Annotated in this window: 37 protein-coding genes and 2 pseudogenes; 23 read left to right on the top strand and 16 right to left on the bottom strand. The window is 70.1% G+C overall.

Annotation, left to right across the window (positions count from 1 at the left end; translation table 11 throughout):
- Positions 1–421: 421 nt before the first annotated feature.
- On the bottom strand, positions 422–817 hold the full coding sequence (locus ACFWP3_RS11595; protein WP_384218973.1) for a cell division protein SepF: 396 nt from the start codon (positions 815–817) through the stop codon (positions 422–424).
- Positions 818–984: 167 nt separating this feature from the next.
- Here ACFWP3_RS11595 and ACFWP3_RS11600 point away from each other — a divergent pair, with 167 nt between their 5' ends.
- Both ACFWP3_RS11600 and ACFWP3_RS11605 read left to right on the top strand, forming a co-directional pair.
- Positions 985–1,704: a DUF2470 domain-containing protein gene (locus ACFWP3_RS11600; protein WP_384218975.1), complete on the top strand. Its 720-nt coding sequence runs from the start codon at positions 985–987 to the stop codon at positions 1,702–1,704.
- An 83-nt stretch (positions 1,705–1,787) separates the two neighbouring features.
- Positions 1,788–2,708, top strand: a complete 921-nt coding sequence (locus tag ACFWP3_RS11605) for an NADP-dependent oxidoreductase (protein ID WP_384218978.1) — start codon at positions 1,788–1,790, stop codon at positions 2,706–2,708.
- A 91-nt stretch (positions 2,709–2,799) separates the two neighbouring features.
- On the opposite strand, the pseudogene ACFWP3_RS11610 reads toward ACFWP3_RS11605, so the two are convergent.
- Together ACFWP3_RS11610 and ACFWP3_RS11615 are read right to left on the bottom strand one after the other, a co-directional pair.
- Positions 2,800–4,016: pseudogene (locus tag ACFWP3_RS11610) on the bottom strand (LLM class flavin-dependent oxidoreductase).
- A gap of 158 nt (positions 4,017–4,174) precedes the next feature.
- Positions 4,175–5,197, bottom strand: coding sequence for an ABC transporter permease (locus tag ACFWP3_RS11615; protein ID WP_384218980.1), 1,023 nt, complete (start codon positions 5,195–5,197; stop codon positions 4,175–4,177).
- Between ACFWP3_RS11615 and ACFWP3_RS11620 the strand changes: the two are divergent.
- From ACFWP3_RS11620 to meaB, 4 genes and pseudogenes are all read left to right on the top strand, one after another.
- A pseudogene (locus ACFWP3_RS11620) lies at positions 5,145–5,827 on the top strand (ROK family protein); the annotation flags it as partial. The gene ACFWP3_RS11615 and the pseudogene ACFWP3_RS11620 sit on opposite strands and share 53 nt — an antisense overlap.
- 34 nt (positions 5,828–5,861) lie before the next feature.
- The gene (locus ACFWP3_RS11625) at positions 5,862–7,727 is read left to right on the top strand and encodes a methylmalonyl-CoA mutase family protein (RefSeq protein WP_384218983.1); all 1,866 of its coding nucleotides are present in this window, start codon (positions 5,862–5,864) and stop codon (positions 7,725–7,727) included.
- Positions 7,724–9,928 carry a methylmalonyl-CoA mutase gene (gene scpA / locus ACFWP3_RS11630; RefSeq protein WP_384218985.1) on the top strand — a complete coding sequence of 735 codons (2,205 nt, stop codon included), beginning with the start codon at positions 7,724–7,726 and terminating at the stop codon, positions 9,926–9,928. The genes ACFWP3_RS11625 and scpA overlap by 4 nt, the downstream gene beginning before the upstream one ends.
- Before the next feature lie 10 nt (positions 9,929–9,938).
- Positions 9,939–10,919 (top strand): methylmalonyl Co-A mutase-associated GTPase MeaB, encoded by a 981-nt coding sequence (gene meaB, locus ACFWP3_RS11635; RefSeq protein ID WP_384218988.1) that lies wholly within the window; start codon positions 9,939–9,941, stop codon positions 10,917–10,919.
- Between the two features lie 219 nt (positions 10,920–11,138).
- On the opposite strand, the gene ACFWP3_RS11640 is transcribed toward meaB, so the two are convergent.
- A complete protein-coding gene (locus ACFWP3_RS11640) occupies positions 11,139–12,140 on the bottom strand; it encodes an asparaginase (RefSeq protein ID WP_384218990.1) in 1,002 nt (333 codons plus the stop codon).
- A gap of 119 nt (positions 12,141–12,259) precedes the next feature.
- Here ACFWP3_RS11640 and ACFWP3_RS11645 point away from each other — a divergent pair, with 119 nt between their 5' ends.
- The gene (locus ACFWP3_RS11645; protein ID WP_384218992.1) at positions 12,260–12,715 is read left to right on the top strand and encodes an Lrp/AsnC family transcriptional regulator; all 456 of its coding nucleotides are present in this window, start codon (positions 12,260–12,262) and stop codon (positions 12,713–12,715) included.
- A 340-nt stretch (positions 12,716–13,055) separates the two neighbouring features.
- Here the strand turns inward: ACFWP3_RS11645 and ACFWP3_RS11650 are convergent, their stop codons facing one another.
- Positions 13,056–13,418, bottom strand: a complete 363-nt coding sequence (locus ACFWP3_RS11650) for a hypothetical protein (RefSeq protein ID WP_384218994.1) — start codon at positions 13,416–13,418, stop codon at positions 13,056–13,058.
- A 132-nt stretch (positions 13,419–13,550) separates the two neighbouring features.
- Here ACFWP3_RS11650 and ACFWP3_RS11655 point away from each other — a divergent pair, with 132 nt between their 5' ends.
- From ACFWP3_RS11655 to ACFWP3_RS11665, 3 genes are read left to right on the top strand one after another with little or no spacing between them, the layout of a single operon-like run.
- A complete protein-coding gene (locus ACFWP3_RS11655) occupies positions 13,551–13,985 on the top strand; it encodes a hypothetical protein (RefSeq protein WP_384218997.1) in 435 nt (144 codons plus the stop codon).
- A 48-nt stretch (positions 13,986–14,033) separates the two neighbouring features.
- On the top strand, positions 14,034–16,103 hold the full coding sequence (locus tag ACFWP3_RS11660) for a hypothetical protein (protein ID WP_384218999.1): 2,070 nt from the start codon (positions 14,034–14,036) through the stop codon (positions 16,101–16,103).
- Positions 16,100–16,630, top strand: coding sequence for a hypothetical protein (locus tag ACFWP3_RS11665; RefSeq protein WP_384219002.1), 531 nt, complete (start codon positions 16,100–16,102; stop codon positions 16,628–16,630). The genes ACFWP3_RS11660 and ACFWP3_RS11665 overlap by 4 nt, the downstream gene beginning before the upstream one ends.
- Before the next feature lie 271 nt (positions 16,631–16,901).
- Here ACFWP3_RS11665 and ACFWP3_RS11670 read toward each other — a convergent pair whose 3' ends face one another.
- From ACFWP3_RS11670 to ACFWP3_RS11685, 4 genes are all read right to left on the bottom strand, one after another.
- Complete coding sequence (locus ACFWP3_RS11670) at positions 16,902–16,982, bottom strand: hypothetical protein (RefSeq protein WP_384219061.1); 81 nt, start codon at positions 16,980–16,982, stop codon at positions 16,902–16,904.
- Positions 16,966–17,379, bottom strand: coding sequence for a DUF2397 family protein (locus ACFWP3_RS11675; RefSeq protein ID WP_384219004.1), 414 nt, complete (start codon positions 17,377–17,379; stop codon positions 16,966–16,968). Before ACFWP3_RS11675 ends, ACFWP3_RS11670 begins: the two co-directional genes overlap by 17 nt.
- An 80-nt stretch (positions 17,380–17,459) precedes the next feature.
- Positions 17,460–17,588, bottom strand: a complete 129-nt coding sequence (locus ACFWP3_RS11680; protein WP_384219006.1) for a hypothetical protein — start codon at positions 17,586–17,588, stop codon at positions 17,460–17,462.
- A 263-nt stretch (positions 17,589–17,851) separates the two neighbouring features.
- Complete coding sequence (locus tag ACFWP3_RS11685) at positions 17,852–19,447, bottom strand: NnrS multi-domain protein (RefSeq protein ID WP_384219009.1); 1,596 nt, start codon at positions 19,445–19,447, stop codon at positions 17,852–17,854.
- A 374-nt stretch (positions 19,448–19,821) separates the two neighbouring features.
- Between ACFWP3_RS11685 and ACFWP3_RS11690 the strand changes: the two genes are divergently transcribed.
- The 3 genes from ACFWP3_RS11690 to pglX all read left to right on the top strand — a co-directional run bounded on the left by ACFWP3_RS11690 (position 19,822) and on the right by pglX (position 31,599).
- Positions 19,822–23,112 carry an AAA domain-containing protein gene (locus tag ACFWP3_RS11690; protein ID WP_384219012.1) on the top strand — a complete coding sequence of 1,097 codons (3,291 nt, stop codon included), beginning with the start codon at positions 19,822–19,824 and terminating at the stop codon, positions 23,110–23,112.
- Between the two features lie 178 nt (positions 23,113–23,290).
- Positions 23,291–27,979, top strand: coding sequence for a BREX system serine/threonine kinase PglW (pglW, locus tag ACFWP3_RS11695; protein WP_384219014.1), 4,689 nt, complete (start codon positions 23,291–23,293; stop codon positions 27,977–27,979).
- A complete protein-coding gene (gene pglX / locus ACFWP3_RS11700; protein WP_384219016.1) occupies positions 27,976–31,599 on the top strand; it encodes a BREX-2 system adenine-specific DNA-methyltransferase PglX in 3,624 nt (1,207 codons plus the stop codon). The genes pglW and pglX overlap by 4 nt, the downstream gene beginning before the upstream one ends.
- A 60-nt stretch (positions 31,600–31,659) precedes the next feature.
- Here pglX and ACFWP3_RS11705 read toward each other — a convergent pair whose 3' ends face one another.
- Together ACFWP3_RS11705 and ACFWP3_RS11710 are read right to left on the bottom strand one after the other, a co-directional pair.
- Complete coding sequence (locus ACFWP3_RS11705) at positions 31,660–31,869, bottom strand: DUF397 domain-containing protein (protein ID WP_384219019.1); 210 nt, start codon at positions 31,867–31,869, stop codon at positions 31,660–31,662.
- Complete coding sequence (locus tag ACFWP3_RS11710; RefSeq protein WP_384219021.1) at positions 31,866–32,693, bottom strand: helix-turn-helix domain-containing protein; 828 nt, start codon at positions 32,691–32,693, stop codon at positions 31,866–31,868. Before ACFWP3_RS11710 ends, ACFWP3_RS11705 begins: the two co-directional genes overlap by 4 nt.
- A gap of 208 nt (positions 32,694–32,901) precedes the next feature.
- Here ACFWP3_RS11710 and ACFWP3_RS11715 point away from each other — a divergent pair, with 208 nt between their 5' ends.
- From ACFWP3_RS11715 to ACFWP3_RS11750, 8 genes are all read left to right on the top strand, one after another.
- Entirely contained in the window at positions 32,902–33,171 is a 270-nt protein-coding gene (locus ACFWP3_RS11715; protein WP_384219023.1) for a hypothetical protein, read from the top strand.
- Positions 33,172–33,185: 14 nt separating this feature from the next.
- A complete protein-coding gene (locus ACFWP3_RS11720) occupies positions 33,186–33,404 on the top strand; it encodes a hypothetical protein (RefSeq protein WP_384219026.1) in 219 nt (72 codons plus the stop codon).
- A 181-nt stretch (positions 33,405–33,585) separates the two neighbouring features.
- Entirely contained in the window at positions 33,586–35,472 is a 1,887-nt protein-coding gene (locus ACFWP3_RS11725) for a DNA/RNA helicase domain-containing protein (RefSeq protein ID WP_384219028.1), read from the top strand.
- Between the two features lie 95 nt (positions 35,473–35,567).
- Entirely contained in the window at positions 35,568–39,473 is a 3,906-nt protein-coding gene (locus ACFWP3_RS11730; RefSeq protein ID WP_384219031.1) for a phage resistance protein, read from the top strand.
- Positions 39,470–42,367 carry a BREX-2 system phosphatase PglZ gene (gene pglZ / locus ACFWP3_RS11735; protein ID WP_384219033.1) on the top strand — a complete coding sequence of 966 codons (2,898 nt, stop codon included), beginning with the start codon at positions 39,470–39,472 and terminating at the stop codon, positions 42,365–42,367. Before ACFWP3_RS11730 ends, pglZ begins: the two co-directional genes overlap by 4 nt.
- 38 nt (positions 42,368–42,405) lie before the next feature.
- Positions 42,406–44,151, top strand: a complete 1,746-nt coding sequence (locus ACFWP3_RS11740) for an AIPR family protein (protein WP_384219036.1) — start codon at positions 42,406–42,408, stop codon at positions 44,149–44,151.
- 49 nt (positions 44,152–44,200) lie between these two features.
- Positions 44,201–45,529: a BREX system ATP-binding protein BrxD gene (gene brxD / locus ACFWP3_RS11745; protein ID WP_384219038.1), complete on the top strand. Its 1,329-nt coding sequence runs from the start codon at positions 44,201–44,203 to the stop codon at positions 45,527–45,529.
- Positions 45,530–45,576: 47 nt separating this feature from the next.
- Complete coding sequence (locus tag ACFWP3_RS11750; protein ID WP_384219041.1) at positions 45,577–47,691, top strand: DEAD/DEAH box helicase; 2,115 nt, start codon at positions 45,577–45,579, stop codon at positions 47,689–47,691.
- A gap of 52 nt (positions 47,692–47,743) precedes the next feature.
- Here ACFWP3_RS11750 and ACFWP3_RS11755 read toward each other — a convergent pair whose 3' ends face one another.
- From ACFWP3_RS11755 to ACFWP3_RS11775, 5 genes are all read right to left on the bottom strand, one after another.
- The gene (locus ACFWP3_RS11755; RefSeq protein WP_384219043.1) at positions 47,744–49,921 is read right to left on the bottom strand and encodes a hypothetical protein; all 2,178 of its coding nucleotides are present in this window, start codon (positions 49,919–49,921) and stop codon (positions 47,744–47,746) included.
- Between the two features lie 2 nt (positions 49,922–49,923).
- Entirely contained in the window at positions 49,924–50,772 is an 849-nt protein-coding gene (locus ACFWP3_RS11760; RefSeq protein ID WP_384219044.1) for a hypothetical protein, read from the bottom strand.
- Positions 50,769–51,605: a vWA domain-containing protein gene (locus ACFWP3_RS11765; protein ID WP_384219047.1), complete on the bottom strand. Its 837-nt coding sequence runs from the start codon at positions 51,603–51,605 to the stop codon at positions 50,769–50,771. The genes ACFWP3_RS11760 and ACFWP3_RS11765 overlap by 4 nt, the downstream gene beginning before the upstream one ends.
- A 621-nt stretch (positions 51,606–52,226) precedes the next feature.
- Positions 52,227–53,564 (bottom strand): class I SAM-dependent RNA methyltransferase, encoded by a 1,338-nt coding sequence (locus ACFWP3_RS11770; RefSeq protein ID WP_384219049.1) that lies wholly within the window; start codon positions 53,562–53,564, stop codon positions 52,227–52,229.
- A 118-nt stretch (positions 53,565–53,682) separates the two neighbouring features.
- Complete coding sequence (locus tag ACFWP3_RS11775; RefSeq protein ID WP_384219051.1) at positions 53,683–55,737, bottom strand: APC family permease; 2,055 nt, start codon at positions 55,735–55,737, stop codon at positions 53,683–53,685.
- Positions 55,738–55,979: 242 nt separating this feature from the next.
- Between ACFWP3_RS11775 and ACFWP3_RS11780 the strand changes: the two genes are divergently transcribed.
- Both ACFWP3_RS11780 and ACFWP3_RS11785 read left to right on the top strand, forming a co-directional pair.
- Positions 55,980–56,648, top strand: a complete 669-nt coding sequence (locus ACFWP3_RS11780; protein ID WP_384219063.1) for a potassium channel family protein — start codon at positions 55,980–55,982, stop codon at positions 56,646–56,648.
- Entirely contained in the window at positions 56,645–57,307 is a 663-nt protein-coding gene (locus ACFWP3_RS11785) for a potassium channel family protein (protein WP_384219053.1), read from the top strand. The genes ACFWP3_RS11780 and ACFWP3_RS11785 overlap by 4 nt, the downstream gene beginning before the upstream one ends.
- Positions 57,308–57,456 lie beyond the last annotated feature (149 nt).

Consider the following 57,456-nt stretch of genomic DNA (forward strand, 5'->3'; position numbering starts at 1 on the left):
CAGCGCGACAGGCTGCCCCGCGTCAAGCGGGCCCGGAACCTCGGCGTCGAACGTGCCGGAAGGCCCTGCGGGCAACTGAGCAGGGACGACCGCGGGACGCGCGGCGGGAGCGCCACCGAACAGGCCCGGAGCCCCACCGGCAACGGCGCCCGGAGACCCGGCGTCAAGCGCGGCCGAAGGGCCGGCGTCGAGCGGGGCGGGGAGCTCTGCTCGAAGTGCGGCGGACTGCCCTGCGGCAAGCGCGGCAGGCCGGGCCGCGGGGGGTGGGCTGGGCTGCGGGCCGGCGGGTGCGCCAGGCGGCTGGGGGGCCAGGGGTGTGGGGGTTGGGCGGGGTGTGGGGAGGGTGGTGTCCATGCGGCGGACGGTACGGGCCGCCGGACCCCGCACGGGCCCGGCGAACCGTTACCTCGCGACGACCTTCCTACGATCGGGGGACGGCCGCGGCCGCGATCCCCTCGACCTCGGTCCCGACCGGCGCCAGCAGGAAGACGTTCCGGTCCACCCGGTGCATCCCGCTGCCCAGCCCGAAGACCACACCGCTGCTGAAGTCCAGGATCCGCTTGGCCACTTCGCTGTCGGCCCCGGACAGGTCCAGCAGCACCGGGATCTGCGCGATCAGGTACTCCGCCACCTCCCGCGCGTCCGCGAAGATCTGAACCCGGATCACCACGAAGCGCCGCTGCTCCGCCGCCGACGCCCCGGGCGCCTTGGGGATCGTGCGGTGGTCCACCCGCGAGGGCCATTCGTTGCGGCTGCGCAGGGGGACCACCTGCGCGAGCCCCTCCCACTGTTCGTCGGTGACGTCGTACCTGCTCACCGGGCCGCCTCGGCCACGCGCTTCATGTGCATCCCGCCATCCTCTCGCGTTTCACCCGTTCAGCCCAACACCGACACGAACCAGACCGGCGCGGGCCGACTACCCCCGACGAACGAAATAGGTTAGGTTAGGCATACCTAAGTTCTCGGGATGATGGAGAGATCCAGATGCGCATGTCCGGTGCCCCTGCCGCCGCACCCGCCCGGCCCACCGACGCCGAGCGGGTGCGGTCGATCCTGGCCGCCGCCCACTCCATGACCGCGGTCACCGACGGGCTGCGCTCCGAGGTCCGCCACCTCGACGGTGGCGACCCGATGGGCCGCCTGCACCTGCATCCGGCCGAACCGGGCGGCGAATCCGAGCACCGGGCCGCGATCCGGCTGGAGTTCACCGACGTCGCCCCGACCCCGGTGCGCGACCGGGTGCGGGCCCGGGTGACCATCGTCGGCCGCCTGCTCACCCCGTACGTCGGCGACAGCACCGACCTCGGCAACGAGAGCACCTGCATGGAGTTCGGACAGGCCGTCCTGGAGACGGCGGACGGCCTCTCCTACATCGGGCTCGAAGAGCTGGACGCGGCCGGCCCCGACCCGCTGGCCCCCTACGAGGCCGGCATGCTCACGCACCTCCTCGACGACCACCCGGATCTGGTCACCCTGCTGCTGCGCCTGGTCCAGCCGCTGCCCACCGCCTCGGTGCTGCGCGCACTGCCCGTCGCCATGGACCGGTACGGGATCACCCTGCGGCTCGAGGAGCGCAGCGGCCACCGCGATGTACGGCTGCCCTTCCCCTCGCCGCTGGACGACGTGGAGCAGTCGGGGGCGCAGATCCAGGCCCTGTTCAGCGCTGCGCGGCGGCGTTCGCACCGCAACACGCTGCCCGCCTGAGACCTGGCCGGAAACAGCCGGGGCCGCCGAGCCTCCGGGAACAGCCGGGAATAGCGGCCGGCCGCGCCCCGTTGGCGGTGATCATGAAGGCCATCAGCTACAGCGCATACGGAACCGCCGCCGATCTCACCCTCGTTGACGCACCGGATCCCAAGGTCGGACCGGGCGAGGTGCTCGTCCGCGTCAAGGCCGCCGGGGTCAACCCGGTGGACTGGAAGCTCGCCGCCGGATACCTCGACCCGATCCTCGAAGTCCGCTTCCCCGTCATACCCGGCTGGGACGTCGCCGGCATCGTCGAGGCGGTCGGCCCGGACACCTTCGACTACGCCGTCGGCGACGAGGTCTACGGATACGTCCGCAAGGAGTGGACCGAGCTCGGCACCTACGCCGAACTGGTCACCGCCCCCGTCCGGACCCTCGCCCCCAAACCCCGCGAGCTGACGTTCGAACAGGCCGCGGGCATCCCGCTGGCCGGGCTCACCGCCTACCAGTCGCTGCGCCGCGTGAACGTCGAGGCCGGCGAGACCGTCGTGATCCACTCCGCGGCCGGGGGCACCGGCTCCCTCGGCGTGCAGATCGCGGTCGCCCTCGGCCTGCGCGTCATCGGCACGGCCGGCGCGCACAACCACGACTACCTGCGCTCCCTCGGCGCCGAGCCGGTCCTGTACGGGGACGGGCTGGCCGACCGCATCCGCGAGCTGGCGCCCGAAGGCATCGACGCGGGCCTCGACTTCTACGGTGACGGCGCCGTCGAGCTGCTGCAGTCGCTGGTCAAGGAGCGCGACCGGGTGGTGTCCATCGCCGACTACGAGGCGGCGGCCAAGGGCGCGCACCAGCTGTGGGTACGTCCCGACACCTCCGACCTGACCTTCCTCGCCGTCCTCGCGGACAGCGGCCGGCTGACGGTCAACGTCGAGCATGCGCTGCCGCTCGCGGAGGCCGCCAAGGCGTGGGAGCTGAGTGCCTCGGGCCGGACCCGCGGCAAGATCGTGCTGACGGTGTGACCGTCCGACGACGCGCGGGGGCGGCCCCCTCGGACCGCCCCCGCACCACAACCGCCCCGTCTCCGCCTCCGCGCCCGGACGGGGCGGCCGGTCAGCCGCCGACCGGGCCGCGCGGGTCGGCGCCCGCGCCCGCGCTTGTGCTCGCGCTCGCGCTCGCGCCTGAGCTCGCGCCGGCGTAGCGGTTGGCGGGACGCGGCAGGCCGTAGTTCTCGCGCAGGGTCCGGCCGGAGTACTCCGTACGGAAGAGCCCGCGCCGCTGGAGGATCGGCACGACCTGGTCGACGAAGTCGGTCAGGCCGGTGGGCAGGACGGGCGCCATGATGTTGAAGCCGTCGGCGGCGCCCTGCGTGAACCACTCCTGGAGCTGGTCGGCGATCTGCTCGGGGGTGCCCGCGAAGGTGCGGTGGCCGCGGCCGGCGCCGAGGCGGGCGATCAGCTCGCGCAGGGTGAGGCCGTCACGGCGGGCGAGCTCGGCGACGAGGGTGAAGCGGCTCTTGTTGCCGTTGATGTGCCGCTCTTCGGGCAGGTCGGGCAGCGGGCCGTCGAGGGGCAGCCCGGTCAGGTCGACCTTCAACATGCCGGAGAGCTGGGCGAGGCCGTACTCGGGCACCTGGAGGTCGGTGAGCTGCTGAACTCCTTGCCGTCCTCGGAGGATCCGGCCTGCACCAGGAGCGGGTGGCCCTGGGGCGAGCGCGGGACGTTGAGCGGTCCGGCGACGCCGAAGTACTCGCCGCGGTGGGCGGCGGGGTGCAGCTTGTCGGTGTCGGCGTAGATGCCGCGCTCCTTGTCGAGGACGATCGCGTCGTCCTCCCAGCTGTCCCAGAGCTTGGTGGCCACCTCGAGGAACTCGCGGGCCCGGTCGTAGCGGAGGTTGTGCGCCAAGTGCTCGTCGCGGCTGAAGTTGCGGGCCTCGTCGACGGTGCCGGAGGTGACGATGTTCCAGCCGGCGCGGCCGCCGCTGATGTGGTCGAGGGAGGCGAACTTCCGGGCCAGGTTGTAGGGCTCGTTGAAGGTGGTGGAGACGGTGGCGATGAGTCCGATGTGCTCGGTGACGGCCGCGATCGCGGAGAGCAGCGTCAGGGGTTCGAAACCGCCGACGGCGTTGTAGCGGGCCTTGCCCCACAGGGCGACCCCGTCGGCGAAGAAGATCGAGTCGAGCAGGCCGCGCTCGGGGGTGCGGGCCAGGTCCTGGAAGTAGCGCAGGTTGGTGACGCGTTCGGGGGTGCTGTCCGGGTGGCGCCAGGCGGCGTCGTGGTGTCCGGCGTTCATGAGGAAGGCGTTGAGGTGGAGGGTGCGGGGTGCGGTCATGACTGTTCCCGGGTTCTGTGGCGAGACCTGCGGCCTCGCGGGGGGTGGTGTGTGATCGGCGGGGGCTGGGCTGAGGACGCGGACGCGGAGCGGGCGGGCCACGCTCGGGTGCGCCGCCCGCGCGGCCCGCGCGGCCCGCGCCGCCCGCGCCGGGGGCGTCAGGCGGGGACGCGCCAGAGGCTGAGCCGGCGTTCGACCGTCACCAGCAGCTGGTTGAAGGCGACGCCGATCGCGGAGATCGTGATGATGCCCGCGTACATCTGCGGGATCGCGAAGTTGAACTGCGAGGCGTTGATCAGGTAGCCCAGGCCCGCCTTCGCGCCGATCATCTCGGCGGCGACGAGGACGAGGATGGAGACGGCTCCGGCGAGCCGGATCCCGGTGAAGATCGCCGGTACGGAGGCCGGAAGGATCACCTTCTGGAACAGGCGGGGCGTGGAGAGGTCCATCGACCGGGCGAGCCGGATCAGGGTGGGGTCGGCGTTGCGGACGGCGCTGATGGTGTTGAGCAGGACGGGCCAGAGGCAGGCGTAGACGACGATCGACACCTTCGAGGTCTCGCCGATGCCGAGGAGCAGGACGAAGACCGGGAGCAGCGCGAGGGCGGCGGTGTTGCGGAAGACCTCCAGCAGCGGCCCGAGGAAGTCGGCGAGGGGCCGGTACCAGCCGATCAGCAGGCCCAGCGGGACGGCGAGGGCCACGGCGATGCCGAAGCCGCCGAAGGAGCGGATCAGACTGGCCTGGGTGTGGTCGGCGAGCTGTCCGTCCCCGGCCAGCTCCCACCAGGCGACGGCGACTTCGCTGATGGGCGGCAGGAAGGTGGCGTCGACCAGGCCGGCGCGCGGGGCGATCTCCCAGAGGGCGATCAGGGCGAGGATCGCGGCGGTCCGCACGGCGACGGACTTCAGGACCCGTACGACGGCCAGCGCGGCGGCCTTAGTACGGGCGACTGCTGGGGCCTTGCCGACGGGGTCGGGGCCGGCCTCGGTCGGGGCTTCGCCGGCCGGGGCACGGGCCGGGCCGGCCCCGACGGGGTCCTCGCCCGTGCCGGCCGGGGCCTGGCCCGGGGCGGCCGGGGCCTGGCCCGGGGCGGCCGGGGCCTGGCCCGGGGCGGCCGGGGTACGGTCCCCGCTCGGCGCCGAGCTGTCGGCCGCGCTCGGGCTGCCGGTGCGCGTCGACAACCACGCCCGGGCCGTCGCCCGGGCCGAGATCCTGTTCGGCCGGCCGGAGGCCCGCGGCAGTCTGGTGCACCTGTTCATCGGCAACGTCGTCGACGCCGCCTTCGGCATAGGGGGACCGTGCACCAGGGCCCGGGCTCGGCCGCCGGGGACGTGGCCCACCTGCCGGTGCCCGGGTCGGCGGCCCCCTGCGCGTGCGGACGTACGGGCTGCCTCCAGGCGACCGCGTCCGACACCGCGCTGGTCGCCGAGGCCGTGCGCCGGGGGATCGTGCCGGATCCGTCCGTCACCCTGCTGGTGGACGCGGCCGCCACCGGCGACCCGCGCGCCGACCGGCTGCTGCGCGAGCGCGCCCGCGCCGTGGGCCGCGCGGCGGCCCTTCTGTTGGATGTCTTCAATCCGGCGATCATGGTCGTGACCGAGCTGTCGAGCGTCCTCGACGAGGGTTGCCTCGAGGAGATCCGCACCGCCGCGACGGCCCTCTCGCACGTCTGCGACGACCCCGAGCGGATCGTGGTCCCGCACGCCGGACCGGCCGTCCTCCCGGAGGCGGCCGCAACAGTGCTGCTCAGCCGGGTGTTCGATGATCCCGGCCGCTCAAATGAGAGGGCGAGATCACACCCGTCGGTATAGTGCCGCTTGAGCGTCCTCCCCTACATTCGAGGCCATGACGGTCCTGCCTGACGACGGGCTCTCCCTGGCCGCCGAGTTCCCTGTCGCGACACATGAGCAGTGGCAGCGCCTTGTAGAGGGCGTACTGCGCAAGTCGGGCAAGGAAGCCTCCGGCGAGGCCGCTGAAGAAGCGTTGTCCACCCAGCTCGAGGACGGGCTCACCACCCGCCCGCTGTACACCGCACCGCCCGACAGGTCGGCTGCCGACACCGGCTTCCCCGGATTCGCCCCCTTCGTACGGGGCGGCAGGCCGGAGGGCACCACCGCGAACGGCTGGGACGTGCGCCAGCGCCTGGTGGGCACCGACCCGGCCCGTCTGAACGAAGCGGCCCTCGCCGACCTGGAGAACGGGGTCACCTCCCTCTGGGTGACCACGGGCCGCGCCGGAATCCCGGCCGGCGGCCTCGACCGCGCGCTGGACGGGGTCTACCTCGACCTGGCCCCGGTCGTCCTGGACGCCGGAGCCGACTACGCCGAGGCCGCCCGTACGCTGCTGGCCCTGTACGCCGAGCGCGGCGTCTCCCCCGAGGCCGCACGCGCCTCCTTCGGCGCCGACCCGCTGGGCCACGAGGCCCGTACGGGTGAGGCCCTGGACCCGGCCGGCGCCGTGGAGCTGGCCCTGGAGGCCGCCGCCGGCTGGCCCGGCGTCCGCGCCCTGACCGTCGACGCCCTGCCCTACCACGAGGCCGGCGGCAGCGCCGCCGAGGAGCTGGCGCTGTCGCTGGCCACCGGTGTCTCGTACCTGCGGGCCCTCACCGAGGCCGGCCTGAGCACCGAAGCGGCCCTCGGCCAGCTGGAGTTCCGCTACGCGGCCACCGCCGACCAGTTCCTCACCATCGCCAAGCTGCGCGCCGCGCGCCGGCTGTGGTCCCGCGTCGCCGAGGCCTCGGGGGCCCCGGCGGCCGGCGCCCAGTTCCAGCACGCGGTGACCTCGCCGGTGATGATGACCCGCCGCGACCCGTGGGTGAACATGCTGCGCACCACCGTGGCCTGCATGGCCGCGGGCGTGGGCGGAGCGGACGCCGTCACCGTGCTCCCCTTCGACCACGAACTGGGCCTGCCGGACGCCTTCGCGCGCCGGATCGCCCGCAACACCTCCACGATCCTGCTGGAGGAGTCCCACCTGGCCCGCGTGATCGACCCGGCCGGCGGCTCGTACTACGTCGAGCGGCTCACGGACGAACTCGCGCACGCGGCCTGGGAGTTCTTCCAGACCCTGGAGAAGGCCGGCGGCCAGGCCGCCGCCCTGCGCTCCGGGCTGGTCGCCGAGCGGCTCGCCGCCACCTGGGCCGCCCGCTCGAAGAAGCTGGCCAAGCGCCGCGAACCGATCACCGGTGTCAGCGAGTTCCCGCTGCTGTCCGAGAAGCCCGTCGTCCGCGAGAGCGCTCCGCCCGCGCCCGCCGGCGGCCTGCCGCGCGTCCGGCGCGACGAGGCGTACGAGGCCCTGCGCGCCCGCAGCGACGCGCACCTGGCCGCGACCGGCGCCCGGCCGCGGATCTTCCTCGCCGCCCTGGGCCCGGCGGCCGCGCACACCGCACGGGCCACCTTCGCCTCGAACCTCTTCCAGGCGGGCGGCGTCGAACCGGTCCACGACCCCGTGTCGGTCGACGCGGCGACGGCCGCCGAGGCCTACGCCGCGAGCGGGGCGGACGGCATGGCCGTGCTCTGCTCCAGTGACACGCTGTACGAGGAGCACGCCGAGGCGGTGGCCGCGGCGCTGCGCTCGGCGGGCGCCACGACCGTGTTCCTCGCCGGCAAGCCCGGCACCGCAGGGGCTTCCGTGGACGAGTACGTCTTCGCCGGCTGTGACGCCGTCGCCGTGCTGTCCTCCGTACTCGACCGGATGGGAGTGCCGTCTTGAGCATCCCCGATTTCTCCGAGCTGGCGCTCGGCCCCACCGCCGCCGCCGGGATCTCCGAGGACCAGTGGCGCGCCTCGGTGAAGGAGTCCACCGGCACCGCGGCCGCGGACCTGCTGTGGGAGACCCCCGAGGGCATCGGCGTCAAGCCGCTGTACACCGGCCGCGACGTGGAGGGCCTGGACTTCCTCGAGACGTACCCGGGCGTGGCCCCGTACCTGCGCGGCCCGTACCCGACGATGTACGTCAACCAGCCCTGGACGATCCGGCAGTACGCCGGCTTCTCCACGGCCGAGGAGTCCAACGCCTTCTACCGGCGCAACCTCGCCTCCGGCCAGAAGGGCCTGTCGGTCGCCTTCGACCTGCCGACGCACCGCGGCTACGACAGCGACCACCCTCGGGTGACCGGCGACGTCGGCATGGCGGGCGTGGCGATCGATTCGATCTACGACATGCGGCAGCTGTTCGACGGGATCCCGCTGGACAAGATGTCGGTGTCGATGACGATGAACGGCGCGGTGCTGCCGGTCCTCGCCCTCTACATCGTGGCGGCGGAGGAGCAGGGCGTCTCCCCCGACAAGCTCGCCGGGACCATCCAGAACGACATCCTCAAGGAGTTCATGGTCCGCAACACCTACATCTACCCGCCCAAGCCCTCGATGCGGATCATCTCCGACATCTTCTCCTTCACCTCGCAGAAGATGCCCCGGTACAACTCGATCTCCATCTCCGGCTACCACATCCAGGAGGCCGGAGCCACGGCCGACCTGGAGCTCGCGTACACCCTCGCCGACGGCGTGGAGTACCTGCGGGCCGGCCAGGCCGTCGGGCTGAACGTGGACGCGTTCGCGCCGCGCCTGTCCTTCTTCTGGGCGATCGGCATGAACTTCTTCATGGAGGTCGCGAAGCTGCGCGCGGCCCGTCTGCTGTGGGCGCGCCTGGTCAAGCAGTTCGACCCGCAGAACGCCAAGTCGCTTTCGCTGCGCACCCATTCGCAGACCTCGGGCTGGTCCCTCACGGCCCAGGACGTCTTCAACAACGTCACCCGCACCTGCATCGAGGCGATGGCCGCGACCCAGGGCCACACCCAGTCGCTGCACACCAACGCCCTCGACGAGGCGCTCGCGCTGCCGACGGACTTCTCGGCGCGCATCGCCCGCAACACCCAGCTGCTGCTCCAGCAGGAGTCGGGGACCTGCCGGTCGATCGACCCGTGGGGCGGCAGCGCGTACGTGGAGAAGCTGACGTACGACCTGGCGCGCCGGGCCTGGCAGCACATCGAGGAGGTCGAGGCGGCCGGCGGCATGGCGCAGGCCATCGACGCGGGCATCCCGAAGCTGCGCGTCGAGGAGGCCGCGGCGCGTACGCAGGCGCGGATCGACTCGGGCCGGCAGCCGGTGATCGGCGTGAACAAGTACCGCGTGGAGAACGACGAGGCGATCGACGTCCTGAAGGTCGACAACTCCTCGGTGCGCACCCAGCAGATCGCCAAGCTGCGGCGGCTGCGCGAGGAGCGCGACGAGGCGGTCACCCAGGACGCGCTGCGGGCGCTGACGCACGCGGCGGAGCAGGGCTCGGCGGGCCAGGGGCTGGAGGGCAACCTGCTCGCCCTGGCGGTGAACGCGGCGCGCGCCAAGGCCACGGTGGGTGAGATCTCGGACGCACTGGAGAAGGTGTACGGGCGGCACGCGAGCCAGATCCGTACGATCTCGGGTGTGTACCGCACCGAAGCAGGCGAGTCCCCGTCCGTGGAGCGCACCCGTGCCCTCGTCGACCGGTTCGAGGAGGCGGAAGGCCGCCGTCCGCGCATCCTGGTCGCCAAGATGGGCCAGGACGGGCACGACCGCGGCCAGAAGGTGATCGCGACGGCCTTCGCCGACCTGGGCTTCGACGTGGACGTCGGCCCGCTGTTCCAGACTCCGGCGGAGGTGGCCCGCCAGGCCGTCGAGGCCGACGTCCACGTCGTGGGCGTCTCCTCCCTCGCGGCCGGCCACCTGACCCTCGTACCGGCGCTGCGCGAGCAGTTGGCGGAGGAGGGCCGCGAGGACATCATGATCGTCGTGGGCGGGGTCATCCCGCCGGCCGATGTGCCGACGCTGCTGGAAATGGGCGCGACGGCGGTGTTCCCGCCGGGAACGGTGATCCCGGACGCGGCCCACGACCTGGTGACGCGGCTGGCCGCGGACCTGGGCCACGAGCTGTAGGCGGCCGCCGGTGCCGAAGATCGACATCGAGGCGTACGCGAAGGGCGTGCTCGACGGGAAGCGCGCGTACATCGCGCGGGCGATCACCCTCGTCGAGTCCACCCTGCCCGCCCACCGGGCGCTGGCGCAGGCGTTGTTGACGGAGCTCCTCCCCCATGCGGGGAAGGCGCGCCGGATCGGGATCAGCGGGGTGCCGGGGGTGGGCAAGTCCACCTTCATCGACGCGTTCGGCACGATGCTGACGGGGCTGGGCCACCAGGTGGCGGTCCTCGCCGTCGACCCGTCGTCCAAGCGGACGGGCGGCTCCATCCTCGGCGACAAGACGCGGATGGAGCGGCTCGCCGTGGACCCGGCGGCGTTCGTCCGCCCCTCGCCGTCCGCCGGGACCCTGGGCGGCGTCGCGAAGGCCACCCGCGAGTCGATGATCGTCATGGAGGCGGCGGGCTACGACGTGGTCCTCGTCGAGACGGTCGGCGTCGGCCAGTCCGAGACCACGGTCGCGGGCATGGTCGACTCCTTCCTCCTGCTGTCGCTGGCCCGTACGGGCGACCAGCTGCAGGGCATCAAGAAGGGCGTCCTGGAACTGGCCGACGTGCTGGCCGTCAACAAGGCGGACGGCCCGCACGAGCGCGACGCGAAGGCAGCCGCCCGCGAACTGTCGGGCGCGCTGCGGCTGATGCACCCGGCGGACGCGGCATGGACCCCGCCGGTGCTGACGTGCAGCGCCCGGGAGTCGGCGGGCCTCGACGAGATCTGGAACCGCCTCGAACAGCACCGCCGGCTGCTGGACGCGAACGGCCGCCTGGCGGCGAAGCGGGCGGCCCAGCAGGTGGAGTGGACCTGGTCGATGGTCCGCGACGAACTCCTGGACCGCCTGCGCGCCAACCCGGCCGTCCGCTCCCTGGCCCCCGGCCTGGAAGCCTCGGTCCGCGCGGGCACGGTCACCCCGACCTCGGCGGCGGACCAACTCCTGGCGGCGTTCGGGGCGTGAGAATGCTTTGAGCCCCGCCGGCGATTGAGGCGCGGAGCCCCGATCTTCAGCCCCGCCGGCGTTTGAGGCGCGGGGCCCGGGGCGGAGCCCCGAATCTTTGAGCCCCGCCGGCGTTTGAGGCGCGGGGTCCGGGGCGGAGCCCCGAATCTTTGAGCCCCGCCGGCGATTGAGGCGCGGGGCCCGGGGCGGAGCCCCGGCAGCCGGCCCGCAGGGCGGCGGCTACGCCCCGACCAGCACCGCCCCCGGCGCCCCCAGCACCTCACGCAGCACCCGAACCCGCTCATCGACCTCGCCGGAGGCGAGCAACGCGGACAGCACGGCGATCCGCGCCTGCCCGGCCCGCAGCGTCCCCGTCGGCACCGCACCCGCCGCCACCAGGTCCACGGCCCCGCCGTGCGTGTAGATCTCGGTGACCGGCCCGGCCATGACCCGCGTGGTCAGCGCGACCAGCACCCCGCGCCCGGCTGCGGCCTTGACCGCGTCCACGATCTCCGGCGTCGCGTTGCCCGCGCCCGTCCCGACGAGGACGACACCGCGCGCCCCGGCCGCCACGGCCGCGTTCAGCAGCACCGCGTCGCCGTCGGCGTGGTGCACCACCACGTCCACGCGCGGCGGCAGCTCCGGCATGGCCGGCAGCGCCAGCGGCGCGGGCCGCTGCGGGGTGCGCAGCATGGTGACCTTGCCGAAGCCGATCTTCCCGAGCAGTTCCTTCGAGGGGTCGGCGAACGCGTCCAGCGCCACCGCCTGCGTCTTCACCGTGCCCCGCGCGGCATGCACCCGCCCCGCGAACGCGATCAGCACGCCCAGCCCGCGCGTGGTGGCGGCGGTGAGCAGCGCGTCGTACAGGTTCTCCGGACCGTCCCCATCCGCGGTGCCCATGGGCCGCTGCGAACCGGTGAAGACCACGGAGCGCGCGTCGTGGTGGTGCAGGTCGACGAGGAACGCCGACTCCTCCAGGGTGTCCGTGCCGTGGGTGACGACGATGCCGTCGACACCGGGGTCGGCGAGCACCTCGTGCACGGTGCGCAGCAGGGTGAGCTGGTGGGCGGTGGTGAGCCGCGGGCTGTTCACGCTGAACAGGTCCACCACCTCGACGGTGATGCCCTCGGGCAGCGGCGCGGTGGCCATGACCTCGCTGCCGTCGGCGTCCGCCGCGAATCCGGAGCCCTGCCAACGGCTGGCTATCGTTCCGCCGGTGCTGATGACGACGATCCGCCCCATGGCCGCGGCCACCTCTCACTCGCACGTATGTACCGAAACGGCAATGATAGAGAGATCTACGCGCAATGCGATTGCTTCTTTGACCGCTGCTGTAACAATGACTACGCGATAATTGCGCCATGGATTCAATCGACCGCGAAATCTTGCGCGAGCTCCAGGCGGACGGCCGCCTGAGCAACCAGGAACTGGCCCAGCGGGTCGGACTCACCCCGTCCCCCTGCATGCGCCGCGTGCGCCAGCTCGAACAGGACGGGGTGATCCAGGGCTACCGCGCCGTGATCTCCCCCGAGGCGGTGGGCCGCGGCTTCGAGGTGCTCGTCTCGGTGGAGGTCCGCCGCGACCGCGAAGCGGTCGAGGCCTTCGAGGCGGCCCTCCAGGACATCCCCGATGTCATCGAGGCCTACCGCCTCTTCGGCAGCCCGGGCTGCCTCCTGCGCATCGCGGTGGCGGACCTGCGCGCGTACGAACGCCTGTGGATCGAAAAACTGACGGCCCTGTCCGGGGTGACCGAGGTCAACTCCCAGATCATCATGAAACGCATCAAGGAACCCACGGGCCTCCCCGTGGCCCGCTAGCTCGATCCCGGAACCACTGCTCCGCGGGCGCTGCCTTCGCCCATCAGGTGCTCGATGGCCGCGAGTACCTGCCGCAGCGCGGCGGGCCGGGCGGAGAGTGCCGCCAGCGAGACCACCGGCAGGGCGTCCGCGAAGGCGGACGTCGCGTCCCAGGTGGTGGGTGATCCACCCGAAGCTGAAGGCGAGGTCGTCCTCGTCCGGATCCTCGCGCAGCGACAGCGTCCAGACGGGACCCTCGGGACGAGCACACGGTGATCACCGCTGCCCCGGTACTGGGTCAGCTCGACGGCATAGACATCCGTCTGCCGCAACTGACGGTTCAGGAACTCGACGATGGCCCTCAGTTCAACGCCGCGGGCCAGTAGCGCGCCCCGTTGGCCGCGTAGTCGAGCATCTGGCCCACGACTTCCCGTCGTATGCGGTTGTCGGCCGCCCTCTTGACCTCCACCAGGGTCGGCACACCGTCCGCGTCCACGAACAAGTGGTCCAGCCAGTACGTGGAGCCGCTCTCGCTGCCGGTGGGGACCTTCATCTCGCGCGCCACGAGAAAGAGCCGAAGGGGCCGGCCGTCAGCGAGCGAACCGAAGTCCAGGATCCGGGGGTGGCGGGCCAGCAGCGCCTGGAACTCGACCTCGGTATCGAAGGCGGCAGGCTCCAGGGCGCTCAGTCCCTCACCCGGCAGAAACACGGGCTGTTCGGCCATTCCCATCTCCATCCCCCGAACGTCGATCACCACTGTAGAAGGGCAGGCGGGAGGAATCGGGCGGCGCCCCCCGACCCTGATAGCGTCGAACGGGCGTGCTGATCGGTGACGGCGACGGGGAGACGGACGACCATGGGGTTCGAAGAGGACTGGGGCAGGGCGAGGTCCACCGCGGCGGACCAGGCGGCGATGCGGCTGAACTCGGGACCGCCGCCCGGCCCGCTGCTCCCCGGCACCGGGGACTTCGGCTCGTCGCCCGCGGAGAAGAAGGCCGCGGCGAACACCATCGAAAACGACCTGGAGCCGAGCACCAAGAAGGCCGCGGAGCACGCGGACGAGGCTTCGACCGGCGCGGTCAAGGCCTTCGACGAGTGGAGCACGGCGGCCGGACTGAAGAAGGTCCAGACGACCTGGGACCGGCAGGTGACCGGATTGATGGGCCGGCTGGCCTCGGAGAAGACCGCGCTGCGCGGGACCTCGAACCTGTTCCTGCGCAACGACATCGCGACGGGCGACGGCTTCGGCATCCTGAAGCCGTCCGCGGACTCGAAACTGCACGGAATCTAGACGGAATCTAGGCGGCGGACAACGGCGATGCTGACATACCACCAGGTCATGACGACCGACTTCGGACACCTCACCACGGCTGCCGGCAAGTGGGACGACATGGCCGGGGAGTTCAAGAAGATCGAGGACCGCTACCGGGACAGCGTCCAGAAGATCACCATGGGGGGCCAGGCCTGGACGGGTGTGAGCCTGGGCGCGGCCCAGACCAACTTCGCCGGCACCCGCTACGAGTACTCGGCCGCGCAGACCCAGGCGAAGGCGATCGCCGGCCTGCTGCGTGACGCGCACGAGCAGTTCACCGACCTGAAGAAGAAGGTCGAGTCCGCCCGCGACGACGCGGTGAAGGCCGGCATGAAGGTGTCCGACCAGGGCCGCTGCACCTTCGACTTCTCCAAGGCGGACGCGGGCACGGCCAACGCCGCCCGGCACGACCCGGACCTGAAGAGCGTCGAGAACTCCTGGTCGCAGCACATAGAAAGCGCGGTCAAAGCCCTGGACGACGCCGACCAGGGCGTGAAGATCGCGCTGGAGGCGGCCTGCGCGGACGGCTACGGCGAGAAGAACGACACCACCTTCGGCACGGGCTTCAACGGCACGGCGCAGGGCGACGTCGAGGTGTACGAGGCGCGGAACGCGGAGGACATCGCGACCCGTCTGGCGGCGGGCGAGAAGATCCCGGCGCCCGAGATGGCGGAGCTCCAGCGGTCCTTCCGCGACAACTCGGGCAAGCCGGAGTTCAGCCAGGTGTTCATCAACGGGCTGGGCGCGAAGGGCACGATCGAGCTGACGAACCGGCTCAACGACCAGATCCACGTCAAGAACCCCGCGAACAAGGCGGACTACACGGATCTGCAGAAGGGCCTGGGGGCCACGCTCGCCTCGGCGACGAAGGACCCGAAGTCCGAGGTCTACAAGAAGTTCCGGGCCGACATGCAGAAGGAGGGCCTCGAGCGCCGCAACACCTCCTTCACCGACCTGCGGCTGGAGAAGACGTACGGCTACCAGTCGCTGGTCACGCTGATGAGCCAGGGCGGCGGGGACTACTCGAAGCAGTTCCTGCACGACATGGGCGACGACATCATGAAGGCGGAGAAGGACCGGGACGACATCTGGGTCATGAAGGGCGGCGAGTACAGCGGGGAGCGGACCGGCTGGTTCGCCAACGACCCGATGGACGGCCTGCTCGGCGTGATGAGCCACAACCCGGAGGCGTCGGCGTCCTACCTCAAGGACGAGGACCGGATGAAGCACCTCATGGAGCGCAACTGGGAGGTGGTGCTGGAGGCCAACGAGCACGGCAACTCCGTCCACTACTCCGCCGCACTCGACAAGGACGACCGGGCGGGCTTCGGCGCCGCGCTGCAGGCCGGCGCCACGGGCATCGACCCGTCCTCCGACAACCCGAAGTTCGTCGAGCACACCGCGGACAACAAGGCCGTCTTCAAGAACGCGATCGACCAGTTCGCGAAGGCCGGCGACGACCTCCCCGAATCGCTGCGCGAGCCGATGGCGAGCGTCCTCGTCAACCACGCCGACACGGTGCACGAGGTCACCAGCAGCGTGGACATGCGCTCCCTGCCGGTGCCGCAGAACGACATGTACGAGGTCATCAAGCAGGTCTCCAAGGACCAGGAGGCCTACGGAAACCTGAACTACGGGATCAACCAGGCCATGGTCGCCGACATCCACGAGGCGGGCCAGAAGCACCCGGAGGAGTCCCTGCTGCGGGCCGGGCGCACGGTGGGCTTCCTGGAGGAGGCCCGCACCGCCGCGGTGGGACCGGCCGAGACGGCCGCCTGGGACGAGAAGTGGATGTTCGACACGGCGATCGGCTACCTGCCCGCGTACGACGCGGAGGTCCAGGCCGGCTTCGACTACGTGGTCGACAAGTGGCTGGCGGACGAGCAGAAGCACATCGACCAGGAGTTCACGGACAAGACGTACAGCGCGTTCGAGAAGCGCAACGCCCAGCTGATGGCGCTGGTCGACGAGTGGGAGAAGCAGCACGACACGGGCGCCGGCCGTTTCGAATACGAGGCGAGGATCGACGAGGCTTCCGGCGCCGGCGAGGACCGCGCCAAGGCCGTCGCCCCGCCGGAGAGCGGAGCCGCCGCATGAGGCGCGCCCTGACCGCGGCCACCGCGGGTGCCGCTCTGCTGCTGTCCCTGGTGGCCTGCGGCACCGCCGACGAAGCCCTCCCGGAGACGATCTGCGGCACTCCCGTCTCCCCGGACCTGTCCGGCCCCCTGTTGCAGCCGCGCGGCAAGGTCGTCGAGGGCAGCAGGGTGGACCGCCAGGAGGCGCGAACGGCGCCCTGCGTACTGTCCGTGGACGGCGAACGCGCACTCGGCTTCCGCTTCGCCTTCCACAAGGGCCCACCGGGGGACCTGCTGGCACAGTCCCGCGAGGTGTCGGTCATCGAGCTGACGGAACCGGCCCGGGTGGACCTCGGCTTCGAGGACTCCGTACTCGGCAACGACGGCGCCACGGCCACCGCCCCGTGCAAGACGGCGGGCGGCGACCACTTCACCCTCACGGTGCAGGCGAAGCGGGCCTACAAGAAGAACCCGGACCTGCGGCCACACGTAGAGGCGTTCATGCGCACGTACATGACGGAAACCCTGAAGACCCTGAACTGCGGCTGACGCACTCGCTCCCACCGGGCCGACGAAAAGCCCGCCGCGGACTCCCGGTTCGGGGAATCCGACGGCGGGCGAGGGAGCGGGGGGGTCAGGCGCCCTTCGCGAGCGGCTCCAGGATCGCCACGCACTCCATGTGGTGCGTCATCGGGACGGCGTGGACTGAGTAGCCACTCAAGGAAACTGCTGGTCAGCGCCCCGCGAGTAGCTCCGGTACGGTGGGCGAGCGTCAGATGAGCGTCACGGCCTGGCTGCCTGACCATCGTCTGCACTGTCATCAGGCCAGGTCGGACAGCAGTACGTCAAGGACTGTCTCCTCCTCGATGCGGACGCCCAGTTCCTCAAGCGCGTCGGGCAGACACGGAGCCCAGGGGGCTTCGGCCGGTCGTCCGGTTAGGGGTGGGCCGCCCGATGGGTGAGGGCCGCGGCACGGTAGTCATCCGTCGCCATATAGCGCCAGGCAGCCACGGGACGCGGCGCAGCAGCGCGGAGGCGATGCGCAAGCCTCCCCAGTATCGTGAAGCCAGCACGAGGACAGCCCGCAGCTGGGTCACGATGTCGTGCAGGGCGACGGCCTGCAGCGCGCCGCGCCGCCCGAACGCCTCGTCGTAGACGCCGAGCGCCTCCTCGGCGGCTTCCCCAGCCCGGGTGAGCTGGTAGATGAAACGCTTCCGGTAGAAGTCCCCGACAGCGGTGACCCGCGCGGTATCGGGAGCGGCGTGCAAATTCCCCCAGCCGACGAGGCTGTCCAGCACCTGACCACGACGTCCAACTCAGCGGGTCGCGCCTCGGCCGGCAGGGCGGCGTGCACGTCCTCCGGACGCAGATGGACGGCTCAGCGTTCCCTGGCGACGACGAAGGCCCGCATCACCTGCCGGTAGAGGCCAGTGTTCTGTACGGTTAGGTGCGCGAAAGGGCTGTAGGCGTCCGGTCGTGGTTCCGGGCCGGTGGTCGTGACGCTCATCGCGGTCATTGTCCCGCAGCGGACGGAGCGGACGAAAGTACTTGGCTGATTCGCGACGCGGAACGCAGTCGTGCGGTCCCCGACCGGGCCGCGTGTCGGACGTCGTCGATGCCCTTGGCCCGGACGCGCGTCAATCAACAGATGTGCAAGCACGTGACGATGTCCGCCACCGCCCTCACGGGCTACGGATCAGCGCATGGAGCCTCTGCGAGACCGAGGACGGGACCAACTTCTCGGAACTCCGCGAACGGCCCCGGCAAGGCTCAGTCCCCCTTCGGAAGGCTCTCGTACGAGAACGTGCACCGGACCCTCCCGTCGGCCGCCGGTACAAGGCGTACCTGCTCGGCCGGCACCTGGACCGCCTTGCCCGCCGGCTCGTCCCACAGCGAGGCGGTCCCCCCGGCCTCCCCGAAAGAGACATACGGGCGCCCGGGATTCAGGACACCGCCCCGGGTGCTGAGCTTCGCCGCGGGGACAGTCGGCTCCACGCACATCCATTCCGGCTCCACCCCGAAGTAGGAGGGCAGCTCTGCCTGCCGGGCCGCCGCCGCACGGAGGCCCTTCACCGCATCACCCACCGAGTCCAGCGCCCCCAGCAGGCACAGGACCGCCGCAGCCGCCTGGGCTGTCACGTACAGAAGGACGTTGAGCCGCTCGCTGGGACTGACGAACGGCGCGTGCACGTGTTTCGCGATGCCCCACAGTGCTGGCACGAACAGGGCGAAGCTGAAGAAGCTCAGCAGTTTCACCGCCGAGACGGCCTGCCAGATTGCGGGCACGTCGAGGTCCTCGGGCGTCAGGTCGAGGGTGTCCGCGTACATCGCGTGCAGCACCGATCCGGACGACACTACGGCGGACGCGACGACGGCGAAGGCAAGGGGCGCCACGCAGGTGATCCAGTCAGTCCACGTCCATTGGCGGACCAGAACCCAGATCCCCCAGGCTGTCGTCAGGACGGCGAAGACCGTCAGCATCTGTACCGGGGTCCAGCCCCGGCTGTCCCCCATGTCCGCGCCGAGAGCCGCGGCAAGAAGGAAGGCCGCCACCGCACTCCACAGCACGAGGCTCCACACACGGCCTCCGGACGCGAACATGTCGCGTGCCAACCGGGCTCCCGCCAGGAAGCACACCACCGCCGCGCCCGCCCAGATCCACGTCCGTACACCACTCGCCTGCCGGGCGACCACCGCACAGAAGACCATGATCAGCAACCAGGCCACGAGGCGGTTCGTCCTGCGGCGAAGGTCCTCCGCGCGGCGCGGCACGATGTGGCCGCGCTCCCGGCCGGAAGGCGACCGCACGTCGGTGACGGCTTCGGGGGCGGAACCACTCAGCCGGTCCATACGGGAGAGTCGGCGGGCTTCCGACGCCGTGCCCGTGACCACCATGCCGGTGTCGTGGTGGCCGCGGCTCTCAGCAAACCGTGCGCCCGCGAGCACGGCCGCGCGACGCAGCCTCCCCAACGGCGTCCGCTGACCCGGTACGGGCACGCGCGGCGGCCGGTGCGCCAGTGTGTGCGCTTGCCAGGTGGTCAGCTGCTCCCGGTCCCGGTCCATCGGCTCGCACCGCCGGGCGTACATCTCCAGCCCGGTGGCCCGCGCAAGGCTTTCCACACGCCAGCCCGCGGCCCGCCCGGTACGACGGTTGCGGGCTCCGAAGAACCGCACCTCGACGGAGAACAGCCGGGACGAGGAGTCCGCCCTCAGCACACCGACTGACGCTCCGTCACCGCGAGCGAACGAGCTGACAACGGACCAGCCCTGGCCTTCGAACTCTCCCTCCGCCCTGTCCCAGTCACGCTGCCCGCCCCGTACCTCGATCAGCACGAGCACGCATTGGTCGTAGCGCTTCGCGCGCATCCGCTCTCCTCTCATCCGCGTCTGAAGCTACGGGAGCCGGAGCGCTGCCTGCTCCCGGGTGACCCTGGCCTCGTCGACGGTGAGGCGCGATGTCCGGGGCTGCCCGCATGGGGGCGAAGGGGCCCATACGCGCCGGGCGCTTCCGGGGCCCGGTGACGCTGACGTTGACGTTGACGCATCGCAGGCCGTTCTCCCGCACAGCGCGCACCTTGGGTCAAGGACAGCAATTGGCCGGATCCCACCGACTGGTCGGCTTCCGACCGCGTTGAGTCAACCTGCCATCTCGCGTTCACTGTATGTAACAACCACCAGGTGGGTAGGGTGCGGCGCAGCAGCGGGCCGGCGACCGTACCGGGCAGATCGGGGGACGGTAGGTGGGATGGCGCGAGGAGATCGCCTCGGCGCTCGGCGAGTGGATCGCCGTCGAGGGCGGCGTCGGCAGGCAGCCACGCTGGCAGTGTGTCGGCAGGGCAGCCCGGAGCAGTGAGCCCGGTCGATACGTGGTCGATCTACGGGGCTCCGACATCGGACCGGAGCAGCTGGACTCCTTGAGGCTGGCCGGACCGGACGATGACGGCATCGAGACCAAAGGCTTCGCCGTCTCCGAAACCGCGCAGAACGGCTCCCTTCTCACGGTGCGGGTACCGGAGTTCACCGAGATCACCGACCCACACCTGTGGATGCTCAAGCAGCCGCCCACGTTCCTGATCGAGGCCCTGCGTGACGGCATCGCGGGACTGGGCGAGCATCCCCTCGCCACTGCTCTCGCGACCGGCACGATCGGTGGCCTCTCGGCCCACGCCGTCGACCCACCGGGCTTCCATCCCACCCAGGCGGACGCCTACCGGGCCTGCCTCGGCGAGGGCGTCCACCTGGTGTGGGGGCCTCCGGGCACGGGGAAGACCACCGTCCTCAAGCGTGCCATCGGTGACCTCATCGCCCAGGGCCGGCGTGTGCTGCTGGTATCGGCGACCAATATCGCCGTGGACAATGCCCTGCTGGGGGTGGTGCGCGAGAAGCGCCACGAGTCCGGCGACATCGTCCGGGTGGGACCTCCTCACCTGCGGGAGGTGGCCGAGGACCCGTCCGTATCCCTGCCCTTGATGGTCCAGACCCGTCTCACAGAGGCAGCTGCCCGGCGCACGGCACTCGAGGCCGAACTCGTCGCGATCGGGGAACGAGCCCGGCAGTTGGCAGCTTGGGAGAGCAGCCTTGCGGGATTCGACGCCCCGTCGTACTTCGCGGCGCTGAAGCTCCTGCAGACGCCCGGACAAGACGTGGCAGCGACACAAGCCCGGGTGACGGAGGCGGAGCAGCGGCTCGGCCAGGCCGTCCAGCACCTGGCTCACCTCGGGGAGGCCATCGGAACGGCGCACGGACGTCAGAAGGCCGTCGACGCCGCGAAGGACCGGTGGCGCGAAGTCGACGACCTCGCGGAGGAGATCACCCGTGTGCAGGAAGCGGCTGGGAACAGCGAAGCCGACGCCCTGCTCGCGGACGACCACCGCCGCGCCTTGCAACTGAGGCTGAAAGACCTCGAGGCGAAGGGTGCTGTCGCCAAGTGGCGACAGCGCGACACGATCACCGCCCTCCAGGACGAACTGGCAGACGCCCGGACAGCCGCCACGGACGCCAGGGTGGCAGCCCGGGAGGCCCGCGCCACCGCGACCGCGCACATCGCCCGCATCGGTGCACGCATCAACGCATTGGCCGAGACCATCCCGCTCACCCGGGACCAGATCTCCCGGCTCGAAGCCGACGCCGTGTCCCTCGTGGCCGAGAGCGAGCAGGCGCAGCATGAGGCGTTCGCCCTCGAACGGGAGGCGGTCCGCGCCTCCGAGACCGCCGCCCGCTCCCGGCAGGCCCGTGACCTGACCGAACACGCCGCCGGACGGGGCTGGCCGGCCCAGCACGACCGGGCCGAACGACTGCGTCCCGCCGTGGCGGCCGACCACGCCCGCCGCCCGGAACTGGAGAAGCAGTACCAGCAGGCGCAGGAGCAGTACGAACGGCTCGCCCGCAACGCCCAGGGCGAGATCATCAAGTCCGCCAAGCTGGTCGCCACCACACTGGCCCGGTTCCGCACCAACCGAACGGTCTTCGAGGGGCCTTACGACGTAGTCCTCGTCGACGAGGCGGGGGCCGCGACCCTCCCCGAGGTCCTGCTCGCCACCGGAAAGGCGGACCGGGCGGCCGTCCTGCTCGGGGACTTCATGCAGCTGGGACCGGTGATCCCGCCGGCCCTCGGCAACAACGACCGCCCCGACATCAAGCGGTGGCTGCATCCGGACGTCTTCCAGCATTGCGGCATCCATGAACCCTCCGATGCCCAGGCTCACCCGTCCTGCGTCACGCTCACCGAACAGCACCGTTTCGGCCCCGCCGTCATGCGCCTGGCCAACGACCTCGCGTACGGCGGTGTCCTCACGGGCGGCCCCCAGGTGCTGCGGGAGCGACCGGACAACGATCCCGAGATCGTCCTCATCGACACCGACGGCCTGCACGAGCTGGCCCGCGCCCACCTGACCGGCAGCCGCAAGGGATGGTGGCCCGCCGGCTCCCTCATCGCCCGGGCTCTGGTGGAACTCCACCGAGAACAGGGTGAAGAGGCAGGCATCGTCACGCCGTACGGAGTCCAGGCCGAGGCCACCCTGGAGGCACTGCGCGACGTGGAAGGCGCGGGGCGCCCGCTCGCGGAGGTCGGTACGGCCCACCGGTTCCAGGGACGAGAGTTCGACGTCGTCGTCTTCGACACGGTGGAGGGGAGTGGGGACAGCCGTGAGCTGTGGATGGCCCTCGCCCACCGACAGCCGGGGGCCGATGCCTGGCACCGCAACGGCGTCCGCCTGTTCAACGTGGCGGTGACCCGGACGAAGGCCCGGCTGTACGTCGTCGCCGGCGGGGCTCGCGTCAGGAACGCCAAGCCCGGAACGGCCCTGGCCCGGCTCGCTGCGCTGATCGGATCCCCGGGCGTCCGGGTCCTGAAGGCCAAGCACCTGATCGCTCCGCCGAAGGCCCCGGTCCCGTTCCGCGGTGAGTTCGGCACGGCCCTGGCGGAGGTGTTGGGCCGACACGTGGAGGTGACCGACGTCCACGACGAGACGACCTTCTACGACACCTTCACGGAGGAGATCCTTCAGGCACGCCACTCGCTGTGGCTCTGGGCGCCGTGGGTCGCGAAGCGGCTCCGCTCCCTCCTGCCCGCCCTGGCCGCTGCAGCCGACCGGGGCGTACGGATCACCGTCTTCATCCGCGACGACACGGACCAGCTGCAGCGCAAGCCCGCGAGCCAGGCGCTGATCGCGGATCTGCGCACCGTGGCAGACGCCGTGATCCCGATGAACGTCATGCACCAGAAGATCGCGGTCTTCGACGAGCGGACCGTCCTGCTCGGCAGCCTGAACGCCCTGTCCCAGAGCTGGACCCGGGAGGTGATGGTGGCGATGCGCGGCGCGTACTTCGCCCGCAAGCTGCTCGCGCACGAGCACGCGGAGATCTTCGCCCGCCCGCCGAAGTGCGGCCGGTGCCGGGGCGCGGAGATCGAGATCCGGCGGCGGAAGAACGGCAACTGGTTCTGGCGCTGCTACGCCACCGCGTGCAAGGCCACCCCTTCTGGACGCTCCAACGCCTGGACCCAGGACATCCGGCTGCGTGCCGGCCGCTGAAATCCCGCCCGCCCGTACTCGATCATCACGTCGAGCCCCTGCTTCTCGTCGCTCTGACCAGGTCCGGCTGTCACTCCCTGCCGTTAGGATTCTCGGAGTTTCCGCCAAGTCCGGCAGTGCCGGACGGAACGGGCGGAGATCACAGACGGCGCGGTGACGGAGAAGGCGGGAACAGCGCATGCGGGAAGGCCGGTGGACCACGGTCACCGAGTCCGAGTTCGACCATGAGCGCCGCGCCCTCGACGCCATCCGGGACCAGCTGCCCGACTCCGACCCCTGGCGTGCCTGGTCCAACTTCACCTTCACCGCGAACACCGGCCATGTCCGTGAAGTGGACCTGCTGGTCGTCGCCCCGGGCGGCGCCTGCATGATCGAGCTGAAGAACTGGCGCGGCACGGTCACCAGCGAGAGCGGCACCTGGGTACAGCTGAAGCCCAATGGGCGCCGGGAGTCCCACGGCAATCCGCTGCACCTGGTCAACAAGAAGGCCAAGGAACTGGCCGGGCTGCTCGGGCAGCAGGGCAAGCGCGTCTGGGTGGCCGAGGCGGTCTGCTTCACTGACGGCTCCCTGCGGGTCCGGCTGCCCGCCCACGACCAGAACGGGATCTACACCCTTCCCGAGCTGCTCACCATGCTGAAGCAGCCGCCGCGGGAGGAGCGCCACCGGATCACCGCCGTCGACTCCCGCGAGATCAAGGCCGCGCTGGAGCGGGTCGGCATCCGCCGCAGCGACGCCGAGTACAAGGTGGGCCCGTACGAGCTGGAGCGGAAGGCCTTCGACGCAGGGCCGACCTGGGCCGACTACAACGCCAAGCACAGCGAGCTGCCCGAGACCGCCCGGGTCCGCATCTACCTCCGCGAACGCGGCTCCTCCGCGGCGCTTCGAAAGTCGGTGGACAACGCCGCCCGCCGGGAGGCCGCCGTACTCCAGCGGTTCAGGCACCCCGGTGTCGTCCAGTACCGGCAGTACTTCCCGTCCGAGCACTCCGCGGGGCCCGTCGTCGTGTTCGACTACGACCGGCAGACCCTGCGCCTGGACGAGTACCTCCTCCAGTACGGGGACAAGCTGGACATCCTGGCCAGGATGTCGCTGGTCCGGCAGCTCGCCGAGACGATGCGCTCCGCCCACTCGCGCCGCATCTTCCACCGGGCACTGGCCGCCCGCTCCATCCACGTGATCCCGCGCAGCCGGGGCCGCGAGGGCCGGACGGTCGGCGAGGAGACCGCGTGGCTCACCCCGCGCCTGCAGATCTCCGATTGGCAGATCGCGACGCAGAGCAGCGGCACCGGCGGCGCCGCCCCAGGTGCCACCCGGCTCGCGCCCACCGCGCTCTCCGCCATGCATCTGTCGGAGGGCTCGGACCCGTACTTCGCACCCGAGCTGACCGCCCTCAGTGCCGACCCGGTCTACCTGGACGTCTACGGCCTCGGGGTCCTCACCTACCTGCTCGTCACGGGCAAGCCCCCGGCCGCCAGCCAGGCCGAGCTGCTCGCGCGGCTCGAAGCGGGCGAAGGGCTGCGGCCCAGCTCGCTGGTGGACGGCCTGTCGGAGGACATCGACGACCTGGTCCAGGCCGCCACCGCCTACCGGCCCGCCCAGCGGCTGTCCACGGTGGACGAGTTCCTGGAGATGCTGGAGCTCGTCGAGGACGCCCTCACCGCACCTTCCGCCGATTCCGCGGCCTCCGTCCAGGAAGCTACCGACAGCGCCGATCCCGCTGTCGCCCCGGCCCCCGAGAAGGACCCGCTCGAGGCCGTCGCCGGGGACGTGCTCGCCGGCCGCTGGGAGGTCCGGCGCAGGCTGGGCACCGGCTCCACCAGCCGGGCCTTCCTCGTCCGCGACCGCGAGGCCGATGCACGCCATCCCCGCTCCCTGGCGGTCCTCAAGGTGGCCCAGTCCGACAGCCGTGGCTCGGTGCTGGAGCGCGAAGCCGAGATCATGGGCCGGCTCCGCGCCGACTCCCGGGTGATCCGGCTCGTCGAGCCGCAGCCCCTGAAGATCGGCGGCCGTACGGTCCTCGCCCTGGAGTACGTGGGCGACGAGCGCGCAGCCGATCCTGAAGGCACGGACGAGTCCGGCATCCGTACCCGCCACCGTGAGGAGACCGTCGCCCGCCAGCTCCGCGACCGCGGGCGCCTCCCCATGGACCAGCTGGAGGCGTACGGCGACTACCTGTTCGGCGCCGTCGACTTCCTGGAGGGCGAGGGCGTCTGGCACCGCGACATCAAGCCGGACAACATCGCCATCCGGATCCGCCCGAACCGCACCCGCGAACTCGTCCTGATCGACTTCTCGCTCGCCGGCTACCCGGCGACGGAACACGAAGCGGGCACCGAGGGCTACCTCGATCCGTTCATCGGCACCCTCACGCGCTCGGCGTACGACTCGCACGCCGAGCGGTACGCGGTCGCCGTCACCCTGCACGAGATGGCCTCCCGCGAGCTGCCCAAGTGGGGGGACGGCTCGCTCCCGCCCCGGATGACCGACCAGAAGGAGTTCCCGCACCCGCTGATCGCGGCCGACGCCTTCGAGCCCGCGGTCCGCGACGGCCTGGTGGCCTTCTTCCGCAAGGCCCTGGCCCGGGACACGGCCAAGCGGTTCCCGGACCTCAAGCCGATGCGGGACGCCTGGAAGAAGATCTTCCTGGACGCTTCGCAGTCCGTCCCGTCCAGCCACCGCTCCCGCCACCCCGAGCCGACGACCGCCCCGCAGACCCCCGAGGCCGACGCCCCCGCCATCGCGCGGGCCGACTCCCTGACCGCCGACGAGCAGCGCGACCGGCTGGCCGCCGAGGTCACCCGGGACACCCACCTCTCGGCCGCCGGCCTGACCCCGGCCGCCGAGTCCTTCCTCTACGGGCTGGACATCACCACGGTCGGCGGCCTGCTCGAGTACAGCCGCTACAAGCTCCCCAACGCTCCGGGCCTGGGCGCCAAGACCCGGGCCGAAGTGCAGCGGCGCCAGCGCGAGTGGGGCAACCTGCTGCGCGAAGCACCGGTCTCGCCGCTCAGCCCGCGCGGTCGGGCTGAGGCCAAGGAGGAGCTCGCCCAGCTCACCGCCGCGGAATCCGCCGTACTCGGCGGACTCGCGACGACCGAAGGCGCGAGCGGTCTGTCCGGCAAGGCCCTCCGGTCGGTGTCTCTGGACACCCTCGCCACGCTCCTCGTACCCGAGCTGAACAACAACCGCTCCAACGCCAACAAGGTCAAGATGGTGCGCCTGCTGCTGCGCCTGCCCGACGAACGCGGCGAGCTGCCCGCGATCGGCGTCTGGCCGAAGCAGAAGGACGTGGCGGAGGCGCTGGACCTGTCCGTGGGCCGCATCCCGCAGATGCTGAAGGAGGAGCGCAAGCGCTGGAAGAAGCACCCGGCGGTGCAAGCGCTCCGTGACGAGATCGTCAGCCTCCTTGAAGGGCTCGGCAGGGTCGCTTCCGCCGTCGAGGTCGCAGACGCCCTGGCGGTGCGCCGCGGCACCCGGCTCGCCGAACGGGAGCAGCGCCGCGCGCTGGCGCTCGCCGCGGTCCGCGCCGTGGTGGAGGTCGAGCAGCTCGACCCGGAGGAAGCCGAGTTCCAGCACCAGCCGAACCGCAAGGCGACGGAGGACTCCCTGGGCGCGGGCCTGCTGGCCCTGGACGTCCGGGAGGCCGACGGCCCGGACACCCCGACCGCCCCCGGCCTGCTGGACTACGCCTCCCGACTGGGCCGTACCGCGGACCGACTGGCCCGCCTCGAAACCCTCCCGACGGCCGCGACCGTCCTCGGTGAGCTGAACGCGCTGACCGTCCCGCCGGGCACCATCGACTGGGACGAGCGCCGCCTGGTCCAGCTGGCCGCCGCCGCCTCGGCGAACGCGGCGGCCACCCCGCGCCTGGAGGTCTACCCCCGCGACCTGGCGTTCGTACGGGCCCTGCGCCTCACCCAGGCCGGCCTGGTACGTCTCACCCCGGGCATGCCGGAAGGCCGCCAGCCCGGCATCCGGGCGGAGGACATCCACGAGCGCGTACGCGCCCGCTTCCCCGAACTGGTCGTCCAGGACGCACGGGGCACCCTCACCCACGACCTGCCGACCGGCGGCCCGCTGACCAAGGCCCTGCGGGACGCAGGCTTCGATCTGTCCCTGTCCACCCTCCAGGGCACGAAGACGCAGCGCTACCTGCCCACCCGCATGGACAGCATCACCAGCGGCTACCTCACCTCCGGCTCCGGCCCGCGGGCAACGGACATGAGCGCCGCGATCCGCTACGCGGACGATCCGCTGCTGGCGGGCGCCGCCCGCGCAGACGAGCGGCTGCGCGTCTCCGCCCGCAAGGACGGCTACCGCGTCCTGACCGTGCACCACGGCAGCTCGCCGGCGGCAGTCCGGGCCCTGGAGGCCCGCATGGACGCGGCAGCGGTCTCGGTCACCGAACTCTTCCTGGAAGCCCTGCACGCTCTGGTCCCACCCGACACCAAGCCGACGTGGGAAACCCTGCTCAAGGCGGACGCTGCGGAGTCCGGGTCGCGCGGCGCGCTCAAGTTCGCCGAGTACGCGCGGACGGCCTGGGGCGCGGTGGAGCCCCGGGTACGGGACCTGCTCTCTCCTGCTACCGGCTCTGGCCCGGTCCTCCTCACGGACGCGTCGGTCTTCGCCCGGTACGACGCGATGGGCGTCCTGGACCGGCTGGCCGAGGCCGCACGGCAGGGCGGGCGCGGGCTGTGGCTCCTCGTTCCGCAGGGCGACCCGGCTCGGGAGCCGAGGCTGGGGCAGGTGGCCGTGGCCTACCAGGTGGGCCTGGGCGAATGGATCGAACTTCCGGACTCATGGGTCCAGGACCGGCACCGGCAGGCAGCCGGCGCCACCGCTTCAACCGAGGGAGACGTCAAGTGATCGACCGCAAGGCCCTGTTGGACGATCTGAAGAAGCAGGTCACAGCGGCCGAGGCCGATCTGACGAAACAGGTCAAGGCCGTCGAGGAGGTCGGCGCGAGGCTGAAGGCCGAGTACGACCGCGCCCGCAAGCTGGGCCGCACGGCGGCGACCTGGAACTCCTGGCTGGACGACCGCGTCACCCAGGTGGCGGTGGCCTGGGTCCTAGGCACGGTCTTCGTCCGCTTCTGCGAGGACAACGGCCTGATCCCGGAGCCGTACCTGACGGCCCCGGGCACCGACCGCCGCGACCTGGCCCTGGCCAAGTACGAGGAGTACGTGGCCACGTCTGCGGACCCGACATACCGCGGCTGGCTGGAGCACGCCTTCGAGGAACTGGGCGCCGGCCAGGCGGGCCGCCTCCTCTTCGACCGCCGCCACAACCCCCTGTACCAGATTCCCCTCTCGCACGACGGCGCCAGCGACCTGGTGGACTTCTGGCGCGCCCGCGACGAAGCGGGCGTCCTGATCCACGACTTCACGGACCCGCTGGAGGAGGACGGAGACGGCACGAAGGGCTGGGACACCCGCTTCCTGGGCGACCTGTACCAGGACCTGAGCGAGGCGGCACGTAAGACGTACGCACTGCTCCAGACCCCGGAGTTCGTGGAGGAGTTCATCCTCGACCGGACGATGAACCCAGCGGTCCGCGAGTTCGGCTACGAGGGCCTGAAGATGATCGACCCCACGTGCGGGTCGGGCCACTTCGTCCTAGGCGCGTTCCGTCGATTGGTCCGCCTGTGGGCGGAAGGCCAGCCGGCCAAGGACCTGCATGCGAGGGTCGCGGCGGCTCTGGGTTCAGTCCACGGCGTCGACCTGAACCCGTTCGCGGTGGCCATCGCGCGATTCCGGCTCCTGGTGGCGGCGATGGCGGCGAGCGGGGTCCGGACGCTGGCCGAGGCCGCGAGGTACGAGTGGCCGATCCACCTGGCGGTGGGCGACTCCCTCATCAAGCACCGCCACAAGCAGGAGAGCCTGTTCGAAGGCGACGGCTCGGAGGACTCGGATGAACTGGCCGAGTTCAAGTACGAGACGGAAGACATCCACGAACACCCGGACATCCTGAAGCAGGGGCGCTACCACGTGGTGGTCGGCAATCCGCCGTACATCACGGTGAAGGACAAGAAGCTCAACGAGCTGTACCGAGGCTTGTACGACGCGTGCGCGGGAACGTATGCATTGTCGGTGCCGTTCGCTCAGCGATTCTTCGAGCTCGCGATGGCCGGAGACGCCGAAAGCGGGCGCCGGTATGGCATGGTCGGCCAGATCACTGCGAACTCCTTCATGAAGCGCGAGTTCGGCACGAGGCTCATCGAGACGTACTTCGGCCATGAGGTGGAACTGACCGAAGTCGTAGACACCTCAGGTGCATACATTCCTGGACACGGAACCCCGACGGTCATCCTGGTCGGCAGGCGACGAGGCGGCAGCACGCGCAGAACGACTATCCGGACTGTACGAAGCGTCCAGGGTGAGCCTTCCGCGCCAACGAGCGGTGGGGAAGGATTGGTATGGAAGGCAATCGTCCGCCAAATCGACATGCCGGGGTCGGCTAGCACATGGGTGTCGGTTGATGACTTGAACCGGGACATCTACTTTAGCCAGCGCCCCTGGATTCTCTCCGATGGTGGATTGGAGCTTGTCTCCAGCATTTCCTCAGCATCGACTACCACTCTAAGCCAGATCTCCGAAGCAATTGGCGCAGGTGCAGTAACACGCGAAGACGACGCATACATGGTCGGCGCGGGTTTCCTGCGACGCAACAAGGTTCCCCCTACTCAGCAGCGGGATATCGTCGAGGGAACCCAGGTCCGCGACTACCTGATTTCTGAACCGAAAGCCTCTATTTGGCCCTACTCGGCAGAGACACTCAAGCCAGACGCCGCCGACTCGACACTCCGCACACTCTGGCCCTACAGGACGCCCCTAACGAACCGAATCGCGTTTGGAAAGAGCCAGGTACAGCGAGGCCTAACTTGGTTCGAGTACTCAATGTTCTTCAAGGAACGATACAAGTCCCCCCTTTCTATCGCGGTGCCCGAGACGACCACGTTGAATCACTTCACCCTCGATCGAGGCGATAAAGTCTTCAAGGATACCGCCCCTGCAATCACGCTCACAGATCAGGCAAGCGAGGAAGAGCACCTACGCCTACTCGCCCTGCTCAATAGTTCCCTGGTGTGCTTCTGGCTCAAGATGAACTGTCACGACAAGGGTAGCCAGGGCGTTAACGAGGGCTTCAAGTCGCAGGAGTGGGAGCGCTTTTACCAGATCAAGGGAGCCAACCTCGGGCGCATCCCGCTACCGCACACCTCCCCCATTTCCCTGGGCCTTCGCTTGGATAACCTCGCGCAGCAGCTCAAATCTGTCATTCCCTCAAGCCTTGCAGTACACGGCACACCAAACAGCACTTCGCTTCGCAACGCGCGGCTAAGCTGGAGCGCCACCCGCGCCCAGATGATTGCATTGCAGGAGGAGCTGGACTGGCAGGTCTACTCCCTCTACAATTTGCACCCCCAAGACCTCCGAGTTTCCGAGTCTCCGAACTCACCTGACATCCCCGAACTCGCCCTAGGTGAGCGCGCCTTCGAGATCGTGCTCGCACGCCGCATTGCTGCTGGCGAGGCCAGTGGCGAGTGGTTCAAGCGGCATGGGTCCACGCCCGTCACCGAGATTCCCTCGCACTGGCCCGCCGCCTACCGCAAGGTCGTCCAGAAGCGGATCGACGCCATCGAGTCGAGCCGTGCCATCGGCATGATCGAGCGGCCCGAGTACAAGCGCCGCTGGGCCACCGAAGGCTGGGACGCGCTCCAGGAGAAGGCGCTGCGCGCCTGGCTGTTGGACCGGATCGAGGACCGCTCGCACTGGTTCGATGAGAACGGGATGCCCGCCCTCGTCACCCTCTCCCGGCTCACGGACAACCTGTCCCGCGACGAGGACTTCGTCTCCGTCGCCAAGATCTACGCCCCACGCAAGGAACTGCCCGCCGTCGTCGCCGAGCTGATGACCGACGAGCACGTCCCCTTCCTCTCTGCCCTGCGCTACAAGCCCTCCGGGCTCAAGAAGCGCGCCGACTGGGAGCACGTCTGGGACCTCCAGCGGCAGGAGGACGACGCCCCGGACGAGCCGGCCAAGCGGAAGATCCGGGACGAGATCCCGGTCCCACCGAAGTACACCTCGGCCGACTTCCTGCGCCCCTCCTACTGGCGGGCCCGCGGCAAGCTCGACGTGCCCAAGGAGCGCTTCATCTCCTACGGGCAGACCAACGTCCCCACCCCGGAGCTGTACGGCTGGGCCGGTTGGGACCACGCCGAGCAGGCGTACGCGCTCGACACGTACATCGCCGCCAACGAGGCCCTGAGCGCGGAGGAAGCGATGCCCTTCCTGGCCGGCCTGCTGGAGCTCCAGCCGTGGCTGGACCAGTGGCACGAGGAACCCGATCCGGCCTTCGGCTCCTCCAAGGCCGCGTTCTTCCGTGGCGACCGCCAGATGGAACAGGGCAAGCACGGTCTGACGGACGACGACCTGCGGGCCTGGCGTCCTGCCGCCGCAACACGTGGACGCCGTACCGCCAAGAAGTAGCAGTCGCCACAACGCGGAACGGCTCCTGTGATCCCTCGATCACAGGAGCCGTTCCGTTGTTCAGGCAGTCAGCTCGCCGTCCCGGACGGCCGCAACGAACGCAGCCCAACCGCGGACGGGGAACACTAGGACGGGACCGTGCAGGGTCTTGCTGTCTCGTACAGGAACGATGGCGGCGAAGTCGTCCGATACCTCAACGCAAGCGCCGCCGTCCTGATTGCTGTAGCTGCTCTTGCGCCACGTAGCGGCACTCAGGTCGATGGATCTCACGGTGCTTCCTCCAACATCCGCAGGATGAACTTCCGCGACTCAGCCGGGGAAAGTGCCAGGTCACGCACCGCATCGTACGTCGTCTGCAACCGCACGACGGGGTTTGCTTCCTCGATCAGTTCGCCCCGGTATCCGTTCTCGGTGTAAGCCACCGTACGACCTTCCGGCAGAAGCAGGTACCAGACGTCCATGCCCATCAAACCGTGCAGCCCAGCGCTCTGTTCAAGCACGTGCACTGTCACTTGTGGCCGCTCTGCCATCTCCAGCATGTACTCAAGCTGTTCTCGCCACACATCTGAGTCACTCAGTGGAGTCCGCAGGGCCGCCTCCGCGATGATCGTCCGAAACCGCGGCGCCGCCTCCCCCTCCAGCAGCTCCCGCCGCGACATCCGCGCCTCCACCTGCTGCGTCAGCTCCGGTTCCACCATCCCGCCCGCCGTCAGCAGCTCCCGCGCATACCCCGGCGTCTGCAACAACCCCGGCAGCACGCTCACCGCAAAATGCCACAGGCTCACCGCCTCCGCCTCCAGCGCCATGTACCGGCGGTACTGCTCGCGGAACTGCCGCTGATCCCCCGCCGCTACCTCCCACAACGCCAGCAGCAGCCCCGGCGTCCCGTAGTGCTGGTCCAACGCCTGGACCACCTCCGGGCCGCCCAGGGTCTCGCCCTTCTCCATCTTCCCGAACAACGACCAGTCCCACCCCAGCCGCTCCCCCAGCTGCCGCAGGCTCGCCCCGCTCCCGGTCCGGAGTATCCGCAGTTCCTCCGCGAACCGCTGGCGTGGTTCCTGGCTGCGGCCGGTGATGACGCGTCGCTGCGGCATCGCGCTCCCCTCCGAGGACGGTGCTGGTGTGGAAGGTGTGGAACCACTGATCACCTGCGGCGAAGCACAGCAGCCCCACGGCGTGGCGGGCCGGTTCCGGATACATGCTCGTGATGCCCGCACTACGCACGGTAATCCGACCTGCAGACCCGGGTCAGGCGAACGACGGAAACCCGCTCGACCGGAACTCCCCACGACAGGAGCCCTCATGGCCACCACGCCACACCATCGGACCCCGAACACCGCACGCGCCACACGCGCATCCCGAGCCAAGATCAAGGAGGCCATCACCGCCCGCGACGCACTCGCCGCCGCTCTCTCCCGGGCCGGAATCCAACTCCCCGCCATGGACGTCCGTACCCCCTGGCCCGACGAGCGCGCCGACGAGGCCCGGTACGCGCTCGTGCACCTGGGGGTCTGCTCCGCGCCCGTCGCCCACGCCCTCGCCGCCGTCATCGCCAAGGGCGCCGCCGGGTGACGGACCCTCCACCCGTGCACCTGCGGTCCGGCGATGCCGTGCGGGACCGCCGGCACGGCCGGGTCGGTGTCGTCACCGACTACGCCGACACCCACAACGGCGTCAGGCTCCGCCCGCTCACCTCCGGCCCGGAGTGGACCGCCGAACCGGCCGATCTGGAGCCGGTGAGCCGCCGGGAGCGGCTGCGGGTCTGCCTCGCCGAGGTGAACGCCCGCAGCCGGAGATCGATTTGAGCCAGGTCACCAGGCCAGGCCTGCCCTGAGCGACCGCGTGATCACCGTCTGCCCTACCATGGCCGGACCAATCTCAGCGGCCCGACGAGCTTCCTGACCACACGCGCGCAGGCGCGGGCGGACACCGACCAGGACATGCCCCCACCCGCACGAGTCATTTCGTGCTGCCTGGGGGCAAGTCTTGCTGTTCCGTGAATCCGTGGCATCCGTGGCCGCCCGCTTCTTCGGCGGTTCGGTCGCGGAAGGGGCGCTCGCGCTGATGCTGGCCGAGAACTTCCTGCACGCCAGGGGCCACCGCCCGCACCCCTCGGAGATCCAGTCCTGGGAGCGCAGCCTCCCGGTGCTGGCGAACACCCTGGTCGAGGCCGGTCTCGGCGACGTCGAGATGCTGATCGAGTACGCGCTGCCGCTCACCAGCAAGCGCGCCGACGTGATACTGGCCGGCGTGCACCCGGCCACCGGTGAGCCCTCGTACGTGATCGTGGAACTCAAGCAGTGGAGCAAGACGTACCAGGAGGCCGACGACCCGCGGCTGTGCCGGATCGACGCGTACCCCGACGCCCAGCTGAACCCCATCGAGCAGGTCCGCGCCTACTGCGACTACCTGGTGTCCTTCAACGGGGCGCTGGAGCACACCCCCGAGTCGGTCGCCGGGGTGGCTTACCTGCACAACGCCAAGGACTCCGACGTCCGGTGGCTGCGCGAGGTGCCGGAGGACGTGCGCGGGCGGCTGTTCACCCAGGACCAGCGCAGCTCCTTCCAGCACTACCTGCGCTCCCGGCTCGCTCCGAAGCCCGGGGGCGAGGCCGCCGAGATCCTGCTCCACGGCAAGGTGCGGCCCTCGAAGCAGCTGATGAAGGTGGCGGCCGAGGAGGTCCGCAACCGCGAGCAGTTCGTCCTGCTGGACGAGCAGAAGGTCGCCTACGAGCTGGTGATGTCGGCGGTCCGCAAAGCCCAGCGCGCGAACCACAAGCAGGTGATCGTCGTCGCCGGCGGGCCGGGCTCCGGGAAAAGCGTGATCGCCCTGTCGCTCCTGGGCGAGCTGTACCGCCGCGGGGTGGCGGCCCTCCACGCGACCGGGTCCTCCTCCTTCACCGAGACCATGCGGAAGGTCGCGGGAGCTCGGAAGACCGAGGTGCAGAGGCTGTTCAAGTACTTCAACAGCTTCATGGAGGCGGAACCGAACGACCTCGACGTCCTCATCTGCGACGAGGCGCACCGGATCCGCCTGACCTCCGCCAATCGCTACACCAGGGCCCACCTGCGCACCGGGCGCCCCCAGGTCGCAGAGCTGATCGACGCTGCCCGGGTACCGGTGTTCCTGCTGGACCAGCACCAGGTGGTGCGCCCGGGAGAGATGGGGACCGTCGAGCAGATCGAGCAGGCCGCCAAGGCTCAGGGCCTGGAGTGCACGGTCGTGAAGCTGGACAGCCAGTTCCGGTGCGGGGGCAGCGAGGCGTACCTGCGCTGGGTGACCGGTCTGCTCGGGCTGGAGGGTGACGGGCCCGTCGTCTGGGAGCCGGACGAAAAGGTGCAGCTGCTGACCGTGGGCAGCCCTCAGGAGCTGGAGGACTTCCTGACCGCCCGCAAGGCGGAGAAGTACGGGGCGCGCATGGCGGCCGGCTACTGCTGGAGCTGGACCACGAAGATCACCTCGGAGATGACGGAACTGCCCGCCGACGTCGCGATCGGCGGCTGGGCCAAGCCGTGGAACGTGCCCGGCGACCGCTCTCTGTTCGGGGCGCCGCCGCGCGCGCTGTGGGCCACCGAGGAGGCCGGGTTCGGGCAGGTCGGCTGCGTCTACACCGCGCAGGGCTTCGAGTACGACTGGTCCGGCGTGATCATCGGGCCGGATCTGGTCTGGCGTACCGACCGGTGGGTGGTGGACCGTACCGCTTCCAAGGACCCGATCTTCACCAAGTCGACCACCGACGACGACATCGACCGGCTGATCCGCAACACCTACAAGGTGCTGCTCACCCGGGGCATGATCGGCACCGTGATCTACTCCACGGACGCCGAGACCCGGGAGAAGCTCCGCGAGCTGATCCCGGCCGCCCAGGTGTGATCGCCTCTGGCGATATCGGTCCCGTGATGTCCGACCCACCCCATACGATCGGGTGAGCAGCGCGACGACCGATTTACCGGAGAGTGAGCCCGTACATGGCCCAGCAGCCGCCCCTCCTCCGCGATGTGATCGACATCAAGGAGTCCATCTCGACCTCGGACTTCGTCCTGCAGCTCTCGGAGGCCACCTCCCCGGAGGGTGCCGAGCGGGCTCTGAGGGACTACGTGGTCACCGAGCGGCTGCTGGAGAACTTCGACGAGGCACTCGGGCTGATCAAGGCCGCCCTGGACGGGCACACCTCCAAGGCGGCCTATCTGCACGGCTCCTTCGGTTCCGGTAAGTCGCACTTCATGGCCGTACTGCACGCACTGCTCAGCGGCAGCCCGGCCGCCCGCGCCAAGGGCGACTTCGACCCCGTATTGACCAGGCATGAGTGGCTCGGGGTGGACGGCAAGCGCTTCCTGCTCGTGCCGTACCACATGCTCGGGGCGAAGGCCCTGGAGCAGCGCGTCCTCGGCGGGTACGTCACCCACGTGAAGCGCCTGCACCCGGAGGCCGCGACCCCGCAGGTGTACCGGACGGACGCGCTGTTCGACGACATCCGCGCCATGCGCAGCCGGATGGGCGACACGGCGGTCATCGCCGGTCTGGCCACCGAAGCGACCGGCGGCGCGGACGAGGATGACGAGTGGGGCGAGTCCTTCGCCTGGACGCCCGCGCTGCTGGACACCGCGCTGGCCGCCGAGGAGGTCCACGAGGCCGGCCAGCGGCTCAACCTGGTCAGCCCCGCCACCCCGGCCGAGCTGCGCGCGCGCCTCGTCCAGGACGCGAGCACCAACCTCCTCCCAGGCTTCGCGAAGAACGCCGCCGAGGACGAGCACGGGTTCATCTCGCTCGATGCCGGCCTCTCCGTCATCGCCGAGCACGCCAAGGGCCTCGGCTACGACGGCCTGATCCTGTTCCTGGACGAGCTGATCCTCTGGCTGGCGACGCTCATCCACGACCAGAAGTTCGTCGCCAAGGAAGCCAGCAAGATCACCAACTTCGTCGAGGGCGGGGATGCCCGCCGCGCGATCCCGGTGGTCTCCTTCATCGCCCGCCAGCGCGACCTGCGCGAGCTGGTCGGCGAGGAGGTCTCCGGCGCGGCCGAGTCCTCCATCCAGGACACCCTGAACCTGGCCTCCGGCCGGTTCGACAAGATCACGCTGGAGGACCGCAACCTCCCCCAGGTCGCCCACGCGCGCCTGCTGCGGCCGAAGGACGACGAGGCCGCCGCGCTGATCCGTGCCGAGTTCGAGAAGACCCGCAAGGTCCGCCAAGAGGTGTGGGACACCCTGCTCGGCTCGGACCGCGGCGCCGACGGCGTCGGGGCCGACGAGGAGAGCTTCCGGCTGACGTACCCCTTCTCGCCGGCGTTCATGGACACACTGGTGCACGTCTCCTCCGCGCTCCAGCGCAACCGGACCGGCATGAAGCTGATGGGCCAGCTACTCGCCGACCACCGGGACGAGCTGCGGCTCGGCGACCTGATCCCGGTCGGTGACCTGTACCCGCTGATCACGGCGGGCGGCGACAAGCCGTTCACCGACAGCCTCAAGGTGGTCTTCGAGGCCGCGGACAAGCTCTACCGGACCAAACTGCGCCCGTACCTCCTGGGCACGCACAACGTGACCGAGGAGGAGGTCGAGCAGTACACGCACCGGCCCGAAAGCCTCACCGACCAGGGCCTGCGCGCCCGGGTCAAGCTGTTCGTCGGCGACAACCGGATCGTCGGCACCCTGCTGCTGTCCGCGCTCGCGCCGAGCGTTCCCGCCCTCGCGGACCTCACCATCCGGCGGCTGTCCGCCCTCAACTACGGCTCGGTGGTCGCCCCCATCCCGGGCCGTGAGTACGGCATCCTGCAGAACAAGGTCTCGGAGTGGGCGGCCCGGTTCCCGGAGATCGTGGAGACCGGCAGCGAGGCCAACCGGGGCGTCAGGCTGGAGCTTTCCGGCGTTGACGTCGACTCGGTCATCGCCAATGCCAACGTCAACGACAACCCCGGCAACCGCACCGCCCTGGCGCGGCGGATCCTCTCGCAGGAACTGGGCATCGTCAGCCAGGGCCAGTTCATCGACGAAATGTCATTCGTGTGGCGGGGCACGGACCGCTCCGCCGAAGTCGTCTTCGGCAACGTGGCCGACGAGGACGAACTGCCGGACCACGACCTGATGCCCCGCCAGGACGGCCTCTGGCGGATCGTGATCGACGTCCCCTTCGACGAGACCGAGTACGGGCCTGTCGAGGACCGGGACCGGATGCGCAGGCTCCGCGAGAAGCAGGGCGAACCCTCGCGCACCGTGGCCTGGCTGCCCACGCACCTCTCGCACCAGCGGTACGCCGACTTCCGGCGGCTTGTCGTCATCGACAAGGCGCTCGCAGACGACCAGCGCTTCGACAGCCAGTACGCCGGGCACCTGAACGCCGACAACCGTGCCCGGGCCAAGGGCCTGCTCGAGACCCAGCGGGAAACCCTGCTGACGAAGGTCAAGGCCGCCTTCAAGCAGGCGTACGGCCTGGCCGACAAGAAGGCCGGCGACGTGGAGGTCGGCTTCGACGACCACCTCGCCTCGCTCCGCGAGGTCGAGGGGCTGACCCTCTCCTTCGGCCAGTCGCTGCGCGACGGCATCCGGCACATCGCCGGCCGCCTCCTCGCCGCGCAGTTCCCGGACCACCCCGACCTCGACCAGGAGAACACCGGGACGGCGGTCAAGCAGGCCGACGCCCGGAAGGTGTTCACCCACGTCCGCGGCGCGGCCGAGGCCCGGGACGGGCGGACCGAAGTCCCGGCGGCGGACCGGGCACTGATGCGACGGCTCGTCGGCCCGCTCCGGCTCGGACAGCAGAAGGAGGCGTACTTCGAGCTGTCCCAGTTCTGGGCTGACCACTTCCGCCGGCTGGCCCGCGAACAGGGTGTGACCGGCGACCTCAGCCTGATCACGCTCACGGACTGGACGGACAGGCCCGCGCCGCGCGGTCTGCCCGACTTCCTGACCCGGCTGGTGGTCGCGGCGTTCGCCGAGATGGACGACCGGGTCTGGGTCCGCGAAGGCACTCCTCTCGATCCCGCTCCGGAACTCGCCCAGATCAAGGAACGGGACGCCTTGCGCAGCCAGCCGCTTCCCTCGGAGGCGGACTGGGAGGCGGCCCGCCAGCGCTTCGCGACGGTGTTCGGGAAGCCGGCGCCGACACTGCGGCGCGGGCGGATGGTCAACCAGCTGGCCCGCGAGATCGCCGCCCAGGTGCACGCCTTCCAGGGTCCGCAGGACGAGCTGGTGGAGCAACTTCAGAAGCACGCCGGTTTCCTCCGGCTCGACGAGACCGTCGATACCGGACGCCTTGCCGTCGCGCGACGGGCCGTAGACCTGCTCAAGGCCCTCGACCGGACCTCCGGTCCCGGCGCCACCGGTGCGAAGCGGACCGTCGAGGCTCTGGCCGGCTTCGACTTCGGACCGGTCAGCGGGGAGCGGCTCGGGAACTCGCTGAAGCAGGCGACTGCGGTATCGCGTGCCCTGGTGTCGGCCTCGTGGACCACCCTCGACCTCGCCTCCGGCCAGGGACCCGAGGGGGACGAACTGCTGGACTCCCTCCGCAACGTCGCGGCCGAACCCCAGATCCCGGACGAGCTGGTAGCGGCACTGACTCGCACCACGGACAAGGTCCTCGCCCTGATCAAGCGGAACCAGGCGGCCGCCGCCCCGGCCCCTGCACCCCAGCCGGTGGCGCGGGATCCTCGTGCCGACTACGTGTCGCTGAACACTCGAAGCAGCCACCCTCCCGTCCCGGTGGACAATCCCTCGACGGGTTCGGGGAGCAGCATCGTCGGGCGGTCGGGCACTTCAGGTGCCCGGCGCACCACGGCGGCCCGTGCAGTGGCGGACCTGCAGTCCGAGCTGGCCGAGCTGGCCGCTCGCGAGCCGGGTGCCACCGTCGAGATCACGTGGCGGGTCGTCGAAGGATGAGCACGGCAACCACCGGTTCCATCGCGGTCCGGCTGAACCTTGCGACGATCACGCAGTACCTCTCCTCCCAGACCTCGCTCGCCGGCTCCCTCAAAGGCGACGGCAGGCGACGGGTGGTGCTGCTGCGCTCTGCACCGCACTGGGACGGTCCGGCCGAGCCTGCCTGGGGGGAGGGCCGGACGACGCGGATCGTTGCCGCGCCCTCCCCGCTCGCCGTGCACGAGTTGGTCCTCGGCCAGCTCACGGGGCAGGCGGCCGGTCCCGCCGTGCTGGTCGTGCTGACCGACCGCGAGCAGCACGAGCTCGACCCGGCGATCCTGGCACGCACCCACAAGAGGCGCATCGACACGGTGGACAGCTGGGACGTGGTACGCGACGCGTTCGGCGCACAGGACGTCGACGGCCGGCTGCGGGCGGACAACTGGGCGGCCGAGGCCCTGCTGGATGCCACACCGCCCGGAGGCTGGCACGCCCTGGCCGGCGGGATGCTGTCGCGGCGTTCCGCACTGTCTTCGCTGGCGCTGCGGCGGCTGCGGCTCGGCCGGTACGGGCCGGACGCGCCGGGTGGAGGTGGACCTGCCGCGAGCCACGAACTGGACATGCACACACTGCTGGGCTGGTCGCTGCTGCCGAGCGGGCCGGAACAGCTGCTGGAGTTGCGCGGTCCCGAGCGGTCGGGGCTGGTGGAGTTCCTGGCCGAGGAAGACCAGGCCGGGCTCCCCGGCCGGGCCCTGCTCGGACTGGTCCTGGCCGACCACGGCGCCGACGCTGCGGCCTTCGGTCTGGTGTGCGGCGCCCTGTGGGGGCATGCGGTCCCTGACGCGGGCATCTACCAGGCGCGCGGCCGTGCGGAGCGCTGGTTCGGGGAGCAGCCCCCTGCCGTCGGGGAGCAGTTCGACATCCTGGCCGTGGCCTTCGGAAGGGCTGCCGAGGAGTACGTCTCCGGGCTTGCCGCGACGGCGCGCTCCCGCGTCGGCGCTCGTCAAGCGGAGGAGGCCCGGGAAGCGCGGCGTACCCTCGACACGGTCTTGGACAGGGCCTCTGCTCTGGTACGCCAGTTCGGAGCGGAGGCTGCCGCGCGCAGGAGCCCGGTCCTTCAGGCCGGACTCGACGAGGCCTTCTCGGCGGTCGGCCGGGCCTTGGCGCGGGGAGACGCACAGGCCGTCGCCGGGGCGATCGCGTCGCTGAACGGCCATGTGCGGGCCGAGGACCCGCATACCCTCGCCAGGATCGAGCGGACGCGCATGGCACTGCGGCTCCACCGGTGGCTGGCTTGTGAGCCCGCTCCCGGCTCGGACACGGTGGCGGCTGCCATAGAGCGGCACCTCACCGAGACCGGCTGGGTGGACCGGGCGGTCGAGCACGTCGAGGCAGGCGGCGACCCCGACCCGGAGCTGAGGGCGGCGTACGACCGGCTCGCGGAGCGGGTCCGCACCGCGCGGAAGGAGATCGACCGCCACTTCGCCGGCCTGCTGGCCGCCTGGACCGCCGCGGGCACCCCGCCGAACACCATGCTGACCCTGGAGACCTTCCTCGACCGCGTGGTGAAGCCGATCGTCCGCAGTGGCACCGGTCGCCGCGTCCTGCTCCTGGTGCTGGACGGGATGAGTGCCCCCATCGCGACCGAACTCGGCGAGGAACTGCGTTCCTCCTGGGCCGAGTTCGATCCTCTCGACGAAGGAGATCCGCGTCGGCGCGCCGTCGCGGCGGTCCTGCCCACCGTCACCGCGGTGTGCCGGACCTCCCTCTTCGCGGGGCGGCTGCTCCAGGGCACGCAGAAGGACGAGAAGCAGCTGTTCCCCGAACTGTTCAAGCAGTGGGCAGGGGCACCGGCCGCGGTCTTCCACAAGGACGACCTGCGCGCGGACAGCGCCGGCCACGCCTTCGGGCCGGAACTGACCGAGGCCCTGGCGGACGGCCGGACACATGTGGCGGTCGTCCTGAACGCGATCGACGACCGTCTGGCCAAGGAGCAGAAGCTCGGCGACGGGTCCTGGCAGACCGCGCACATCCCCGGGCTCCCGGAATTGCTCCGGGTGGCCGCGACCGAAGGCATGGCGGTCATCCTGACCAGTGACCACGGGCATGTGGTCGACCGTCACGGGGTGAAGGCCGAGGCCGCGTCGCCGCTGTCCGCCCGCCATCGGGAACCGGGCGGGGAGACCGCACCGACCGAGGTGGTCCTCTCGGGCCCGCGCGTGGTCGCGCCCGAATCCGGCGGCTCCGTCGTCGCCCTCTGGGACGCTGACTCCCGGTACACGGCGCGCAAGGCCGGCTACCACGGCGGCGCCTCCCTGGCCGAGTTCGCGGTCCCCGTGCTCGCCTTCCTGTCGTTCGGCGCCGAACCGCCCGCCGGCTGGCGGGAGCTCGGCAACCGGAGTCCGGCATGGTGGGAGAGCGACGGGGCATCCCCCCGATCGACCATGCCCGCCGTCGAAGCAGTACCCACGTCCACACGGCCCGCCCGGCAACGTCCGACGAAGGCTCAGGCAGAACTGGCGCAGAGTCACGATTCGTTGTTCGACGTGGCACTCGTCCCGGCAAGCGAGGAATCGGAGACGCTCGTCGAGCAGGTCCTGGTGTCCCCCGACGATGCACTCGTGGAGGCGCTCTTCGCAGCCGAAGCGTTCCAGAGCCAGCTGGAGCTCCTCGCCCGAAAGCCGCCGAAGGACAAACTAGACCGTGCCGTCCGCGCCCTGCTCGATGCCGGAACCCTTCCGGTGACGGCTCTGGCCCAGCGGGTCGACTACCCGGTGACCAGGGCTGACGGCTTCGCCGCCATCCTCCGACAGCTCCTCAACTTCGACGGGGTGCAGGTGCTGGAAACCCTCACGGACGGCCGCACAGTTCGGCTGGATTCAGCCTTGCTGAAAATGCAGTTCGATCTAGGCTGACAGACCGTTTGTCCGTCGAACCCACAGAGCAAGGACATATGAGCGCCAACGACCGCGTGCTGATCAACCAGATGATCGAAGAAAAGCGGAACTCGCGTTCCGTTGCCATGTCCTTCGACGCGGCCTTCGAGCGGTTCGCCTGCGAGCATGCGCTGCATGGCTTCGGCCTCTCCGAGGAAGAGGTCGAAGCCGGGGTCATCGGTGGATCCGACGACGGCGGCATCGACGGCGCCTACGTATTCCTGGGCGGGCGGCTGCTGCACGAGGACAGCGACGTCCTGCAGCAGCCCTCCGCCGCCGCGCAGATCGACACCGGCACCCGGTTGACCCTGTGGCTCGTCCAGGCCAAGACCTCCCCCGCCTTCTCAGAGACGGCTCTGGACAAGGTCGAGGCCACCTGCAAGAACCTGCTCGACCTCCAGGCAGACGACGCCGACTTCACGCTCCTCTACTCCGCCGACCTGATCGCCAGATTCCGGCTGTTCAAGGACACGCTGACCCGGCTCATCACCCGCCACCCGACCGTGCTGATCAAATTCTCGTACGTCACGCGGGGCGAAGCGGGCGAGGTGCACCCGAAGGTGCAGGCGAAGGCGAAGATCCTGGAAGACCGCTTCGACAAGGCCTTCGCGATCTCGCAGGGCGAGGTGGAGTTCCTCGGCCCAGCGGAACTCTGGAAGCGCGCCAGCACCCGCCCCTCGTACACCCTGGAACTCCCGTACCAGGAGAGCATCACGCACGGCACCAGTCACATCGCCCTGGTGGCGCTCCGGGACTACATCGAGTTCCTCAGCGACGAAAACGGCGTGATCAAGTCGCACATCTTTGACTGGAACGTGCGGGACTACCAGGGCGACGTCGAGGTGAACCGGGAAATCACCCAGTCCTTGCGGGACCCCGGGGCACCGGAGTTCTGGTGGCTGAACAACGGCATCACCATCGTCTGCTCCCAGGCCACGTCGGTGGGCAAGCGGCTCAGCCTCTCAGACGTCCAGATCGTCAACGGGCTGCAGACCTCCTACACCCTCCACCAGACGCTGTCCGCGCAGCATGCGGCCGACCCGGCCGAACCCGTCTTCGGCCGACTGGTGCAGGTCCGCATCCTCGTCACCGCGGACCAGGCCGCCCGCGACGCCGTCATCCGTGCCACCAACCGCCAGACCACCGTCCCCGTCGCCTCTCTACGGGCCACGGACGACATCCAGCGGCAGATCGAGACGTACTTCCACGAGCACGGCTGGTTCTACGACCGGCGCAAGAACTTCTACCGCAACCAGGGCAAACCTGCCGACCGGATCATCAGCATCCCCCTGCTCGCCCAGTCCGTCATGGCCATGGGCCTCGGCCGGCCCGACTACGCCCGCGCCCGGCCGTCGAGCCTGCTCAAGTCGGACTCCGACTACCAGCGGGTCTTCTCCGAGAAGACCGGGCTCCCCGTCTACCTGTGGCTGGCCAGGACACAGCGCCAGGTGGACGACTTCCTCCAGTCACGTCCTCAGCCTATCTCCCGCTCCCAATACACCAACCTCCACTTCCACTTGGCCATGCTCGGGGCCGTCGACCTGGTGGGACGTGTGTTCACCCGTCCGGACGCCCTCACCAACGCGGCTCGGGAAGAGGTGTTCCCCACTCCGGTACGTCTGGAATCCCTCTGGACCTCACTGCGCGAGCAGTTCGACGCGTTCCAGGACGAACACGGCTGGGGAGCCGACAAGACCGCAAAGAGCGCGGAGTTCGTCAACACACTCACGAGGAACCTCGGCTACGGAAGCTTCCGAGGCTGAGCAGCGGTCGTCCGCAGGGACGATCCGGCACGGATGGGAGAATGCGGGGGTGACCGACCCTCGCTCTTCCACCGTCTCCGCCGCCCGTCGTCGTACCGCCATCGACGCGCTGCGCCGTGGCGCCGTACCCGAAACGGGGCTGGACCTGCTGGCCACGGGCCTGGGCCGGTTCGAGTCCGCGCTCGATGCCGAGTTGGACGCCGTCGCCTCGGGTGCCTCGGTGTTCAAGGCCGTCCGCGGAGAGTACGGCTCCGGGAAGACGTTCTTCACCCGGTGGCTCGGCGAGCGTGCCAAGCAGCGGGGGTTCGCCGTGGCCGAGATTCAGATCTCGGAGACGGAGACCCCGCTGCACCGCCTGGAGACGGTCTACCGACGGCTCACCGAGCGGCTGACCACGGCCAGCTTCCCGCCCAGCGCCCTGCGCCCGGTGGTCGACGCCTGGTTCTACGCCCTGGAGGAAGACGCCCTCGCCGATGGAGCGAGCGAGGACGAACTGGCCGACGCGGTCGAGAAGCTGCTGACGGCCCGCCTCACCGAAGTGTCCCGGCACGCCCCGTCCTTCGCCACCGCACTACGCGGCTACCGGGCAGCCCTCGCGCAGGGAGACGAGGCGACGGCCTCCGCGGTCCTGGCCTGGCTCGGCGGCCAACCCCATGTGGCGGCCGCAGCCCGCCGGTCGGCCGGCGTCCGTGGCGACCTGGACCATTTCGGCGCACTCGGATTCCTCCAGGGCTTGCTCACCGTGCTGCGCGACTCCGGGCACCGCGGGCTGTTCCTCGTGCTCGACGAGGTGGAGACGCTCCAGCGGGTCCGATCGGACGCACGCGACAAAGCCCTCAACGCACTGCGTCAGCTCATCGACGAGGTGCATTCCGGGCGGTTCCCCGGCCTGTACCTGATCATCACGGGTACGCCGGCCTTCTACGAGGGACATCAGGGAGCCCAGCGGCTGGCCCCGCTCGCCCAGCGGCTCGCCACCGACTTCACCACGGACCCACGCTTCGACAATCCGCGAGCGGTGCAGCTGCGACTGCCGGGCTTCACCCAGGACTCTCTGGTGGCGCTCGGGATCACCATCCGGGATCTGTACGCGGCCGGCGCCTCCGCCCCGGACCGGGTGAGGGCGCTGGCCGACGACGCGTACGTCGCCGACCTGGCCGGCGCGGTGGGCGGAGCCCTCGGCGGCAAGGTCGGTGTGGCACCGCGCGTCTACTTGAAGAAGCTGGTCGGCGACGTACTGGACCGAATCGACCAGTTCGATGACTTCGACCCACGCCGGCACTACCGCCTGACCCTCTCCAGCGGTGAGCTGACCGAGGTGGAACGGAACCTGGCCTCCGCGGTCTCTGCCGACGAGATCGACCTGGACATCTCGTGACAGGACCCGTCGAAGGGTCCGATCCCCCACGCGACCCTGTGGACCGGTTGGACCCCGTCGTCCTGCACCATGTGGTCAACACGCTCGGCTGGCCCGACCTGCGGCCACTGCAGCGAGCCGCCATCGATCCCGTAATGGACGGGCACGACGCAGTACTGCTGGCACCCACCGCGGGCGGTAAGACCGAGGCGGCCTGCCTACCGATTCTGTCCGCCATGTCGGAGCAGGGCTGGTCGGGGACGTCGGTCCTCTACCTCTGTCCGCTCAAGGCGCTCCTGAACAACCTGGTGACCCGTATCGACGGCTACGCACAGTGGCTGGGACGGAGCGCCGCACTATGGCATGGGGACACCAAGGAGTCACAGCGGAACCGCATCCGCACCGGTCGGCCGGACATCCTCCTCACCACGCCCGAATCACTCGAGGCCATGCTCATTGGCGTGAAGACCGACCATGCCCACCTGCTCGGCGGGGTACGGGCGGTCGTCGTGGACGAGGTGCACGCTTTCGCCGGGGACGACCGGGGCTGGCACCTGCTGGCTGTGCTGGAACGCCTGGAGCGGGTGGTGGGCCGCCAGATCCAGCGGATCGGACTGTCGGCGACCGTAGGCAACCCCGAAGAGTTGCTGACCTGGCTCCAGGGAGCAGGAGCCGGCCGACGGCCCGGGCACGTCGTGGCCCCGGGCATCACTACGGCTCTGGGCGAGGGCGGCGCGCCTTCCCCACCTCCCGGGGACGTGGAACTGGACTACGTCGGCTCCCTCGACAACGCAGCCAAGATCATCGCTGCTCTGCACCGTGGTGAAAAGCGACTGGTTTTCTGTGATTCGAGGCGCCAGGTGGAGGAGCTGGGCGCCACGCTACGGGCCCGCGACGTCTCCGTGTTCCTGTCGCACGCCTCTCTCTCCACTGCGGAACGGGCGCGGTCGGAGGAGGCGTTCGCCGAGGCACGCGACTGCGTGATCGTCTCCACTTCCACTCTCGAACTGGGCATCGACGTGGGCGATCTGGACCGCGTGATCCAGATCGACTCCCCCACCACGGTCGCCTCGTTCCTGCAGCGCATCGGGCGGACCGGACGCAGGACGGGTTCCATCCGCAACTGCCTGTTCCTCACCACTCGCAAAGACTCCCTGCTGCAGGCCGCCGGCTTGTTGCTGCTATGGGGCCACGGCTGGGTGGAGCCCGTGATCCCACCACCCGAGCCCCGTCACCTCGTGGCCCAGCAGCTGCTCGCCCTGGCCCTCCAGAAGCACAAGCTGGGAGATCATCTGTGGATGGACGAGTGGAACGGAATGGCACCGTTCGACCGTTCGGCAGCACCCGTCATGCGCCACCTGGTCAGCGAGGGGTTCCTCGACTCGGACGGAGGCCTCCTGTTCATCGGTCCCGAGGCGGAACGCCGCTTCGGACGACGTCATTTCATCGAACTGACCGCCTCGTTCACTGCCCCCCCACAGTTCACCGTGCTGTCCGGCCGAACCGAGATCGGCCAGGCCGACCCCTCCGTACTCACCGAAGAACGACCGGGACCCCGTCGACTGCTCCTGGCTGGGCGCAGCTGGCAGGTGACCTACATCGACTGGGGACGCAAGCGTGTGTTCGTCCAACCCGTGGAGGGCGGAGGCATCGCCAGGTGGTCGAGCGGCACGCCCACCGGCCTCTCGTACGCGCTCGCCCGTGCCATGCGTGACGTACTGCTCGGCGCCGACCCGCCCGTGTCCCTGACCCGTAGGGCAGCCGCGGGGCTTCAGGAGTGGCGAGACGAGGAAGCCCCCCACGCCGTCCATCCCGGTGGGACCCTCATCACGCGGCGGGGAGCGGATGTCCGCTGGTGGACCTGGGCCGGCTACCGGACCAACGCCACCCTCGGCGCAACCCTGTCCACGGTTGCCGACCCCCTCCAGCGACCGACCGACTGCTACCTGCGTCTGAGGGAGGACCTGACCGCGGGCACGTGGCAGGCCGCGAGGAACAGCGCGCGCTCCGCTTCGGCTCTCGTTCTGCCCGACGTCGACCAGCGGGCCGTGCACGGCTTGAAGTTCGCCGCGGCGCTGCCCACCCGGTTGGCAACGGCCACACTGGCCGCGAGGCTCGCCGATTTCGAGGGAGCACGGGAAGCACTGGCCGAGTCCGTGCGGTTCTCGTCAGGTCAGTGGTGACGGCCCGCAGGCCCATCCGGCCCTCCCTCTCTGCTCTCGGCAAGGCCCGGGCTCAGCAACCTACATAGAGGAAGCGCACGTAGCGTGCGTACGACAGCCTTCGCTGCTGGATCCGGGCAGTCTCCAGCGCGGCGGTCAGCGTCGCGTGGAGTGCATCGTTCTGCTGGAGCGCGACCGTGCGCCGACTGAACTCCTGGCGCTGTTGCCGAGCCCGGTCCCCTGCGGCGGTGTTCTCCCGAGCGAGTCGTTCCTGGCCCTCCTCCAGCCGCTTCCGCGCCTGTGCTCGCGAGGCGTCGGCCTCGGTCTCCACAGCCTTGCGCTGGTCGGTGAGCTGGGCCCGGCGGAGGACGATGCCCTGCTCGATCGACTGTCGCTCCCCCGGGCTGATGGCGGTCGGCTGCCGAACGGTGGCGGAGGCGACCACGGCCTTGCGCCAGACGTCCAGGGCGATGGCTTTGGCCTCGCCGATGCCATAAACGCTGATCACGCGGCCACCGGGCAGCACCAGCACAGCTCCGGTGCTGTTGTAGGGGCTGTTCTGCACGGACCGGTAGCCCGTGAAATCGGCTGCCGTCCGGACGCCGTGCGCGGCGAGACGAGCAGCGAGTGTCGGCCCGATGCCGTGCGGCGGTGACTGAGCGATCAGCCGTCGGCCGAGCTGATCCCGGATGTAGGCGGACTGCTTGTCGGCGAGTGCCTTGGCCAAGGCCTTGCGAAGGTCCTCCGAGAGTCCGTCGAGCTTCTTGTCCATGTCGCGCTGCTTGCGTACCTTGCGTGTCTCAGCCTCCTTGAGCGCGGCGTGGTACTGAGCCGTGAGTTTGTCCTGGGCCCGCGGGTAAGCGGCATTCCGGTCGGCCTCCGCCGCATCGAACTTCGCCCGGTCCTTGCGCAGCTTCGCGGCTGCCTTCACCGGCTCCTCGACCTGGGCCAGCTGGTTTGTCAAGGTAGCCAGAGCAGCCCGCGACTGTCCCCGCTCGGCGCGGCGGCTCCGGGTGAACGCAGTGGTTACGACGGCGAAGACGAGGGGTATTCCGGGACCGAACACTGCCTTGGGGACCCCGGCAACGACCATCAGGATCGCCGCAACGACCGCAAGAGGCCACAGCACCGCCGCGACGACATCCAGCGGCGTTCGGGCGTGGAAGCCGCCTGGTGAATTGGTGGCGGGCGCGTCCGGTGTCTGCGCGGGCGTCGAAGGAAGGTGCCCCGGCATCCAGCTGGGCAGCCCACCCTGACTTGGAGCAGCGGCGGGAACGTAGGACGCCGAGGTCGCCATAGTGGCGGAGGTCCGCTGTTTCGGGACGGCCTGGGCAAGCGGGGGAAGCAGATCCAGCGGCTGAGAAGCCAAGGACCTCATCTGGTCCGCAAGGCCGCTCACCGTCCTGTCCGGGTGGGTGAGCAACGTGTGCAGCCCTGTGGAGCCGGCCGGATTCTTGAAGTCGCCCTCTGTGAGCAGCAGGAACTCGCCGCTCGGCTCGTGCAACCGGCTCCACAGTGCGGGGTCGGCAGCGATCGCCTTGAGCGACAGGAAGATGACCCAGGCAGAGAACCGGTCCAGCGCCGCTCCGAAGTCGTCGTTCCCTCGCATGGGCGACTGGTAGTTGCGGTGTCCCCTCTCGGTGCCACCCAGCCCGGCCAGCGCCGGTACGTACATGCCGTCATAGTCGACCAGACGGAAGGTGTCATCGCTTGCGACAAGCAAGTTGCCGTGCTGGAGGTCACCGTGGGCGATCTCATGTGCCGAAAGGTCTCGGGTCAGAGCCTCGAACCGGTCGGCCAGACGATCGACGGCGAACGGGTCGGCGTGGTTGTCGTCGAGCCAGGAGGACAGGGTGACGGCTTCGATCCACTCCATCTTGAGGACGGGGTAGAGATCCTTCCCCACCCGGATCGCGTCCGGTAGGTACTCGAAGCCGAGTTTCCACGGCTGAGAGAGCTCGGCCGAGTCCAGTTTGGCGAGTCGGGAGCTTATTGCCTGGTATCGGCGCTCCTGGTCAGGGACATGACGGGTGAAGCATTTGACCGCGTAACGCTGCCCCGAGGTGGCGGAGGTCAGGGAGAAGACGCTCGCGAAGGCTCCGGAGATGGCACGGGGCAGACCGAGCTTGGTCAGCTCCGGCCGTGCGCCCTTGAGCTCGGGGTGTTGGAAGCACAGCTGCGTGTGCTGCAACGCCTCCGCGTAGGCAGCGCCGCTGGGGAACTGCCTCTGCGCACCGGTGGGCGAACCCACGTTCACCGCCCCTCGAAATCGATCCGTACGACTGCCACATCGTCGTTGCGCAGCTGCTGGCGCTCTCTGAGACCATCCAGCCAGCGCGTAAATCCGCCCAGGTCCTCGGGCCCGGAGAACTCCAGCAACTGGTCTACAGCGCTGTCCTGGTCATGGGACGAAAGGAACCACGCCGCCAATGCGTCGGTCATCAGGAACAACCGGTCGCCGGCCAGGCAGCGGCCTTCGGTGAACCGAGTACGGCGGCCCAGCAGTGCCGCATCGTGGTTACGGCTGCCGAAGAGATCCGGCACCGTACCGAACTCCTCGGCGGTCACCACGGGGAACGCCCGAACCAGCCTGTCGTCGCGCAGGTGGAACAGACAGCTGTCCCCCAGGGCGGCGGCCTGCCACCGCCACGCCTGTTCGGACGCTCCGGTCTCCGGACCGGGGTCGGGGTCGACACGCGCGGTCAGCAGGGTTGCGTAGGCGCCTTCGGCGAGCTTGGTGTGCTCGTACCACTTGAGCGGGCGCCCCTCCGCGACGCGGGCGTGCGTGTACTCCGCGAGCCACGGATCCCACTGAGCCACGGCCGACGCGGCGAACTCCTCAAAGGCGGCGCCACCGGCCAGCAGGTCGGGCCGCTCCATGGCCTGTTCGGCTGCGGTCCGGGACAGCAACCGGGCCCAGTCCTTGGCCAGGGCGCTCTCCGTCGCACCGTCACTCACGCCCACGGTGAGCGGCTCCCGCAGCATGTGGTCGTGCGAGCAGCCGGGGAGCACGGTGACGGCGTCCTCACATTCCGTCTCCGTGCTGCCGTACTTGGGGGCTACGAGGTGCGTGACGTACACGCAGGAGGGTGGGATGGTCACCGCAGTTCGGTGGCGCGGGTGCCGATGTCGAGGAACTGGACGACGGTGGTGATGTCCGCGTTGTAGACGAAGCCGCGGGTGGTCTCGCTGACCCTCTGGCCCTGCGAGGCGGCGTACGAACGCATGTGGCTGGGCAGAGGGCTGGACATGGCGAAGAGGGTACGGGCGTAGCTGTCGGGGAGCCCATCGGCTGTGTCCGGGAAGGCGGTGGGTGTTCCGCCCGCGGCGGAGACGTGCAGGTTGAACAGCAGGGCCGCGCCGTCGGCTGTGGCGTGCGACGTAATGGCATCGGCGGCTGCAGTGGGGTCGCCGTCGGTCGACTCCCCATCCGTCAGGTTGATGACGATCGGCGGGAAGCTGGCCGGGTAGCGCTCGGTCCAGCCGGCGACGAGGCTCTCGGCGTACTGGAGAGCCCGGTTCATCGGCGTCCCACCGTGGGCGACCGGGTCCATCCATAGCGGGAAGTTGACTGTCGTCTCGACCAGACCACCGGCACCATCCGGCACCTTCTTGCTGCGTTCGTCGACGCGGGCCGGGTTGTCCGCCACCTCGCTGAGCGGAACGACGTCCCGGCCTGTGAGCGCCCCCGCGAAGGCCGAGCCGACGGTGGCCCCGTAGCCGATGACAGCGACGTGGAAGTAGTCGCGTACGCCTTCTTCCTTTGCACACTTCACCGAGAGCTCGGTGAGGAGCCGGTTGATGGCGTCGGCAACGACATCAGCCTTCTGCTTGGGGTCTTCGCCACCGATCGGGTCGCACATGGAGGTCGACTGGTCGACGAGGAAGATGATGCTGGTCGGATTGCTGCGGCTGATCTCGGCCGTGTAAGGCACGTTGCGCTCCTGGCGGACTGTGGAGAAAGTCTGTTGTCGGAGGAGCTTCAGAACATGCTGCCGTTCCGGATGCCATACGCGCCGAGGCATCAATCCCCCGACCGCATCCTAGTGTTGCCGCCTTGGCCTGCGGGAGCATGTGATCAAAGTGTGCCCAGACCGCACGTCGGACCGCGGCTGTGAGGTGGGGTTGACTTCAAGTCTCGCAGCCTCCAGTGGGCGATGCTTCCCTCAGCCGCGAGGACAAGAAGACGCGCTGCCCGAGCACCTCGTCATGGGCAGACAGCGTCTCGCGATCCGTACGGACTGCAACTGGACCCCATCACATCGACCCGGCTGGCGCCGATCCCCCTGATTGACGCCGGATCCCGTCAGCCACGGAGCCTTATCAGCAGAGCCACACCGCCACGGCGAACCGCACCCGCCCAATGTGATGGGCCTCCAGAACGAGCGCCACGCGAGCGTCAAGAACCTGAGAGTTGTGCGGACACGGCTCGCACCGCCGCCGTCAGACCCCCATGAATCCGCAGCTCAGGCGCGTATGGCCATCCAACCTCGCGCTTCACCTGTTGGACGGGTGGAAACAGGTGAAGCGGACGACCGTCACAACAAAAGCGCAGTTCAGGAGGCCTTCGCCACCGGCTCCAGGATCGCCACGCACTCCATGTGGTGCGTCATCGGGAAGAGGTCGAAGACGCGGAGGGTGCGGGGCTTGTAGCCGTGTTCCCTGAAGTAGCCGAGGTCGCGGGCCAGGGCTGCCGGGTCGCAGGCCACGTACGCGATGCGGCGGGCGGAGAGGCCCGCGATGTGGCGGACCGTCTGCTTGCCGGCGCCGGCGCGCGGGGGGTCCAGGACGACCAGGTCGCATTCGGTGATGCCGGTCTTCGGGAGGATCTGCTCGACCTTGCCCTGTTCGACGCGGACCCGGGGGAAGTCGGCCAGGTTGTGGCGGGCGTCCTCGACCGCGCGCTTCGTCGACTCGATGCCGAGCACCGCGCCCGTGTCGCCGAGGCGTTCGGCGAGGGCGCCCGCGAAGATGCCGACTCCGCAGTAGAGGTCAAGGGCCATCTCGCCCTTGCGCGGCATCAGGCCCTGCATGACGGCCTTGATCAGGGTGTCCGCGGCCTGCGGGTGGACCTGCCAGAAGCCGCCCATGCCGACCCGGTAGGTGCGGCCGTCGGCGCGTTCGCGGACGAAGGGGCGGCCGTGGACGCGGTGGACGCCGCCGTCCTTCTCCTCCACGCGGAGCACCGAGACCGGCTTGTCGAGCTCGACCAGGGGCAGGCGGCCGCCGGGGCGCGGGGTGAGGACGACCTGGCGGTCGTTGGAGCCGGAGGCGGCGATGGCCTCGACCGAAGCCATCTGCGGCCAGTCCTGCTGCTCGATGCCCAGCTCGCTGACGCCCGGCGCCGCGATCATGCAGTGGTCGATCAGCTGTACGGAGTGCGAGCGGTGCTTGCGCAGGCCGGCCTGGCCGTCCTCGTCGATGGCGTACTGGACGCGGGTGCGCCACTGCGGCACCTGACCGGCCGGCAGCTTGTCGCCCTCGGCGGGCATGACCGTGCCGTCCCAGCCGGCTTCCTCCGGGGTGAGCCCGGCGAGCCGCTTCAGCTGTTCGGCGACGACCTCGCCCTTGAGCCGGCGCTGGGCGCCGGGCTTGGCGTGCTGCCAGTCGCAGCCGCCGCACTTGCCGGGGCCGGCGTACGGGCAGGGGGCCTCGACGCGGTCCTTGGAGGCGTCGAGGACGGTGATCGCGTCGGCGCGCAGGAAGCGGGAGTCGGTCTCGCCCTCGGTGACGCGTGCGACGACCTTCTCGCCGGGCAGCGTGTGGCGTACGAACAGGACGCGGCCGTCCTCGGTCCGGGCGATGCAGTGCCCGCCGTGCGCGACGGGGCCTACCTCGACCTCGTACTCCTCCCCGACCAGTGACTGCTTCTCGTTCTGCTCGGCGCTCGTCATGGTGGGGAGACTCCAAGAAAGTGGATCAAAGGGGAACGGCCGGACGACCGACCCACCAGTTTACGTGGATCTCGTCCGGCCGTTCACCAACCCGGCACCGGGCCCCGCGCCCGGCCCGTCAGACCTTCGACGCGGGGTCCTTCGGGGGCCGCGGGGTGTCGACGGGGCCGCGGCGCACGGCGCCCGGGGCGTTCCAGTCCTGGCGCTTCCTGGCCCGCTTCTTGGCGAGCTCCGAGGACTCCAGCTGGTAGGGCACCGAGGTGACCATGACACCGGGGGTGAAGAGCAGCCGGCCCTTGAGCCGCAGCGCGCTCTGGTTGTGCAGCAGGTGCTCGTACCAGCGCCCGACGACGTACTCCGGGATGTACACGCTGACCGCGTCGCGCGGGTTCTCGCTGCGCAGGCCCTTCACGTACTCGACGACCGGGCGGGTGATCTCGCGGTACGGGGAGTCGAGGATCTTGAGCGGGACGTTGATCCCGCGCCGGTCCCACTCCTCGCGCAGGGCCTTGGTCTCGGCCGGGTCGACGCTGATGCTGAGTGCTTCGAGGGTGTCGGAGCGGGTCAGCTTGGCGAAGGCCAGGGCGCGCAGCGTGGGCTTGTGGACCTTGGAGACCAAGACGATCGAGTGGACCCGGGAGGGCCGCACGCTGTCGTCGCTGGGGCCTTCGGCGGCGGCGATCTCGGCGGAGACGCGGTCGTAGTGCTTCCGGATCGCGGACATCGTGCCGTAGAAGATCAGCATGCCGAGCAGGGCCACCCAGGCACCGTGGGTGAACTTGGTGGCGAGGACGACGACCAGCACCATGCCGGTGAAGAAGGCGCCGAAGGTGTTGATCGCCCGGGAGCGGTGCATGCGGCGGCGGGCGGCCGGGTCGCGCTCGTCCTTCAGGTGGCGGTTCCAGTGCCGGACCATGCCGATCTGGCTCAGCGTGAAGGAGACGAAGACGCCGACGATGTAGAGCTGGATCAGCTTGGTCGAGTCCGCGTCGTAGACCCACACGAGCAGCATGGCGGCGCCCGCGAGGAGCACGATGCCGTTCGAGAAGGCGAGCCGGTCGCCGCGGGTGTGCAGCTGGCGCGGCAGGTAGCGGTCCTGGGCGAGGATCGAGCCGAGCAGCGGGAAGCCGTTGTAGGCGGTGTTGGCGGCCAGGAACAGGACCAGCGCGGTGGCCGCGGCGAGCACGATGAAGAGGAAGCTGCCGCTGCCGAAGACGGCTTCGGCCACCTGGGAGATCACCGGGTTCTGGACGTATCCGTCGCCGACGGGGACGCCGTCCTTCAGCAGGTCGACGGAGGGCTTCTCGGCCATCCGCACGTTCGTGGCCATGGCCAGGCCGATGATCCCGCAGAACATGGTGACGGCCAGGCCGCCCATGAGCAGCAGGGTGGTGGCCGCGTTCTTGCTCTTGGGCTTGCGGAAGGCGGGGACGCCGTTGCTGATGGCCTCGACGCCGGTGAGCGCGGCGCAGCCGGAGGAGAAGGCGCGCAGCAGCAGGAAGACCAGGGCGAAGCCGGCCAGGCCCTGGTGTTCGGGCTTGATCTCCAGGTCGGCGGTGGGGGCCTTCATGGTGTCGCCGACGACGATGCCCCGCCACGCGCCCCAGGCGATCATGACGAAGACGGCGCCGACGAACACGTAGGTCGGGATGGCGAAGAGTTTCCCGGACTCCTTCACTCCGCGCAGATTCATCAGCGTGAGCAGCAGAATCATGATGATCGCCGAGAGCACCTTGTGCTCGATGACGAAATCGACGGCGGAGCCGAGATTCTCGACTCCGGAGGAGATCGAGACCGCGACGGTCAGGACGTAGTCGACGAGCAGGGCGCTCGCCACCGTGAGGCCGGCCTTGGGTCCGAGGTTGGTGTTGGCGACCTCGTAGTCGCCGCCGCCGCTCGGATAGGCGTGGACGTTCTGCCGGTAGGAGGCGACCACGGTGAACATCAGCACGACGACCGCGAGCGCGATCCACGGGCTGAAGTGGTACGCCGACACGCCCGCGATCGACAGGACCAGCAGGACCTCGCCCGGGGCATATGCCACGGAGGAGAGCGGGTCGGAGGCGAAGACGGGGAGGGCGATCCGCTTGGGAAGGAGGGTTTCCCCGAGGCGGTCGCTGCGTAGCGCCCGGCCGATCAGGATCCGTTTGGGCACGTCGGTCAGTTTGGACACGCAGAGGATCGTAAGCGTTCGAAATCGGACTGACGAACCCGCACCCCGCCCTACGCCATTGCGCCGCCTAAATGGAGCGTATATGCCATCCATACGCCGCCTATACGACCGCGCGACGGCGCCGAAGAGGTCCCACCGGTGACCGCCCGTGTGTAGCTTGGGCCATGGTCTGAGACCCTGTTAAACCAGAGCATGCAATGAGGCTGGACACCAGCGAGCCGCTGACAGCCGGAAGGACGGCCGTGCACATCGTCATCATGGGTTGCGGAAGAGTCGGTTCCGCCCTCGCCCAGACCCTGGAACAGCAGGGGCATACGGTCGCCGTCGTCGACCAGGACCCCACCGCATTCCGTCGGCTGGGGGCCGGATTCGGCGGCCGGCGCGTCACCGGGGTCGGCTTCGACCAGGACACCCTGCGGGAGGCCGGGATCGAGGACGCCGGCGCGTTCGCCGCCGTCAGCAGTGGTGACAATTCCAACATCATCGCGGCCCGCGTGGCCCGGGAGATGTTCGGAGTCGAGAACGTCGCCGCCCGTATCTACGACCCCAAGCGCGCCGAGGTCTACCAGCGCCTCGGCATCCCCACCGTGGCCACCGTCCGGTGGACCGCCGACCAGATGCTGCGCCGGCTGCTGCCCTCGGGCTCCGAGCCGCTGTGGCGCGACCCGAGCGGCGGTGTGCAGCTCGCCGAGGTGCACGCGTCGGACGCCTGGATCGGGCACAAGGTCAGCAAGCTCCAGGAGGAGACCGGCGTCCGCGTCGCCTTCCTCACCCGCCTGGGCGAAGCGATGCTGCCCACGTCGGCGACCGTCCTCCAGGAGGGCGACCTCGTCCACGTGATGATGCGCACCGACGAGATCGAAAAGGTCGAGGCGGCCTTCGCCGACGGGCCCGAGGAGGCACACGCATGAGAGTCGCGATCGCCGGGGCAGGCGCGGTGGGACGTTCCATCGCGGGCGAGCTGCTGGAGAACGGGCACGAGGTGCTCCTCGTCGACAAGGCCCCCACCGCCATCTCCGTGGAGCGGGTGCCGCAGGCCGAGTGGCTGCTGGCCGACGCCTGCGAGATCACCTCGCTGGACGAGGCGGCGCTGCAGCGCTGCAACGTGGTCATCGCGGCGACCGGCGACGACAAGGTCAACCTCGTCGTCTCGCTGCTCGCCAAGACCGAGTACGGGGTCCCGCGCGTGGTGGCCCGCGTCAACAATCCGAAGAACGAGTGGCTCTTCAACGAGTCCTGGGGCGTCGACGTCGCGGTGTCCACGCCGCGCCTGATGTCGGCCCTGGTCGAGGAGGCCGTCAGCGTCGGCGACCTGGTGCGGCTGCTGCGCTTCAGCCACGGCGACGCCAACCTGGTCGAGCTGACCCTGCCCTCCGACTCCTCGGTCGCGGGCACCCAGATCAGCGACATCACCTGGCCCGAGGACACCTCGCTGGTCACGATCATCCGGGGCAACCGGGTGCTCACTCCGCACGCGGAGGAGACGCTGGAGCCGGGCGACGAGCTCCTGTTCGTGGCCGCGCAGGCCCGGGAGGAGCAGCTGGAGGATCTGCTGCAGGCCCGCCGGTAGCCCTGCGGGCACGCTCGCACGACGAAGGGGCGGGGCGCCCCCCCCGGGGGGGGGCCCCCCCCGGGGGGGGCCCCCGCGGGGGGGGGGGGGGGGGGCGCCGGGGGGGGGGGGGGGGGCCCCCCCCCCCCCCCCCCCCACCCCCCAGGGGA

This window comes from Streptomyces sp. NPDC058525 (genome assembly GCF_042719495.1).
In the GTDB taxonomy this organism is placed as follows: Bacteria; Actinomycetota; Actinomycetes; order Streptomycetales; family Streptomycetaceae; genus Streptomyces.

Excerpts from the sequence above, each read along its gene's own strand:
- ACFWP3_RS11605 (WP_384218978.1), top strand. The coding sequence starts at position 1,788 with ATGAAGGCCATCAGCTACAGCGCATACGGAACCGCCGCCGATCTCACC.
- ACFWP3_RS11600 (WP_384218975.1), top strand. The coding sequence starts at position 985 with ATGCGCATGTCCGGTGCCCCTGCCGCCGCACCCGCCCGGCCCACCGAC.
- ACFWP3_RS11715 (WP_384219023.1), top strand. The coding sequence starts at position 32,902 with ATGGCCACCACGCCACACCATCGGACCCCGAACACCGCACGCGCCACA.
- ACFWP3_RS11665 (WP_384219002.1), top strand. The coding sequence starts at position 16,100 with ATGAGGCGCGCCCTGACCGCGGCCACCGCGGGTGCCGCTCTGCTGCTG.
- ACFWP3_RS11625 (WP_384218983.1), top strand. The coding sequence starts at position 5,862 with ATGACGGTCCTGCCTGACGACGGGCTCTCCCTGGCCGCCGAGTTCCCT.
- ACFWP3_RS11685 (WP_384219009.1), bottom strand. The coding sequence starts at position 19,447 with ATGCGCGCGAAGCGCTACGACCAATGCGTGCTCGTGCTGATCGAGGTA.
- ACFWP3_RS11740 (WP_384219036.1), top strand. The coding sequence starts at position 42,406 with ATGAGCGCCAACGACCGCGTGCTGATCAACCAGATGATCGAAGAAAAG.
- ACFWP3_RS11640 (WP_384218990.1), bottom strand. The coding sequence starts at position 12,140 with ATGGGGCGGATCGTCGTCATCAGCACCGGCGGAACGATAGCCAGCCGT.
- ACFWP3_RS11655 (WP_384218997.1), top strand. The coding sequence starts at position 13,551 with ATGGGGTTCGAAGAGGACTGGGGCAGGGCGAGGTCCACCGCGGCGGAC.
- ACFWP3_RS11660 (WP_384218999.1), top strand. The coding sequence starts at position 14,034 with ATGACGACCGACTTCGGACACCTCACCACGGCTGCCGGCAAGTGGGAC.
- ACFWP3_RS11770 (WP_384219049.1), bottom strand. The coding sequence starts at position 53,564 with ATGACGAGCGCCGAGCAGAACGAGAAGCAGTCACTGGTCGGGGAGGAG.
- pglW (WP_384219014.1), top strand. The coding sequence starts at position 23,291 with ATGCGGGAAGGCCGGTGGACCACGGTCACCGAGTCCGAGTTCGACCAT.
- ACFWP3_RS11710 (WP_384219021.1), bottom strand. The coding sequence starts at position 32,693 with ATGCCGCAGCGACGCGTCATCACCGGCCGCAGCCAGGAACCACGCCAG.
- pglZ (WP_384219033.1), top strand. The coding sequence starts at position 39,470 with ATGAGCACGGCAACCACCGGTTCCATCGCGGTCCGGCTGAACCTTGCG.
- ACFWP3_RS11730 (WP_384219031.1), top strand. The coding sequence starts at position 35,568 with ATGGCCCAGCAGCCGCCCCTCCTCCGCGATGTGATCGACATCAAGGAG.
- ACFWP3_RS11650 (WP_384218994.1), bottom strand. The coding sequence starts at position 13,418 with ATGGCCGAACAGCCCGTGTTTCTGCCGGGTGAGGGACTGAGCGCCCTG.
- ACFWP3_RS11680 (WP_384219006.1), bottom strand. The coding sequence starts at position 17,588 with ATGAGCGTCACGACCACCGGCCCGGAACCACGACCGGACGCCTACAGC.
- ACFWP3_RS11785 (WP_384219053.1), top strand. The coding sequence starts at position 56,645 with ATGAGAGTCGCGATCGCCGGGGCAGGCGCGGTGGGACGTTCCATCGCG.
- ACFWP3_RS11645 (WP_384218992.1), top strand. The coding sequence starts at position 12,260 with ATGGATTCAATCGACCGCGAAATCTTGCGCGAGCTCCAGGCGGACGGC.